The sequence below is a fragment of the Nostoc sp. DSM 114167 genome, assembly GCF_052692655.1.
This window is the reverse complement of record NZ_CP195116.1, coordinates 7,547,844-7,605,514: the sequence shown is the minus strand read 5'-3', so window position 1 is coordinate 7,605,514 and position 57,671 is coordinate 7,547,844. Positions and strand designations below refer to the sequence as shown.

Below are 57,671 nucleotides of genomic sequence, written 5' to 3'. Positions count from 1 at the left end.
GAATGGCATACTTTTGCGTCCTTTAGACACTATAGGATTTGTTGTTCAAGCATAGCTAGAGGCAAGGCAGCAAGATGAGCCAGTGGTATCTAAATCTGTGGGTAATGGTAGGCAGTACTTTGTGGATACTGGGTTGTATTCAACCGATCGCAGCTCAAGTGATTCCCGATAACACGCTACCTGCCCTAGAGCGATCGCCAGAGGTTTACAACTGGCGATTTTTAACAGCTGTGATGGACTAGGATTAGTACGACAATTAGCATCGCTGCACATTCCCCAAATGATTGTGATGCGGGAAGTAGTACCAGATCGGGTTGCTCAAGAATTTTTGAAGCACTTTCTAGAAGCTTTGGCGAATGGAGAATCTTGCCAATAGTTACCGTTACTGAGGCTGATGTGCGATCGCAACCTGCTAACCAAAGAGGTGGAGCTTCATTATCAGACCGCGCCCTAGCTCAAATTGTAGAAAAATTAGAGCAGTTCCAACCGCAAGTTATTGGCTTAGATATCTATCGGGAGAATCACGTAGAACCAGAGTATAAGAAGTTGTCTAAATTCATGCAAAAGAGCGATCGCTTTTTTGCTATATGCAAAGTTAGTGAGGAAAACAAAAACAGTGGGGACATAAATATTATTCATTCTGACTTGCATTCAGCAATGGAATACGAGATGCTAAAAATAGCACCTCGCAAACCGTAGCGGTTGATGGCAAGAGAGCGCTAATTTCGATTAAACAACCACAAAATTCTTTTCGGTTAGTGACAGTCCAGCAGATAGTTGTGCAAATTTTATCTGACTAAACCCAGCCGCACTACCATCTTGGTCAAAGTACAGTCCACCTGTAATAAAGTCATAGATAAATCGTTGATTGCTTGTCGTTGCAGATGTTCCCAGGGTAAACTGATTAGCTGAAAGTGAACCTTTTGATAACCCGCCAGCAAAAGAAAAAGCTGATATTTGAATCAAGTCATTAGTGGCGTTGAAGTCATAAAGATCGTCAACACCTTCATTATAATTATAGAAAACAAAGGTATCAGTACCATTCCCTCCAATTAAGCTGTCATTACCCTTTCCACCTGTCAGAGTATCATTGCCATTGCTTCCCACAATCAAGTCATTGTAATCTGTACCGAAGATATTTAGTCTTTCGACATTGTTGTAATTAACTAGATACGTATCTGCCCTAACCGATCCAGTGTTAGTACTAGCATTAAAAGTCGAAGTAATCCCTTTTGTAGCATCAGAGCAATACATGGATAACAAATCGTTACCATTACCCCCATTTACTGTTTGAGTCGCTAAATCAGAGGGGATATCATCTGAGGATGTGATGCCTAAATTGAAGGAATCATTGCCATCACCCCCAGAAAGCAGGTTATTACCTTTTGCATTGGTAGCACCCAAAGTATCGTCACCTACACCTCCAAGTAGTGTGTTATTACCTGTGGAGCGATAGTCAGAGGAGGCGTTAAAGATGGAGGAGTAACTGTAGTCGCCAGAGATGTTAAGAGAATCATTGCCATCGCCTCCAGAAAGCAGATTATCGCCTGTTGAACCGCTACCATCCAAGGTATCGTTACCTGTACCTCCAAGTAGTGTGTTATTACCTGTGGAGCGAGAGTCGGAGGAGTCCCTATATTTGTTGTAGTTGCCAGAGATGTTAAGAGAATCATTGCCATCACCCCCAGAAAGCAGGTTATTACCTTTTGTATTGGTAGCATCCAAGGTATCGTCACCAGCATCACCGTTAAGGGTGTTATTAACTATCGAAAGAGTAGGGTCGCTGCCAGAGATGTTAAGAGAATCATTGCCATCGCCCCCAGAGAGCAGATTATTGCCTGTTGAACCGCTACCATTCAAGGTATCGTTACCTGCACCTCCAAGTAGTGTGTTATTACCTGTGGAGCGAGAATCGGAGGAGTAGTCAAAACCGGAGGAGTAATAGTAGCCGCCAGAGATGTCAAGAGAATCATTGCCATCACCCCCAGAGAGCAGATTATTGCCTGTTGAACCGCTACCATTCAAGGTATCGTTACCTGCACCTCCAAGTAGTGTGTTATTACCTGTGGAGCGAGAATCGGAGGAGTCGCTACTAGATCTCTTCATGTAGCTGCCAGAGATGTCAAGAGAATCATTGCCATCACCCCCAGAGAGCAGATTATCGCCTGTTGAAGCGTTAGCACTCAAGCGATCGTCGCCGACACCTCCTTCTAAGATGTTATTACCTATTGAACTGTTAACATTCAATATATCGTCACCTGCATCTGCGTCAAGGATATTATTGCCTGCACCACCAATCAGAGTATCATTGCCTGCACCGCCAATCAGAGTATCATCGCCTGTACCACCTCTAATGATGTCATTACCACTCAATCCGTCGATGATGTCATTACCTCCTTGACCATTGATGACATCATTAGAGTTGTCAAAAGCCGTAATATTGTTATCGAGGTCATTCAAAAAAGTAACAGTGTTCTTATTGAACAGGTTAGCTTGAGTGGAATTTGCATCAAACACATCAAAACTGTCAGTGACAGTAGTTTGTCCATAAAAGAGGATATTGCCAATAGCAGGTCGTGAAGAAGTTGCTGGCAAATTATCCAAGTTTTCTAATTTGAAGTTTTGCAGAATGACTTTGCTATAAGTGATATTTTCAAAAGTGATTTCTAAGTTGTTGCCATTTTGAGTTAATTGCAGATTTTGAGGAGTGAATCCAGAACTTGTAAATTGCAAGGTGTCTAAGGAGGCAATTACCTTTGCTGAGGGATTTGAGCCTTTACCCACACCAGCGAAATCGGTAATAGTATCAGTATTTTTGTTGTAAACCAATTCAGCGTTGTAAACAAATTCATCATTACCAGCGCCACCAGTTAAAGTATCATTACCACTGCCCCCGGAGAGGGTATCGTTGCCACTGTTGCCCACAATTCGGTCATTGTAGTCTGTACCTAAGATATTTAATCGTTCGATATTCTTGTAATTAACCTGATTCGTACCCGACCTAATTAAGCCAGTGTTAGTAGTGACGTTGTAAGTTGTTGCGATCGCCGCACTACCGTTGTAATTGACGGACAGTACATCGTCACCCTCACCCCCATCTATGGTATCATTACCACCATTGCCCGTAGAGAGAGTATCGTTGCCACTGTTCCCCACAATGTTGTCATTGTATTCTGTACCTGAGATATTTAATCGTTCGATATTCTTGTAACTAACCTGATTCGTATTTGCTTTAATTAAACCAATGTTAGTAGTAGGATTGAATGTCGTTGTAATTCCCTCTGTAACATTATTGTAATTGACGGACAGTACATCGTCACCCTCACCCCCATCTATGGTATCATTGCCACTATTGCCCGTGGAGAGGGTATCGTTGCCACTGTTCCCTACAATGTTGTCATTGTATTCTGTACCTGAGATATTTAATCGTTCGATATTCTTATAATTAACCTGATTCGTACCCGACCTAATTGAGCCAGTGTTAGTAGTAGGATTGAATGTCGTTGTAATCCCTGCTGTAGCAGCGCTGTAATAACTGTAATCAACGGACAACAAATCGTCACCCTGACCCCCATCTACCGTTTGATTCTCTAAATTTAGATAGAAAGAATCATTGCCATCGTCCCCAAAGAGGAAGTTATTTCCTGTTGAATCCTCAGCCCTCAAAGTATCGTCACCAGCACCACCGTTGAGAGTATTATTGCCTGAAGACAAGTCTATAAAACCGTAGAAAGTGGGAATACCAGAGATATCAAGATCGTCATTGCCATCGCCACCAGATAGCAGGTTATTGCCGGATGAAGCCTCAGCCATCAAGTAATCGTTACCAGCGCCACCATTGAGGGTGTTATTGCCTGATGAGATAAAATTAGGAGCAGCTCTATAAGTAAAAACACCAGAGGTGGAGAGAGTATCATTGCCATCGCCACCAAATAGCAGGTTATTGCCTTTTGGAGATTCAGCATCCAAGTAATCGTCACCAGCGCCACCGTTGAGGGTGTTATTACCTGATGAGGCTGTATAATTATAAGGGTTTTGAGAAACGTAAGAGGTGGAGAGATTATCATTGCCATCGCCACCAAATAGCAGGTTATTACCGGATGTTGCCCCTGCATTCAAGTAATCATCATCAGTGCCACCGTTGAGGATGTTATTGCCTGTTGAATATTTAACATCTAAGATATCATTGCCCACACCACCAATCAAAGTATTATTACCTGCGCCACCCCGCAGAAAATCATTGCCACTTTTGCCGTCGATTTTGTCATCACCCCCCTGACCATTGATGACATCATCTGAGTTGTCAAAGCCGCTAACATTATTGTTCAGGTCGTTAAGGAAGGTGATTGTATTCTTATTGAAGATAGTACTTTGAGTGGAGTTGGCATTGAAGACATCAAAGCTGTCAGTAATGGTAGTTTGCCCATCAAATATGATATTGCCCAAGTCTACAGTGGCTCCTGTAGATAAGCTTAGGTTATCCAGGTTTTCTAAAGCAAAGTTTTGCAGGATGAGTTTGGGGCTATAGTCCGCCGCGTCAAAGGTAATTTCTAGATTGCTGCCATTCTGGGTCAGTATTAAATTTCGAGCAGTAAAGCCGTCGCTCCCAGCGAAATTTAGAGTGTCTACTTCGGCAATGACTGCTGCTGAGGGGTTTACACCTTTACCTACTCCACCAAAATCGGTGATAGTATAATTACTATCATAGTTGTAAATATCGTTACCACCTCCACCAGTCAAGGTGTTGTCATAGCCATTGCCGTATAGGGTATCGTTACCGTTGGTTCCAATGATATTTGCCATAACTTTTACCTACCTCAATCGATTTTTTTAGTAATTTCAGTTTTGAAAGGAGCTGTTAGTGGGACTTAAACAAAAAGTAGCCAAAAAAGAGCCGAAATGCTATATGCGGATGTGTATTTTCTTTGCTTTGCATAGGTTTCAAGCTTGTTTCTGCCTCAAAAATGTTCTACCAACAGCTAGTCTCCTAAGTTGGCGAGGCTGTTGGGATTGCTGACAGTGAGCCTTACTGGAACGCATATTTGAACCAGTGGCAGGTTTGGGTTAACTTTGGGAGCGGGTGTCGTCACTCCTGTTTTGAACCAAGGAACTTTAAAACTTGAGTATTTCCCAATTATAATTGTCCGGAAAAGGTTCTATTTCCCAGACTATGCTTTCTCCTGCTTCTAAGGCAACTTCTACGTAGAGTTGTTCTACAGCCGTTGCAGCTACATCTTCATTATTGGGAAAAGGCTGTAAATCTTCGGTAAGTAATCGGAGTTTAAAACCACCGGGAATAGCTGCACCGATCGCAGCATTACGTAATTCAAAACGCCAAATAGTTGCATCTGGCTCGCCTTGTGGTATAATTAAAAGTTCGTAAATTTGACCTGCGATCGCCAACCGACGAGAGAGAATAGTACTTAGTTGTGTGCCTTCCCCACCCCGCGCCCCAGCAGCACTTAGTTGTAAATCAAAGCTTCCCCAACCAACAGCCTCAGCAACTTGGGAAACACCGCTTTGCAACCATTGGATAACTGACCACTGTTCTGGTAATCCTAAGCGTCGTTGATATAAATTTTGTCGCCAGCCGCCATGTTGAATTAATCCACCCCACAGTTGAAAAGGGATTTCTTGGCGGGGTGTAAGTATTTCCGGGTTTCCCAGACGGGCAATTAAATTTTGGGCCTGTTGTGGCGATAAGCTCGGAATCTTTTCAATAGGCCTACGGGTGGGTTCTTCTGGGCACAATTGACGCGCTGTAGCTAAAACGCTGATGTCGTTGATTATATCAGTAGCATCCAGAGAATAAGTGCGATCGCTGGCATCATAACTGCCTTGAGTTTTCAGTTGTTCATGGCTACAATAACCCCAAACCTTAACATAGCCTTCGTCTGGTTCAACTTGCACAGCTAAATAATAATCACCTACCCAACTAGGAATATCCACCCATTCTTGAGGTACTCGCAATTCACTCAAATCAATTGCTTCACTAGGAACTAAGACTAATCTTGTTGTCTCAAGCGTGAGTGCAATTCCATTAACCAGTTCCCAGAAACTGGGTAAAGCTGTGGTAGTTGGCCAAACCTTTGTCTGTGGTGTCCAATCTTCTTGCAACCATAGCAAAATAGCACCCAGGCAAAGTTGATTAATATAAGCTTGATAGCGAGAATTAGGATTAGAAAAAGCTTGGCTGTGTAAATCTGTTTGGTTTTGGGTAGTTGTAGGGATTTCCAAAACCATATCTGTTGGGTTAGCGAAAGTAAATACAGTAGTCATAGGAGTTGGGGATTGGGGTTGAGGTTCTAAGTTCAGCTTTGCGTAAAATCGTTGCGAATTGAGGGTTGAAATTTAAACGCATAGGTTCGCAAAGGGACGTAGAGAATTCACTACGAATTAATGAAATGTTGTAAGTAGCTAGATTAACGAGGTTTTGAGGTGGATGAACGAGGTTTTAACTCCCCTTGTCCCCACTCCCCAGTTATCCACCATAGTAATTTTTCAACCATTCCTCCATTAGTATGTTTATACTCTTGAGTAGGTCTGAAGTAACGGAAATATGCAAACTATCTTTACTCCAATTAGCTAAAAAGCGTAACAAAGTTTCTTGGGCTTTTTTTAGTCGCCGCGAGACAGTATATTGCTGTATTTGTAATTGTTTGGCAATTTTGTCTTGAGTTAGTTCTTGAGCATAATAAAGTTGTAAAATCTCTTGTACTTGCGGTTCGAGTTGAGCGATCGCAGCCACTAAAACTTTGTTAATCTCAGTTTGTTGAAACTTTCTTGTTTGTTCTTCTTCTTGAGCCAGAATTTGATTAATTAGAGATTCTTGTTGTGTTCCGGGAATATTATCAAGCCACTCCCACGAATCATCGCCCCCTTTAGGGATATTGAGAGAGTCAACCCTAAAATAACGATAGCGGCGTGCGGCTTTAGCAGCAGTTAAAAGCCACTTTTCTAGGGTTTGGGAATTGACTTGCTGACTACTTTGTGAATTATAAGCTTTAGCGATCGCCTCCCAAATCTCGTTGTCTGGTTGAGGAATTTGGCGAGAAGTGCCTTTTTGCGTTGGGATATATATACTTTTAAAACAGTTCCAAGCGAGGACGTAATCGTTAATATCCTCCAGCAACAAACCTGCATTTTGTAAAGACTCCACCAAAAATTTTTTAGTAATTTTTCGTAATAATCCCCAATCGGTACAAATATCAATTTCACGATTTTGGCGTAAATTTTCCCGAATAGCACTGCTAAAGAGGGCGCTAGCGTAGTTTTTTAATATAAAGCCTCGATCTGGATTAAATCCTTTGAGGACTTTATCAACTTGAGCGATCGCAATTTGAAAACAGTCTGATAACTTGTACTGAGTACTCGCAAAACTGTTAACTGTTTTTTGGGATGCCCAATAACAGGATTCTTGCAAGTAAGCCGTTAGATGCTGTTTAGCCAGTAGCGTTGTTTCAGGAACGAGCCAAAATTTATACCAATATAAAATCCAAAAATTTTCCGAAGTTTCTTGAGGAGTGTGGTTGAGACAACTTTGGATACTGCGACGTAACTTTGATTCCGTCGCCCAACCACTGAAGCGATCGGCGTCAAATTGCACAAAAGTCGAAAAAATTTCAATGATGCTTTGCCGAGGGTGCATAAAAAAATGGAACCCAACCTATAGGAAGACTGAAGGCGTTAAAGGACGCCTACACAAACTTTACTACAAGGTGTGAGGATTATATTTCGACTTCGATGAAATATTTTATACTTAGCCAACTGGTAATCGTGTCTACTTATCAATAAATTACAAAAACAATTACAAATAATGGAGTGTGACTAAAATGTTGAAACGTTCTTTGAGTATTATTGCTGCTAGTAGCATCTTAACTACTGCTTTAATCAATCCTGCTTTAGCTGTACCTGCTGACTTTATTGGTACTTGGGTAAATAAAGATGCCAATACTTCTAATATTACTCGTTTAGTAATTACCTCAAGTGGTAGCAATAAATTAAATATTAAGGTGTTTGGCAAATGTCATCCTAGTGATTGTGATTGGGGAACTGCACCATTACTTACCTATGGTATTAATGTCCAAGATACTAATCATAAATATGCAACAGCTAACTATAATAAAGGGTTCGCAAATTCCTTCTTAACCTTGGGATCTGCTGGTCAAGAATTACTGTTGCAAGGCTATACGCAGTTTTTAGATAATAGCGGCAGGCAGAATTACTATTCTCGTGAATACTTTCAAAAGCAAACAAGAGTGAGATAAGCGATCGCTAGAAATCAGCATTAATTATTACTCTAACAACAGAGAAGTTTGCAAGTAACTGAAGTAGCGACGGGTACGTAGGGGGTTCCCCCCATAGCTTTGTACTTGAAAACTGCTATGAAATGTAAAATTTATCCCAGCATTAAACCTCGCATCTGCGGGGTTTTTCTATTTACAGCAGATTGCAAGTAAGTGAGGTACAGCAAGACTGATTCATCAAACATAAAGAGTTTCTTTCTCACTCTTGCCTCCTGCCTCCTGCCTCCAAACCCGTAACTTTGTACCTCATGTAAACGAAAACTGCTATATATTCAAAATTTAATTATTCTCAAAACATAATTTTCAAAAATTTTCCCAAGACTGCATAAAAATATCCAAGCAAACCTATTGACTAAGTGAAAGGTGAAACATGAAAACTCTAACCTGAGTTTTTTAACAGTTCTCACACTCTCATATCTTACTTAATAAAGTAATCTTGTTTGAACCTATGACGAATGAGTTACAGGAAAAAAGATGAAATATAAGTAGCCGTAAACCTGCGACCAATCCAGTCACAGCAATAAAAGTAATAAATCAACTTCAAGGAGAATCGCAATGAAAATTACAAATTCAACTTCTACACGTTTAGCATTAGTAATGGGTTTAGCAATAGCTAGTTCAATTATCAGTACTGTAGCTAAAGCTGAATCTATCCCAAATCTAGTAATTTCTGATAGCTCTAGCGTGTCAAATAAGCCTTTTATTACTAATTCTGCCCGTCGTGACACTCTTTATAATTTGAATCAACGACCCTTGAATAGTGTCTTAGAAACTGACGGTGGAAAAACAAAAGAATCGAGCGATAAAGGCAAAGATTCTAGCGATAAAGGTAAGGATAGTAAAGAGACTTGCGAAAGCGGTAACTGTGGTGGTGCTTTTATAGACAGAATTAATCCAGTTATTTTACCAGCAGATCAACTAAAAGTTCCTGTACTACAAAATGTACGTCCTCAAACTTTAATTAAAGCTAACAAGCCAATTTTCTAAACAATAGAGATTCCCGACTTATTGAATAAGTCGGGAATCTAAGCCTCCTATTAAAAAATGAGCAACTAAATATTATGGATTTATTAATTATTGGTTCGAGTGATGACATTTTTTGCCAAGCAGTTAACGAATTGGTTAGTCAAAAAGGTTATAAAAGTGCAATTGTAGATGTTTGCAATGCTGCCAGAATGTTTTCTATCGCTGTTACTTCTGGAAAATCATATATTACACCAGAAATCCCAGTTATTCTACGCGTTCCGCCACAGATGCCGATTCGCACTAGTTTTGATGATTCTTTTATTTATGATGAGTGTCTTGCTACTTTATGGGCAGCGATGACATTATCTAAATCAACAGTAATTAATCGTCCAACTGCAAACAGTCTTTGGGGTAATTTATCATATTCTTCTAACTTGACTAAATTAAAGGCTGGTTATACTAGCAATCTAGAAGTATTCTCTTCGCAAGTTCCAACATCACCGCAAGCATTACTCGATAAACAATGGTATCTCCAAGATTTAACTACTTATAATACTGCTGCGTATCCACAAATACCTGAAGGGGTGGGGCCATTTCGTGCAAGTTGGGTTTCGGCTAACCTGGAATATGAAATTGTTGTTGTTTTAGAAGATAAAGCATGGCGTTGCACCAATACATCTCTAGAACATTTGCAGCTAGAAGAAAAAAGTATTTCGGTGCTAAGAAATTTAGATTTGATATTTGGTACTGTAACTTGGAGTATTGATAGCAACCTAGAAAGTGCCAATATTGCTCGTATCAACCCTTATCCATCTTTGGAAGAAATACAGTTTGTTTGGTCGGATTTTGCTCCCGCACTTTTGGAGACTATTTTCTCATGATTTATGCAATTGGCCTTGATTCAGACCGCACTTTTTGTCATTTTATTAACTACGCTGAATCTCGTGGTATCGAAGTACAAGTAATTAATTTACGCGAAGTAATTCAAAATGGAGATTGGCGGCTAGCTTTACCCGATGATAATCAAAATTGGATAAGTTATTCTAGCCAAAAGTATGTATTAAATCCTCATGGTTCTTATTATTGTCGCTTGATTGATCTTTCAACCGTACAATCAGATTTACAAGATGCGATGCGATGGAAAAGTCTTCTTGCTGCACTTTGTTGTTGGTTAGAACATATTCCAGGTAATGTAATTAATCGTCCTGGTGCTGGTGGTAATAATTTCTCAAAACCGCTTCATGAATTTCATCTGCAATCTTTAGGTTTTCAAGTTGCTGATAGCCTTACTAGTTCCAATGCAGAAGTTCTAACGGAGTTTGCTAACGCTGGATTAACAATTGTTAAGACAACATCGGGTGTTCGTGCTGATAGTAGATTAGTAAAATCAGAGGAGTTTCTCGATTTTCACCCAGACGCAGGCCCAGTTCATTTACAAAGATATATACAGGGTGCTGATGTGCGGGCGCATGTAGTGGGTAATAGAGTCCACGCAGAATTGATAAAATGTCCACAGGTAGACTATCGCCATTTTCATGAAGAAGCTGAGTATCTCGAGTGGGAGTTACCAGAAGCTTTACACCAAAAAATTATTAATGCAACTGCCGCATTGGGGTTAAAGTTTGCAGGTTGGGATTTTAAAGTTACCAACTCTTTAGAGTACTGGTGTTTAGAAGTTAATCCAATGCCGGGATACGATGGATATGATATTCGGGCAGATGGTAAAATAACAGATTCGCTATTAGCTTTGCTGACAGAAGATATTACAGGAAATAATATTAGTTGGTATACAGATTCTAGTAATGAAATTTACTCAGAACAAATTGTGACAGTCGAACATTGTAATGATATTTGTTCTGTAATTCATAGTTTAAGAGAATTATGGATAAAACGAGGAAAATCTCCAAAATTTTTCTATACTTTAGGTACGGCTAGTTACTTAGATTTCTTAAATGAACCTAATTTTTCTAGAGATTATTATACTATAGCTCGCGAACATAATCTAATACTAGAAGAACGTTTAGGTTGGCTTTATAAGTTAGTCAAAGAATATTTAGAGCAGACGCTTATAAACCCTGTAGTGTATAAAGCAGGTGCAGCATTGCCAGGTTTTCATATTTGGCAAGATGCTAATCTTATTACTAAACCAAATGCCACTACACATTTCGATTTGCAGTACCGAAACCTCAAATGGGATGAAGATAAACTCGATACTGTAAACACAATATCCTTTACTTTACCAATTAAACTGCCTAAAAGTGGCGGTGGCTTGAATGTTTGGGATTTTAACTATATCAATGATTATAGTCAAGCGATCGCAGGTGATATAAACATTGTTAAACGATTTAGAACTAGAACTTTTCATCGTTACAAAGTTGGTGAAATTGTTTTACACAGCGGACATACACTTCATCAGATTGCACCAACTACTTACATTTATCCTGACGATGAAAGAATAACTCTACAAGGTCATGGGTTATTTTGTGATGGTCAATGGTTACTGTACTGGTAAGATAATCCTCTTAATATATCACAATTCTTTAGATAGAAAAGTTAGCGGCTGAGGACTACAATTGAGCTTTGATTAATTCTGTATAGCAATCTTATCTAAGTTGTAAGTTTATGCTAGTTTTAGCTTACAGTACAAATAGCATATCATTACGAATGAAGGACTTTTTGAGAAAGTTTTAGCATCTTTACAAATATTTTGGTGCATATAACAAGACCCCCCTATAGTCCCCCCAAGGCATCGGGGGACGGCGACAGCCGGGGGGTAAATATATGCAGCTTCACAAAAAAAATGGTATTACCCAGTAAAAACCTGAAACCTCATTTAGGATTACTATAATGTCACCAATTGGGATTCCCAGTCGCTCAACTTCAGTCAAACAAACTGCAATTCCTAAGCTATGGTTAATGTTGGTGGGAGTCAATCAATATCAAGATGACGGACTACCCAGCCTTAGTTATTCAACAGTAGATTGTCAAGGTTTAGCAGAAGCATTAGTAGATGCTTCTGCACAATTTACTCAAACAGAGGTAACAATACACCATGATTTTGCACCGCAACCACCATCTTTAGAAAACATCCGTGCCAGTCTCCGCCAAATTACCACTGCGGCTCAACTTATTGATACTATTCTATTTTATTTTTCTGGACATGGGATTGTAGAACTAAACACACAGCAAGCATTTTTGTGTTTAGCAGATACTCAAAAATCCGATCTGCAAAACACAGCTTTAGCTTTACAAGAACTTTTACAATTGTTGGGTAATAGTGGGGTGCAAAATCAGCTTGTTTGGCTAGATGCTTGTCATAGTGGCGGGATGACACTCAGAGGTACAACAATAGAATCATTGCTGAATGCTACACCAAAAATGGTTGAAGTATTACAGCAGCGTGCTGCTAAAAGTAAAGGTTTTTATGCTTTGCTTTCCTGTGATGCTAACCAGCAATCTTGGGAGTTTCCCGAATTGGGACATGGGGTTTTTACTTATTATTTAATGAAAGGATTGCAAGGTGAGGCAGCAGATAGCCAAGGCTTAATTTATGTAGATAATTTGTATCGATACGTATATCATCAAACTCTCCAATATATAGATAAAAGTAATCAACAATTGCGACTGATTAATCAGCAGAAAAAAACTAAAGGAGAAACTCAACTTTTTCGAGAATATCCGTTGCAAACTCCTAAACGAATTGTTGAGGGAGTTGGGGAACTAATTGTAGGGAAAAGATTAACCCAGGCAACTTTTGGAGTGCATCGCCGGATAGGAATAGTAGTAGAGGGATTATCAGTCAGCAAAACAACCTTAGATATTAGCAAATTTCTCGGAAGTGCTGGAGATTTTGCACTAGAGTATTTGCCAGCAACAAAAGTATCTGCCGATCGCATAAAAGAAGCGATCGCTCGTCATTTACAACAACCAGCATCAGAAGTTATTCTGCTTTATCTGCGGGGACGAATTGAAGAAACCGATGCAGGGGAATGGTTATTGCTGGGAGAAAATATCCGCATCAAGCGTTCCTGGTTGAAACAACAGCTACACCTCTGTACAGCTCAACAAATTGTCATCCTCGATTGTCCTGTAGCTAATACATCTTTGCAAGATTGGGTAGAAGATTTGCAAATTGACTCTCACCAAGGGCAATGTTTAATCGCCTACGCCTCACCAGCTGAAGAACCAGAACGCTTTGCCCAAAAATTTCTCGATACTTTGATGGCAGCAACCCAAGCAGATGGACTCTCAGCCGCCGGAGCGATCGCTCAACTACAATTATCCTTAGCAGGTAGCGGTGTGACTCTTTACATCTGGCTATCAGGCACACAAGGCATTATAGAAATTCTCCAAGCAAAAACGGGAGCAAACACGCCAAAATCAACCACAGGATTAGATTTGGGAGTATGCCCTTATATGGGGCTAAGTGCTTTTTCTGAAGAAGATAGCCAGTATTTTTACGGTAGAGAAGCCTTAACTCAGGAATTGATTCACCAACTACGCGATCGCTCTTTTTTAGCCGTCATCGGTGCTTCCGGAAGCGGCAAATCTTCAATTGTCCAAGCTGGTGTAATTCCGCAACTGCGATTGGGTAAACAAATACCCAGCAGCGAACAATGGTGGATTAGAAGCATTCGTCCCGGAGTAAATCCGCTGGAAGCTTTAGCGCGGGGGCTTGGGGGAGTGGGGGGGCAGGGGGGGCAGGGGGGCAGCACTTCTCTACGAGACGCTGCGCGAACGGCTACGCTCAGTGACCGGGGAGCAGGGGAGCAGGGGGAGAATTATTCTTCTTCCTATCTCTTGTTAGAGGGAATATTTCACCAAGGAGTAGAGGGATTTGTTTACTGGATACGCAACCAACCCCATCGAGTTGTGGTGCTAGTGGTAGATCAGTTTGAGGAAATCTTTACCCTGGCTCCAACTCCAGACAGAGAGCTATTTTTAGAATTATTGCTGGGAGCGGTGCAATATGCTGGCGATCGCTTCAAATTAATTATTACTTTACGGGCAGACTTTATAGCCTCCTGTTTAGAAGTACCAGCACTGGCTAAAGCTTTGCAGGATTTGAGCGTGTTAGTTCCACCGAAGTTAAGTTTGGATGATTATCGACGGGTGATTCTCAACCCGGCTCAACAAGTCGGATTAAAAGTAGAACCAGAACTGGTGGAAGTATTGTTGCGGGAACTAAATCACTCACCAGGAGATTTGCCGTTACTGGAATTTGTTTTAGAGCAATTATGGCAGCATCGAGTTGCTGGTGAGTTGACTTTACAAACCTATCAAGAGCAACTAGGCGGAATTCAAGGAGCATTGGAGCGATCGTCTCAGGCTGTTTACGAAAGTTTCGATCCTCAAATGCAAGAATGCGCTAAATGGATTTTTTTATCTTTGACACAACTAGGTGAAGGTACAGAAGATACTCGCAGACGGATACATAAATCAGAGTTAATAGTCAAAAAATATCCCGCCGCATTGGTAGAAAAAACCCTCAACGCCTTAACTGCTGCCAAGCTAGTGGTAATGAATTTAGAACAAGAAGAACTAACAAAAGGACAAGCTAGACAAGGCGAACCAGAAAACATTTCTCCCCCTGCCTCCCCTACCCCCCGGTCACTGAGCGTAGCCGAAGTGCTACTCCCCTACTCCCCTTCTCCCATCACAGTAGAAGTTGCCCATGAAATCCTCATCCGTCATTGGTCAACTTTACGCTGGTGGTTAGAAGAAAATCGCGATATCGCTTGCGAAAACAGAGACAAATTGAGCAGACTTCCCAATTATGGCTGCAACGTAGTCAGCAAGCTGATTTTTTGTTGCAAGGAGTACGGCTAGCAGAGGCAGAAGATATCTATATTAAATATACCGACGAACTTTCTGCTGATGTGCAACGGTTTATTGAAGCTTGTTTAGTACAAAGAAAGCAACAGCAACTACAAGAGAAAAGAAGACTCAAGCAAGCCCAAAGGGCTGTAGTTGCACTCAGCGTTTTGGGATTAGCAGCAGTCTGTTTTGGCTCCTTAGCCTATTGGAAATCCCAAGCAGCTCAATTGCGAGAAATTGAAGCATTAAATGCCTCATCTCAAGCTAATCTTTTATCACATCAGCAGCTAGAAGCATTAATTGCCAGCGTTAAAGCAGGTAAACAGCTAAAAAACACTTTTGGTGCACCAGCCGAGTTGCAAACTCAGACTCTCAATGTTTTACAACAAGTAATTTCTGGAACCCAAGAGCGCAACCGCTTGGAAGGGCATAGCGCTGAAGTATCGAGCGTGAGTTTCAGCCCTGACGGCAAAACAATTGTATCGGCTAGCAACGACAAAACAGCCATAATTTGGGGACGGGATGGCACAAAGCTACGAACATTAACAGGGCATACCGATATAGTGCGGAGTGTCAGTTTCAGCCCAGATGGTCAAACGATCGCAACAGCTAGTTTCGATCGTACCGTCAAGCTGTGGAGAACTAGCGACGGTTCTTTAATTAGAACGCTAAACGGTCATACTGCGGAAGTTCTGAGTTTATCTTGGTCTAGGAACGGTGAGACGATCGCCACTGGTAGCGCCGATCGCACTGCTAAAATTTGGCAAGTTAGCGATGGTCATTTGCTGAGAACTTTTAGCGGATATAAAGATTTTGTTAATAGTGTCAGTTTTAGCCCTGATGGGGAAATTTTGGCGATCGCTAGTGCAGATAAGACTGTTAAACTTTGGAGTGTTAGCGATGGATTGTTGCAAAAAACACTACTTGGGCATAGCGCTGGAGTTTCCAGTGTCGCTTTTAGCCCCGATGGTCAAACACTAGCTTCAGCCAGTGAAGATAAAACCGTGAGACTCTGGCGCAGAGATGGGACACTGCTAAAAATTATTCCAGCGCACAATGCAGGAGTTCTGGGCGTCAACTTCAGCCATGATGGTCAAACCCTAGCTTCCACCAGCGCTGATAGCACAATCAAACTTTGGAGTTCTCAGGACGGCTCTTTACGCCAAACTTTACTAGGACATAGCATTGCAGTCTATAGCGCCAGTTTTAGCCCAGATGACCAAACCTTAGTTTCGGCTAGCGCTGATAAAACTGTTAGACTTTGGCAGCGAGATAATCCTCTATTCAAAACTCTCACAGGATCTCAAGGTCAACTCTATAGTGTGAGTTTTAGCCCCGATGGGCAAACTCTAGCTACCGCAGGTCAAGACACTACGATCGACCTTTGGCGGACTCGTGACGGAACTTTGCGCCAAACTCTAGAAGGTCATAGTACTTCAGTTTATGGACACAGCGATGAAGTCTACGGTTTAGCCTTCAGCCCTGACGGCGAGACATTAGCTTCAGCTAGTCTTGACCATTACATTAAACTTTGGCGGACTCGTGACGGCTATATGATTAAAACCCTCCAAGGTCATCGCAGCAATGTCAATAGTCTCAGCTTTAGCCCTAATAGTCAAATTCTGGCCAGCGCCAGTGCTGATATGACCATTAAACTTTGGAATATTCAGCAAAAAGCTTTAATTAAAACTCTCCAAGGACACACGGCTGAAGTTTTGAGCGTTCGTTTCAGCCCTGATGGTCAAGTACTGGCCTCAGCTGGTAGAGATAACAAAGTTTTACTTTGGAGAGTTAAAGATGGCAAGTTACTGTATAATCTTTCAGGACATACTAATGCTGTCAACGCCATCAGTTTTAGCCCTGACGGTCAAGTACTCGCCTCGGCTAGTGCTGATAAAACTATTAAACTCTGGCAAGTCAGCAATGGAACTTTACTACAAACTCTTACAGGACATACTGATGGCGTCTACAGCGTCAGCTTTAGTCCTGATGGCAAGATAATAGCCTCAGCTAGCGGTGATGGAAGCATTAAACTTTGGAACCGTGATGGCAGAGAACTCAAAACTCTCTCAGGCCATACTGATGCAGTATTGAGCCTCAGTTTTAGCCCTGATGGGAAATTTTTGGCTTCTGCCAGTTTTGATGGTACAGCTAAACTTTGGCGTCTTCAAAGCACAGAACTGCAAACCCAAGATTTAGACAATCTACTGATTCGCAGTTGTAAATTGCTGAAGGATTACCTCAAAACTAACCCGAATATTAGCGACCAAGAACGGGGTTGGCTATGTTCAGATTTACGGAGTTAGACTTAATCGTATTTTGTAAACCTGTACCCAGTTGCAACAATGTATCTCTGCGAGGAGGTCTGGGCCCTGGGCCTTTTACCGGCGAGCTCCCACCGGTTGGGCCTGGTGATTGGCCATCTCCTGGGTTAGAGAGTTGATTCTCAATTACAGGAGTTTGAAACTCTCCCTTGACCACAACTTGTTGTAAATTACCAACTTTAGGTGTAATGACTTGTACAGGATTTGCCAAAGTAGGTAATGCAGTGAATAATATCGTTGGTAATGCGATCGCTAAACCCAAAATTTGCTTTTGCATATCAAGCCTTTTTCCTTTTAATATATACTTTCAACTGAACTACTAGGGAGCCTGTACCTCTGTAGATACTTAGCTACAAAGGCAAGCAACAGTATTCCAGATTTTGGGTTTAAAACCCTTCACTGACTTAATAGATCCAGTTGAGTTTTTTTATGCAGTTTTCTGAGTGGTATTTCCAGTACTTATGTCCATTAAATAATTAAAGCGAATTTTGGGGAAAGCGAACTACTAGTTCTTATATCATGTCCGCCTAATTAGTTATGATTCCTGCATCTGTGCAAAAACCAGGAAAACCTCTTTCCCCCTGCCCCCTGCTCCCAGCAAGAACTGCGGTCTTAATGATAAGTCTTTAACCGGACATGATATTAGCCCCTAGTCTCTCTTTCAAGTATGCTGTATGGTGTATAAAGTTTACGACAGCTACTTACGTTTTTGACGTTTGACTGCATAACCATAAGGTACAGGCCAGTTCGGTGTTTCATCCAAGCTAGACTGAGCATGAATAGACCAGTATGGGTCGCGCAACAATTCTCGACCGATGAGAACTAAATCTGCACAGCCACGAGTAATGATTTGATTGGCATACTCAGCATTATTTATTAATCCTACAGCTGCTGTATTGATTTGAGCTGATTGCTTGATTTTGGCAGCAAAAGGCACTTGATAACCTTTCTCTACAGGAATTTTCGCTTGAGGCACTAACCCGCCTGTAGAAACATCGATCAAATCAACACCTAATACTTTTAGTTCACGAGATAGAATCACTGATTGCTCGATATTCCAACCGCCTTCTACCCAATCAGTAGCAGAGATGCGAACAAAAAGTGGCATACCTTGAGGCAAAATATCTCGTATCCGTCTTGCCACCTCTAGCAATAGACGTATTCTATTTTCTAACGAACCTCCGTAAATGTCTGTTCGCTGATTACTGAGCGGTGAAAGAAAAGAATGCAATAGATAGCCATGAGCGGCGTGGATTTCGATAACTTGAAAACCAGCTTGCAGCGCCCGCTCTGCTGCTTGCACAAATGCGATAATGGTTTCTTCAATACCACGCTCATCAAGGCACATGGGAACAGGACTATTAGCATCAAACCCAATTGAGCTTGGTGCAACTATAGTCCAAGCGCCTTGTTCGGGTGTTAAAGGTGAACCCCCTAGCCAAGGAACATTACTACTTGCCTTTCGCCCAGCATGAGCCAATTGAATGCCTACAACCGCTCCTTGTTGACGAACAAAGCGCACAATACGTGCTAATGGTTCAATCTGAGTATCATCCCAAAGACCGAGATCGCCGGGTGTAATTCGCCCAATGGATGTTACTGCTGTTGCTTCCACCATAATTAAACCAACACCGCCAGCTGCCCTGCTCCCCAAGTGAACAAAGTGCCAATCATTTGCTATTCCATTCTCTGCGGAATATTGACACATTGGTGACATTGCCACGCGATTTGGCAAGATTAAATCTCGAATTTTTAGTGGACTAAATAAGTCTAATTCAGGTATATCCTGGTCGTGTAAACAACCTGATTGACTTCCATAAGACTGTAGAGATTCTAATCCCTTAGAAGTTACGGATGATAAATTTGTTAAATTCTCTGTAGACATCTATTTGTTAATTCCTCTAGACTTTGAGCTAACAATTAATTCTTGGCGTATATTGCCAAAAGCAATTTATTTTAAGCACTAGTTGGCTCTGCATAACCTTGAATATTTTCCGGATCAAAAGAGCGTAAGATACCCGTAGCACGTCGGGTTAGCTCCTCTGTTCCTTTAACCACTATTAAATACTTGCCTGCATTTAAACGATTGCGATATGGCAAAGCATCACCACTACCTACGGTAAGACCAACTCCACCACCTACTAGATAAGCCCCTAAAACACCAGAAGCTGCTCCTAAAATTCCGCCAATAATATGGCTGCCAATATCACCGAGCGCAAAGATTTCAATACCAGTTAGATAATTAAAGGCATAACCAGCAATAAACCCAAAAGGTACTAACCAGTATAATAATCGCTTTGCTCCTTTACGAGCTTGTTGATTCGGATCAATCAGGTTGTAATCATCAGCACTTTTATAACCATTGCCCAAGATATCTACTTGGTTTGGAGATAAACCATCATTTGTTAAGGCAGAATAAGCTGCTTCTGCTTTTGATTTGTTTGGTAAAACTGCAATGAGGTAATTCATAGAACAAAATCCCACTAGATTATTTTCAAAAATTTTATCAACACTAGGCTATTTTCTAAGTACTCGTTATTTCGGCTAATTTAGTATTATTTTTTCATCGAGCTAAATAGAAAAATCAATTTTATATTTGAAAAATGAACAAACTAAATTGTACATATTAACTAGGACACCAAACCCTAGTCTTGAAAACATCTTTCTCAAGAACCACTTACAAGAAATACTTTTAATTCTTTAGAAATAACTATTTATCTTGATTTTTAACCTTCCGGTAGAAGTTCTTCTTAGATAAACGTCTATGATTATGCTCAGTTTTTAAGCTGAACGGCAAAAGTCACAATCCTATTCTTACTTCAGAGATACGCATCTAAGTTAAAGTTTTCATACTCTAAAGGGGTAAAATTTGGGCTTGGACAATGGCAAAGTTTACTGTTAGCGACTATTTATTGCTTCGTCTGGAGCAAATCGGCATCAAGCATATCTTTGGCGTTGCTGGAGACTATAATATGGAATTTCTCGACTATATTGTTAACCACGATGGCATCGAGTTAATTCCTACTTGCAACGAACTTAACGCATCTTATGCTGCCGATGGTTATGGTCGGATTAATGGTGTTGCGGCATTAGTAACTACCTTTGGTGTTGGTGAACTCAGTGCTATTAATGGTGTCGCTGGCGCTTATGCTGAACACGTTCCGGTTGTAGCGATTACTGGTGCTCCTGCAACTAAAATTCAAGCTCTTGGTTCACTTGTCCATCATACGTTTGGTACTGGTGATTTTTCAATCTTTGCCCGAATGTATCAACAGGTAACGGTGGCTCAAGCATATTTAACAAAGGAAAATGCAACAACGGAAATTGACAGAGTTTTAGGTATCTGTTTGCTGAAGAAATTACCTGTTTATATTTCCATACCTATGGATGTTGCTCTCACAGAGGTTTCTGCACCATCTGATTTGTTTATACCCCCTGTATTTCAGAGTGATGGCGCTACAATAGCAGAAATAGTTGATGTCTGTGTAAATATACTGGAAAAAGCTTCCCAACCTGTGATTATTGCTGATATTGGTGTAGCTCGTTATCACTTGCATGAACAATTGCGAGAACTGCTAACAGCTACCGGATACCCTTATGCCACGATGAACATGGGCAAAGGATTGCTAGAAGAAAGCCACCCCCAATTCATCGGCATATATAATGGTGCTGCCAGTGAGGAATCTGTTAGAAAACGTATTGAGCAAGCAGATTGTGTTTTAACTATCGGTGCTTTGATGACTGATTTCAACACAGGCAAGTTTTCTGCCAAACTCGATCCCAGCCAAACTATTGAAGTGCATGGGGAGTATGTAAAAGTTAAACATGCTTTATACAACAATGTCGCTATGGCAGATGTGCTTTCTGCTTTAAGCCAACGGTTGCAGCACCGCGATCCTCAAACGCTTTACTTCAAATCAGCAACAGAGAATTTAGATCCTGGTTTTATAGAGCCTATCGTTGGCGACTCTTCGGCACCGATTTCGCAGCAACATTTTTGGTATAGATTTGCTCATTTTCTCCAAGAAGATGACATTATTGTTGCCGAGACTGGAACTTGTTTGTTTGGCGCTTCTACCGTTCCTTTACCAAAAGGAGCTACTTTCGTTGGGCAAGTACTTTGGGGATCGATTGGTTACTCTGTTGGTTCATTACTTGGTTGTGCGTTGGCGAAGCCCACCGCAGGTATCGCTGCATCACAACGTCGCTCCATCCTACTAGTTGGTGACGGGTCTTTCCAAATGACTGCACAAGAACTTTCAACCATCTTACGCTATAATCTAAAACCGATTATTTTTTTACTCAACAATGATGGATATACTATAGAGCGTGATATTCACGGTGAACGTATGCCCTATAACGACATTCAACCTTGGAATTATCATCAGCTTCCTGAAGTTTTCGCTGGCAATGCCTGGGCAATTAAAGTTAGTACCGAATCCCAGTTAGACAAAGCATTACAAACAGCTCAACAAAACCATGACCAACTTGCTTTTATTGAAGTTGTCATGGATAAAATGGACAGCCCAGAGGTTCTGTTGAAAATGTTACAGCAATAAAGCAACATACTGGCTCATCAACTTACATCTAGTTCTCTACCTTGGCTTGATTTATTAGGTACAGAATACGGCGATGCTTTGTGTTGTTCCCTCAAAATTGTAGATGTCCACCCCTTAAGTTCTAACTGATACAGTTAAAGTAACGTGAGTTCGACAAGCCCTTTTTTGACCTCTCCCCCAACCCCTCTCCGACACGGAGAGGGGAGCCAAAACCCTAATCTTTCGTTGCTCCTCCCTTTGCCTGTGGGAGAGGGAGGTTGTCCGGGAGAAGTTCATCGAACTCCTAAGAAACAAGGCAGGAGGCAGGAGGCAGAAGTTAGAGGGGAAGAGGATTTGACTTGTTTCTTTCGCCCTTCCCGCAGGTGCGCCTCCGTTGGAGACTCACGTTAAAGTAGTAAAGATGCACAGTATTTTATCTGGTCGTCCAGTTTGAGCGTGAGCGCAAAGTTTGCTGTTTCGTATTCTCCGATAACCCTAGTGTATGATCGATAAGGTTATTCGGTTCTGGTGGGAGTCAGCTACCAGAGGTAACGGGGAAAGTTCGGTGCAAATCCGGCACTGTCCCGCAACTGTGAACTAATTTGAGATTCAGGAACTAAATCGAAAATCTCAAATTGAGTGAGTCAGGATGCCCGCCGAAATAGATTTATTAGTTTCACATATCTGCGAGGTACAGATGACTACGACTGTAAATATTTCCCCAACCAGTCCAATGGAAGTTGCTGAACATACTTTATTTGTTTGCAAAACCTGTGCCAGTGTTTGGCAAAATGGAAAACGCTTAGGTGAAAGTGGTGGTGAAAAACTTTTACACCAACTTCAGCAGCTGGCACAAGATTGGGAGTTACGAGATCGATTCCCGATTCAGGAAGTTGAATGCATGAGTGCTTGTAATCGTTCTTGTGTAGTTGCCTTTAGTGCCAAAGGCAAATTAACATATTTATTTGGTGATTTAGCCGTTGATGGGAGTGCGTCTGCGGTATTGGAATGTGCTAGTCAATACTATGCTAAAGCAGATGGTTTGCTGCCTTGGTCAGAACGTCCAGAAGCGATGAAAAAGGGGATTTTAGCAAAAATTCCACCTTTATCTTAATGATGCGCGTTTTGATTCTGGGTGGGACAGGTGATGCAGCAGAATTAGCTGCCAAAGTTACGACTATCCAAGGGTTAGAAGTAATCACCTCTCTAGCTGGCCGCACCCGCGAACCGTCAGTACCGCTAGGCGATTTACGGGTTGGAGGCTTCGGCGGTGTGGCTGGATTGGCTAGCTATCTGCGAGTCATGCAAATCGACTTATTAATTGATGCAACCCATCCTTTTGCTAGTCAGATTTCCTGCAATGCGGCAGATGCAGCAACGGAAGTTGGAGTTCCCCGTTTGATGTTAATCCGTCCGCCTTGGGAAAAAGAAAGTGGCGATCGCTGGATTGAAGTTGACAGCGTTGCAGCCGCAGCAACCGCGCTGCAAAATCAGTCAGAGCGAGTGTTTTTGACAGTTGGTAAACAGGAACTCGCCGCTTTTGCTCATTTGGAGAAAATTTGGTTTTTGATGCGGATGATTGACCCTCCTAGCGATGATGCTTTAGTACCGCCGGGGATCGTATTGTGCGATCGCGGGCCTTTTACCCTCAATAATGAAAGACAAATCCTGATTCAGAATAACATTGATACCATCGTCAGCAAAAATAGCGGTGGCGATGCGACAAAGCCCAAGATTATTGCCGCGCGAGAACTGGGCGTGAAGGTTGTGATGGTAAATCGTCCACCTGTACCGCCAGGGGAACAGGTTAGTAATGTTGATGCTGCTTTGGCGTGGTTATGCAATCGCTGTTAGTAAATAGCCAAGATTGATAATACTATCTTTCCTTCCGTATAATACACGGGAGCCTTCTACAAGATCCGCGATCGCAGTAACGACTTCCATGAAAAATCTAGCTTTATCTGCCATAACCCTCGTCACCACATCTGGATTAGTTTTCGGGACAATGCCATCTGCTTCTGCTTTAAGTTGGAGTTGGAATTATTCTGGTACTGGCATAGAGGCGAATGGTACTTTCACTACTAATGACACCCCTAATGATTTGGGTTTTTACTTAATTACTGGAATTACTGGTACGCGAAATGGTGAAACAATTACTGGTTTGCAACCCGCTGGGACTCCGATCCCAGGAAACGAACCTTTTAATGTTGATAATTTAATTAGTCTTAATACTCAGCAGTTAACAGGTGATGGTTTTGGGTATTCCACTTCGGGAGGAAACTATTCTAGTCCATTTTTTGCAAGTTTTTTGCCGACACCAGGTTATTTAGAGGTATTTTCTGCGCCGCCAATCATACCAGGTTTTGAAAATTTAGGATTAGAAGATAGTGAGTTACCTATTAGTTTTTCTGCAACTATAGTCACTGTTCCTGAACCTACTTCTATCCTGAGCTTACTCATTCTTGGTACTCTTGGCACATTTTCAGTACTCAAAGGCCACAATCTATCCAAATTTACTCAGAAGAAACTCGAAAAAGTTTCCTAAAACCATCAATAACAATTCAAAATTGTACCCTTATAGGGATCTTGCTACGCGTTTATGTGGCGGCCAAGATGCCATTGGTGTCAACTTAAGTTAAAAAGCCTTTTCAAATCTCGTTTCCAGCCTAGAGGCTGGAAATGTTGCTCTTGGCGGCTCTGCCGCCAGCAAGGGAGGCGGAGCCTCCTTGACGGCATTCCCAGTCGGAGACTGGGAACGAGACAATATCTAAAAGCTGGTTATAGGCTGACTTTCACGTTAAGTTGACACCAATGGCAAGATGCTCACCCCACAATATTGGATAATTTATTTCTTGGAGTTCCCTTAACAATGCAAGCCACCGCATTAACAATGCAAGCCACCGCATTAACAATGCAAGCCGACGCATTAACAATGCAAGCCGATGCATTAACAAGGCCGCCGATGCATTAACAATGCAAGCCGATGCATTAACAATGCAGCCGCCGCATTAGCATTGTAGGGTATGGTCAAATTTAATTCGCGATTATTTAATGAAATACTGTACTAAGTGTTGACGTTCGGTCTTAGACTCTTAAATTTACTAGAAAACTTGCGATTTTTCTATGGTTCATTGAAACATACAGATTAAAGTAATATAGCAACGGTGGTATCATTGCATCCAAATGATACCGTAATTTTGTCTAGATATAGAATTCTATCGCCTGCTGACGATAGACTATTTCTAAAAGGAGTTTGCTGCAATGTCCACAACACCAACTACTCGATTAATTTTAGAGACTTTACTTCCCCATCTGAAAGTAGCAGCAGCCTATGCCCATTTTCTACAACCAAAAATTGCTGCACTTCCTGCCAAAGAACAAGCAAACAACTTTTTTAGTGCCGCCCTTACTGATGCAGATGTGGCTATTCAAAATCTAGTAGAAGTAGTATTACTAGGAACTTTTCCAGATATTCGCTTTTATGGTGAAGAATATGAAAGTTCTAATAATACCAAATATTTTCGCGCTATCGAACTCGGTTCAGAAGGTGATTACTTAGTAACACTTGACCCGATTGATGGTACGAAGTTTTATATGGATGGACATTCTAATTATCAAATTATTCTCAGTATTCTAAATGCGGATGACTTTGAAGCCGTAATTGCCATTTCTCCTGCCCAAAACGTTTATTTTTACGCCCTTCGAGGTGAAGGTGCTTTTAAAGGCACGCTAGACATGAACTTAGAAGCCTGTGCCCCATTAGATATAACATCCGCCAAACCTTCTATTTTATTGGGGTGGGGAATGAATTCCATCGCACATTTATTAAAAGATCGATATAAAGTAATCGATATAGCGAATGATTACTCTAGTGATATTCAAATCCCCAATCTCAATGGTATTCTCAGTGGCGATTTGAGTGGGGCAGCGATTAAATCGGGCAAATTTCTTGATAGTGCTGCACTCGCTTTTATTGCAAAAGAGGCTGGCTGGATTGTAACTACTCTGGACGGTTCGACTTTACCGCCACTGCATACTTGTCAAAATTATAGTATGCCTGGATTGATTGTAGCTGCCTCAAAATCTGTTTATCAAGACCTGCTGTCAGCGCTGCAAAGCGTAGCTGTTTGAGGGTTAATCAATATCGGGTACTGTTACATTCACAGATTGATGTTGAAGGTAAGCTAGTCGAAGGTATTCGGTCTAGATCGCAAATGAAAATGTACTCTCAACGACTCTGTTTAGAACCACTAGAACCATATCATGCCGAACTGCTTTTTAATGGATTACAGAGTGCTAGTATATATAAGTTTATTGAAGATGTGCCGCCACAAAGCGTTCAATTGCTTCGCGATCGCTACGTGGTTTTGGCACGTCGTCAATCACCGGATGGAACGGAGATTTGGTTGAACTGGGCTGTCTGGTCTATTGTGGAGAAATGCTACGTTGGATATGTTCAAGCAACAATTACTATAGATAATAGTGCAACGCTTGGATATGTATTTTTCCCTAATTTCTGGGGAAAAGGTTATGCGCTCGAAGCGGTGAAGTGTATGATTAATTATTTAGTTGAGACATACAAAAATCTTGATTTTAGTGCTGACGTTGATGTAAAAAATCACCGTTCTATTGCCTTACTACAGAATCTAGGGTTTGTCAGATCGACATTTTTTAAAAATATTGAGTCTAACCAAGATGAATTCAACCACGAAGTACAGTACCGCAAACATTGATAGATAATTAATTCAGATAATACCACTTTCTATAAATCTCACCCCGCTTTTTGCTGAGGGTAAAAGCGACTGGATACCGTATTCCACGACTTAATAATTCTTTTGAACAAATGAAAATCTGTATTGTTGGCGCGGGTGCGATTGGTGGATATTTAGGGGCGAAATTGGCACTGGTAGGTGAAGAGGTGACATTAATCGCGCGTGGTTCTCATTTGGAGGCAATTCAAAAAAATGGGCTGAAGTTACTTATGGCAGATGGTTCTAGCCAAATTGCTACTCCATTTCTGGCAACTAGCGATATCCAGTCAGCAGGGGCGCAAGATGTAGTAATTTTAACTGTGAAGGCTCACAGTGTAGCCGCGATCGCACCTTTTCTCCCAGCACTCTACGATGCTCAAACAATGGTGGTGACAGCCCAAAATGGCGTTCCTTGGTGGTACTTTCGTCAGCATGGCGGTGAGTTTGAAGGTACGCGGATTCAATCTGTCGATCCAGATGGGATTATTGAAACTAGTATCGGTGCTGAACGCGCCATCGGTTGTGTTGTTTACCCGGCAACTGAGATAATTGAACCAGGTGTAATTAAACATATTGAAGGCGATCGCTTTACTCTGGGTGAAATTAACGGTAGTAAAAGCGATCGCATCCAATTATTGGCACAAACTTTAAAACAGGCAGGATTCAAAGCACCAATCCGCAATCAAATTCGCACGGAAATTTGGATCAAGTTGTGGGGAAATGTGGCATTTAATCCGATCAGTGCCTTAACTGGCGCGACTTTAGAGGATATTTGCCGCTATCCCCTCACCCGCGAACTAGCAGGGCAAATGATGAGTGAAACTCAAGCGATCGCAGAAAACTTAGGTATAAAATTTGGCATCACTTTAGAACAGCGAATTAATGGCGCAGAAAACGTTGGCGCACACAAAACCTCAATGTTACAAGATATTGAAGCCGGACGCGCTACGGAGATAGATGCGATCGTTGGCGCGGTGGCAGAATTGGGAAAACTTACTCAAATTCCCACACCTTATATTGATGCAATTTATGCCAGCGTTAAGCTGCTGGAAGCGACTAAAGTCAGAATTTGACAGTCCCAAAGTTTTCATGGGATTAAGGGACTTCCAAGTAATAAAATATCACAATATTTCTTGTGGGATGAACATCTTGCCAGTGGTGTCAACTTAAGCTCAAACTCCCTTTCAAACCTCGTTTCCAGCCAGAGGCTGGAAATGCTGCTCATTGCGGCTCTGCCGCAAGTCTTGAGGCTCTGCCTCAACGACGAACATCCCCAGTCGGAGACTGGGAACGAGACAACCGAGACAATATCTAAAAGCTTGTTCTCGGCTGGCTTTCACGTTAAGTTGACACCAATGGCATCTTGCCCGTCCTGTGAATTGGGCGCTCATGTTGCCCACCCCACAAGATTGAATAATTTATTGGAGTTCCCTAAGCAGAGACTTTACCATGCATTAATTAGGGCTTGTAAGTCGATGCATTGGCATAACAAGTCGATGCAATGGCATAACAAGTCGATGCAATGGCATAACAAGTCGATGCAATGGCATAACAAGCCGATGCAATGGCATAACAAGCCGATGCAATGGCATAACAAGCCGATGCATTGGCATAACAAGCCGATGCAATGGCATTGCAGGGCAAGAAGTAGGGAAATATTTAGAAAATTTGTGTGTACACCATAGCCATTCAGCGGACATGATATCACAGGTATTATTTGCTCGATTGATGTAGCAGTTTAAGGTGCGGAATATTTTATGAAGAAAAAAAAAGGATGGCTATTAGACCTCTTGCAAAAGTTCTTTTTGCAAGAGGTGGGAAAAGGGAAAAGGTTAAAGGGGAAAGGGAAAATAACAAACCTTTCCCCCTTTCCCCTTACCCTTTTCCCGACTTTTGCAAGAAGTCTATTAACGATACTGGTTGTAGCAGCAGTAGGAATCAGCATCATCATCGGACATAGTAATTCTCTAAAAGCTGCCTCACCTTTAGGGAAAGACACGCTGACGATGATTACTTCCCCAGATTATCCTCCTTATGAGTTTTATGATACAAAAGGAGGCGATCGCCAAATTGTTGGCTTTGATATAGATATTGCCAAAACCCTTGCTGAAAAACTAGGGTTTAAACTTCAAATAATGGAATCCGATTTTAATGGATTAATCCCTGCACTCCAAGCAAATCGCGCTGATTTTGTCATGGCTGGGATGACTCCGACTCCAGAACGTCAGAAAAATATTGATTTTTCAATTATTTATTACGAAGCTAAAGATACTATTGTCGCTCCTAAAGGTAGCAATCTGAAGCAGCCCCAAAACTTATCAGGAAAAAAAGTTGGGGTGCAACTAGGAACGATACAAGAACAAAATGCTGAGAAAATTGCTAAAAAAGTTGCGGGTATTCAGCTAAAGCAACTCAACAAAGTGCCGGAAGTAGTTCAGGAAATCAAATCTGGGCGAATTGATGCCGCAATTGTTGAGGATACCGTCGCGAAGGGATTTGCCCAAGCTAACCCAGATTTGGAATTTAATACTATTCCCTCAGAAGAGGCAAGTGGATCGGCGATCGCTTTTCCTAAAGGTTCTTCTTTTGTAGAACCGTTTAACAAAGTCCTTCAACAAATGAAAGACGATGGCACATTGCCTAAACTAGTAACCAAATGGTTTTCACAGAATACCGCCGCCAATTCTGCATCTTCAACTCCTGCTAAAGGCGGATTGAATCTCGACTTCACCAGAATTCTTCCCGACATTCCCTTTATTCTGCGGGGAATCCCATTAACTTTGTTGTTTACCCTATTATCTGTAACCTTGGGGTTAATTTGGGGAACAATCCTGTCTCTGTTAAAAATTCTCGGCATCAAGCCGCTTACCTGGGTTGCGAACGCCTACACCTCTGTTTTTCGAGGTACACCTTTGCTATTACAGTTGGCGTTGGTTTACTACGCAACACCCCAGCTTACAGGCTATGATATTTCTGCATTGGAGGCTGGGGTGCTAACTTTTACCCTGAATTCTGGCGCTTATATGTCGGAAACCATCAGGGGTGGAATTCAAGCGGTGGATAAAGGACAAAGTGAAGCGGCGATGTCTATGGGTGTTCCCTATTGGTTGATGATGTGGGATGTGATTTTGCCCCAAGCATTGAAGAACATTCTCCCCGCATTGGTAAATGAAACTATTGGACTACTCAAAGATTCCGCGCTGGTATCAACGATTGGGGTTGTGGAAATATTACGCAGCGCCCAAATCGTTGGTGCAAACAAATATATTTATTTTGAACCACTGCTATTTGCAGGGTTAATCTACTATGTTTTGGTAATGGGTATGACCTTGGGTGCATCCGCTTTAGAAAGGAGGTTACGGGAAAGTGAGTAATGTAATCATTCGCACGGAATTCTTATCTAAATCCTTTGGCAATCTCGACGTACTCAAAGATATTTCCACTGAGTTTTACCAAGGGGAAGTGGTTGCCATATTAGGCCCTTCTGGTTCAGGTAAGTCTACCTTTCTGCGATGCATAAACTTGCTAGAACAACCCACCAGAGGCAGAATCTACTTTCACGACCAAGAAATTACCAATCCCAAGGCCAACATTGCGAAAGTACGCCAGCATTTGGTGATGGTATTTCAACATTTTAATTTGTTTCCCCACATGAATGTGCTGGAAAATGTCACCTACGCGCCCATAAAGGTGAAAGGAGTAAACAAGCAAAAAGCAGCAGAACATGGCTTAGAATTGCTGAAGAAGGTAGGTTTAGAATCAAAAGTGTCTGTGTATCCATCTAAACTATCTGGGGGACAGAAACAGCGAGTAGCGATCGCCCGTGCATTAGCAATGGAACCTGAGATGATTTTATTTGATGAACCCACCTCTGCACTAGATCCCGAAATGGTCAAAGATGTGCTGGAAGTGATGAAAGATTTAGCACTATCTGGAATGACAATGGCGATCGTTACTCATGAAATGGGCTTTGCCAAAGAAGTTGCCAATCGGATTATGTTTCTCGATCGGGGAAGTTTAGCTGAAGATACTACTCCTAGCGAGTTTTTCCAAAATCCTCAGTGCGATCGCGCCAAGCAGTTTTTAGAAAAAATGCTTTAGGGATTGACAAATAAAAAAATATCCCAAATTTTCTTGTGGGATGGTCATCTTGCCATTGGTGTCAACTTAAGCTAAAACTCTTTTCAAATCTCGTTTAAAACCTCGTTTTCAGCCTCTGGCTGGAAATGCTACTCTTGGCGGCTCTGCCGCGAGGAGAGGGAGGCGGAGCCTCAATGAGGGGCATTCCCAGTCGGAGACTGGGAACGATATAATCTGCGAAAAGCTTTTTCTAGACTGGCTTTAACCTTAAGTTGACACTAATGGCATCTTGCCCGTCCCCAATATTAGGACGGGCAAGATGCCCATTCCACAAAATGGATAATTTATTTTTTGGAAAACTCTTAGAATAATTGAAATTCGCCGCTTTTTTTGTATTCTTGAAACTTTTCTAAAACGGGGCGATCGTTTGGCATTAATGTAGGTAAATCTATCAAATCAAAAAATTCCAGCGCCAGCGATTCTCCATCTAAGCAAGCGAGACTACCTGACCATTCAACGGCTCGCAAAATTAAAATGAAATTTTGGACGCGATCGCCGTTAGGATAAGTTACAGCTTCAAAGGATGGGTTAGAAGAAAATCCCACAGCTGCAAAACGCTTAACCGTTAAACCAGTTTCTTCAAAAACCTCTCGTGCTGAACATTCTTCGGCAGATTCACCTACTTCTGGACAGCCACCAGGTAGCCCCCAAAGTTTGAAATCACTCCGCTTTTGCAACAAAACGCGCCCCAAATTATCTTCAATAATCACACGTGTGCCAAATAATAGAAGTAGGCGATCGCCTACAATTTGTCGTAACTTGCCAAGATAAGAATCTGACCAATTCGCCATAATCTGAGAAAAAGTTTGTAAAGAAACTCTAAAAGTAACAAATAGCGATCTAAATCTACTTCAGTGTTTTCACACCAGAGTAGTTAATAATCTTGGTATCTGAAGTTAACAAAGGACAATCATAAAATCTGGCTGTAGCCACAATAAGTTGGTCAAATGGGTCGCTATGGAAGCCGTTTAATTGAGTTGAGTCAATGATTATCGGCACAGATAAATCTAATAGTTGTACTCCTGGATAACTCAAAGCAGCTTCTAGCCATTTGTCAATAGCCAAAGGTAAAACTAGTCTTTTTTTTTCTATCAATTTGGCTACTTCCCAACAAGAAAGAATGCTGATTCCTAAACCATCAGACTTGTAATCTTGTAACCATTGTCGCTGTTGCTTAGTCAGTCGTGAATCGTTCTGAACCCACCAAACCCAAATATGAGTATCAAGTACAATCATTGCAAAACTTCCCAGTCCTCTAGGGCGACGGGTTCTGTTGGATCGTCATAACGGTATGGCTGTGTGTTGTGTAATAGATTTGGATTTGTCTCAAATTTGGGTTTAGGCGCTGCTTGGTGGTGTGGAGTTTTCGTTTCCAGAATAATCACTTCCACAGCATCTCCGGCATGAAAGGGTAAACCGCGTAGTGTCAAAGTTCCATCTTCAGTTAAAACGACTTCTATCTTGTGAGCATTCATATTTCGACTCCAAAGGCAAATTTTCAGTCTTCACTAGAATTAGTGTAATTTTGTAACTTAGAAAAAGTTTGTAAAGAAACTCTAAAAGTAACAAATAGCGATCGCCTGAAAACAGGATAATGCAGCTGAACAGGTTAATCCTTCCCATTCAACCTAGAATTATGGCATCTACACCGAAAATCCTCGCCTTTGCTGGCAGCACCCGGATAGATTCTTACAACAAAAAACTGGTAAAAATTGCGGCGGCTGGCGCTAAGGCAGCAGGCGCAGAAGTGACTTATATAGACCTCCGCGATTTGCCCTTACCTCTCTATGATGAAGACTTGGAAGCTCAAGAAGGACTACCAGCCAACGCCCGCACGTTTAAGGACTTGATGATTTCTCATCAAGGATTGCTGATTGCTTCGCCGGAATATAACAGTTCACTCACAGCAGTTTTGAAGAACGCCATTGACTGGGCATCTCGTCCATATCAAAATGAAGCACCTTTGGCTTTGACTGCTTTTGCAGGGAAGGTTGCTAGTATTATGAGCGCTTCCCCTGGCGCTCTTGGTGGTTTGCGGGGGCTAGTTCACCTACGCTCTATTTTGGGAAACATCAAAGTTTTGGTGCTTCCCGACCAAGTAGCAGTATCCAAAGCTTATGAAGCCTTTAATGCTGATGGCGCATTAAAAGATCCGAAACAGCAAGAATCTATTGAGCGGTTAGGCGATGGCTTAACAAAGATATTGCTGAAACTTAACTAAATTCTTCAGGTGTTCAGTAAATAATGAACACCTATAAGTAAATATTTTAATCCCTAATAGGGATTTTGATAAATTGCAATTATTTTTTATTGTATCAATCGAGGCAGTAAAAGTGTTTCAATCCCTAATAGGGATTTTGATAAATTGCAATCTTTACAAGCTGAGTTGCGTTCTTTAGCATCAATGTTTCAATCCCTAATAGGGATTTTGATAAATTGCAATTCACAGTCAAAGCCCCTCTAGCCTGGGCTATATTCGTTTCAATCCCTAATAGGGATTTTGATAAATTGCAATCCCTAAATTTAATGACTACTGAGTTCCAGACTAAAGGTTTCAATCCCTAATAGGGATTTTGATAAATTGCAATTTGTAATACCGCGTTTCCTAAACTAGCAAATCTGTCGTTTCAATCCCTAATAGGGATTTTGATAAATTGCAATAACTGATTGCTGCACTTGTAGTGTGATGTTCATTTGTTTCAATCCCTAATAGGGATTTTGATAAATTGCAATGCTGGGGACGGCCAGCCAATACAGGCTCAAGTAAGTTTCAATCCCTAATAGGGATTTTGATAAATTGCAATGAGGAGTATGAATATTACCCCTAAAGAGAAAAATGTTTCAATCCCTAATAGGGATTTTGATAAATTGCAATGAAATTGGGGCAATTATAGTCAATGCATCTGAGCAGTTTCAATCCCTAATAGGGATTTTGATAAATTGCAATAGCGGGAGCCTGAAAGCCAAGCTGTATTTAGTTTTCAAGGTGCGGTTGCGCGATTCTGGAGCAATCATAGCATTAGAGAATTCGTTTGGAAAGAGTGCCAGGAAAATTTAAAGGCTGAAATCGTATTTTGATAAGCATTTCAGGGATTGCGCGGATGAGGATTAGGGGAATAATGGCTTCAAAGCCTTACTGTAGTTGGGATAGAAGCATTTTTTTTGGCTGTGAAATTTCTACACCTACCCCTCCGCGCATTTGAGATGCAGGAACCTAGCTAGAAGGAGACTCAGCAAAGAAAATTGTTTCGTCTCGTGGCTGTTCTCCGCCAATGCGTTCGACTTTTCGCTGACAACAGCCACAGAGAAAATAAAAGCGCACGCTATCGGTGTCGGGTTTAATCAATTTAGATAAACGCGATCGCAGTTTAGCATACTGAGTAAGAGTGATATCGCACTCAAACACACTCAGTTGCATCCATTGTCCGTAAGACTTGAGAACAGAATGGATTTTAGTACGACGTTTATCTTCTGGAATGTCGTAGCTGACAACAATATACATAGTAAAGTACGGGAGAGGAACAAATGACAAGTTATTTGAGAATTAGGGGAGGATATTTATCGATTTCGTTCATTAGGTATTTACTTAATAATCTCGCTTGAATTTCAAAGGATTCTTGATAGGTGCATTTGTTTCCCATGACTGGATGTTTGAAACTTGATAGTTTCTTTTGTTGATAAGCACGAAGAAATGTATGCAGTCCTTCTTTGGTTAAAGACACAGCACCACTGAGCGGTTCGGTGGTAAAGTCAGTTAGGGTTAGCGATCGCTTGTTAATCAGCGACAACACTACAGCATCCACTATTAAAGGACGAAATTCTTCCATCAAGTCTAAGGCTAGGGAAGGTCTACCATAACGCTCGACGTGTAAGTATCCTAGATAAGGATCGAAGCCGACAATATTTAAAGCACTTTGCATGTCATGACGTAGCAATGAATACCCAAAACTCAGTAGAGCATTAACTGGATCGGTTGGTGGGCGGCGGCGTCTGGCTTCAAATATAAATTCTGAGGTTTTGATTAGCTGTTGAAAAGAACCGAAATAGGCTGCACTACCAGCACCTTCTAAGCCTCTGAGGGAATCAATATTGTTAGTGTTTTCAATTGGTGCGATCGCGTTTTCTAATCGAGTGATGTTATTATTCAAGTCAGTATCGGGATGTTCTCGCTGAGTGCGAAGTAAAGTGTGGCGGTAATTTTTTAATTTCCCCCGCACAAATCCTCTGACTAAATGGATTGCTGGTTCTGATTCTCCCACAGCTTGCCATTGGGCTTTCCGAACAAAGATATTTTTAGTAGTTTCTGGTTCTAAACGCCCTAAATATCTTCCGTTTTGTGTGAGAAATGTTAAACAAATGTGACGTTCTAAAAGTTCATTGACGACGGCGGGAGAAATGGTAGCCCGTCCTAGTACTACAATTCCCTCTATTTTAATTAAAGGGATATCCAAGATTGTTTTTTGTTCAGCTTTGACGGTGAGACGTTCGTCAACTTTACCGATAAAAGCATCAGCTTGTGTTACGTAAAGTGTTCCCATTTTTGATTATTCCTAGTAATAATTGGAGATTGGACGAATAGATTTATAAGGTATAATTCAATACGGCTCAGGCAAGGTTTGTTGGTGTAGATAATCGGTATTTCAAGACGCGATAAATCGCGTCTCTACATGATGGTTTTGTTGCTCACCTGAACTGTATTGGGGTATGATTTAATTGACTTCTTGATAACTTTTGACTTTATCGGTTGCTTTGGGTAAACATTGCGAATAAAGACTGCATCCTTGGCAGCGTTTGCTGTAAACTGGTTTTGGCATTGCTCCTGTTTCTAGGAGACTTGTCACAGATTCAATAGTAGCGATCGCACTTTGCCGTAACTCTTGATTAATCTCTACTAATTGCCGTTGATGGGAGTGGGCATAATAGATATATCCAGTAGTTACAGGTTGTCCTGTCATCTCTTCTAAACATAAGGCTTGGGCACAAACTTGCAACTCATCGTTATCCCATTCGCCTTTACGTCCTCGTTTGTATTCCACTGGATAAACTTGGCCAGATTCGGCTTCAATTAAATCAGATTTGCCGATGAGTTTGTATTGCTCAGACTTCAACCAAATTGCTCGAAATTGCCAAGTTTCTCCTCGCTGTATATCGCTTGTCGTGTGGACGCGATCGTGTAATGTCGTGCCTTCAATTGTGTATTGATTATCAGTAAACTCACCTGCACAAAACATCCGCCAACAGCGATGTTGGCATAAAAGCACGTATTATCAATACTTTCAGTTTTTATTCTCTTAAAGATGCTCACCTAATGCTCAAACTGCGATTTTTAAGTACAAAATACCCTTTTTAAGTAGTTTTTGTTACACAGTTGTAATGTTCAAACAATGCTCAAATCTAGAGAACTTTATGTGTTCATAACCTGCAAGTAATAACATCTATTTAATCGTTTTCCATCTAAATATACAGCTTGCATTAAACAGGAGTTCCAATAATGGTGGATAACAAGGTAAACTTGATTGCAGATTTTTTAACACTTAGTTGTCATGAATCACCTTGCATTGTGGATGCTCGTGAATACATCAATGATAGTTGGATAGTAAGAGCTACGGATGAAAGGATTATTAGTAAAGGTGTGATGACAGTTAAATGGCAGATGGTAGTCCCGCAGGGGAAAAGAGAAGCCGTGCGAATAGCAAAGAAAGTATTGGACATTTATGTAGATTTTGGGCGGTTCCTTGTGACAGATGAGGACTACTCAGAAGTAGAAAAGGAATGCATTAAAACTCATGACGTGCAAGGGTTACGTATGGTAGTAGCACTATACCAAGGGGATGATAAATTGTACTACAAGAAGAAGATTGAGAATCTTATTAAGGTTAATGGACTAAACAAGCCACGCAAAAACGTAACCAGCAACTTACCGTAGTAGCGCAAGGTAGGGTATCAAGTAAAAGTGACATATTTAGATGACATATTTTTATGTCACTTTTTATGTCACTCGAAAATGTCACTTTGATTTACAACATACACAAAGGATTGAAACAATGAGTAACTTAACATTCGATAAATCACTTGCACTTTCCCTTTACCAGTCTGATGAGCAATTCCCTGTAAACCTTGATGATGCGTGGCAATGGCTAGGATACGGAAAGAAGCGAACCGCCAAGGACACACTGAAAAGCAATTTCATTGAGGGTGAAGACTTTTCACGGAGAGGTATCAAAAGCAGTGGTGGCAGACCTTCTGAGGTTTTACTGCTCAGCATTGAATGCTTTAAGATGCTAGGAATGCTAGCAGGCACGGAACAAGGTAAGGCTATTCGTAAATACTTTATTGAGTGTGAGCGTATCGCCAAGGCTAATTCAATAAAACCTCAACAGGCTTACCTTATTGTCAGTAGTAAGCTAGCGGAGTGGAGGGCTAGTGAATCATTGCTGACGCAAGAGATGGAAAAATTGGAAGATGAATTGTTTAGCAAAAAACGTGAGCTACAAGACGTAAGACAAAATCAGTTGATGGAAGCCAAGGCATTTAATGACACTCATCCTGGTGTATTAGAGCAAGCATTGATTATCAAGGAAATAATAGACCGTGCTAAACAGGCTAACAAGTACCTCAATGCTTGAGATGACATCAAAATATGACACTCTGAGTGACACTTTTAGATGTCATCTACGAACACAGGGTATACTCGATATCGCTAAAATATCTGATGCCAACTATTGAGAATGACCTTATTTACCAAGGATTGTAGCTTACAAAAAAGCCTTAAAAACACAACAAAAACATACCTACAAGTCCTTGTTGACAATTCAAACTAAGTTTTACCTTAAAATCAAGTCACAGTATACGTTGTAGCTTATTGTTTTATTTATCTGTTATAAATAGTTGACGTTTTTTATTTATCTGTTATAAATGATATAAGCAAACAACAGCAAGGGACTCAGAGATTCATCGATTCCATAGCGCTGTTAATGCCCAGTACACCCAATCTAGGGAGCATATTGTGTTATCCCCTAATTACGAACTAGAGACTATCCAGACCGATACATTTGAGGTAATTGCCAAGTCACGAGAGCTAGGGTGGCTTGTTTTTGGGCTAACAGATGAGGTAACACCTCAAACAATGATTGAACAGTTTGCTGAACTAGACAAAGCTTATCAATCCCTAAGAAGTCAGATTGATGCCGTTCGGAACAGTCTAGACAATGGTCATGACCCTGACCGTCATTTGTTCAACTACTGATTGTTTTTCCCGTTCATACACACAATAAAACGCGCCGTCCAATGAGTTCGCACCTCATAGAACGACGACTTCCATCTCACGTAATCAACCTACGCAAGAGGCTAAATTATTATGACCGTTATTCAACAAACCGTCCATCCTTCTACTATCTCTATACCCTCTCCCCTTTACAGAATTGGTCAGCGAGTTGAGTGGATTGACGGTGAACATCCTTTTGTATGCGAATTCACAGGGATTGTTACTGGACAGACTTACCGTATTGATTGCATCGGTGGTAACTGGAGGTTTACTATGGTAATTACAAATGCAACAACTGCCGGACAGTTACAAAATCATTATATTGGCGGACATTACCCTGATGTGGATGAAAATCGTTTGCGTGCCTGTATTGGTATGAGTGAGTGAACATTTTCTAAGCTCTGGCTAGGGTCAAACATCGAATTTTCCCAACAATCTATAAGTTGAAACAAGGCAATGCATTCCACTGGTTAGTACTAGTGGGATGTGCAATAGGTTCTAAAAACAATGAGGTTTTAATTTATGCCTAGAGGTATACCAAGTAGCGGTACGAGAAAGCCGGGTTCAGGGAGGAAGAAAAAATACGCTGGTGAGGTAATGCAAAAATATGTCCCAATCTCTATCGCTGACAAACTAGATGATATCTATCAACTCTTGATTGACCTAGAGAAAGAGGTTGATACGTGGGAAAAAATCTGTGATGAAAAAAGTACTTCACCACGTTATGAGCAGGCACGCAAGCTTGTATCAACGCTTAGGCTTCTTTTGAACAGACTGGGGATTGATGCCAGTGCTATTTATGCACAAGGTAATAAAGAAAACAAATCGGGGGATGAATCATGAGTTAATCAATATCCTCAGTTAGGCTTTTTTCTAGCTTAATACCCTACATTTTCAGAGTGACATATTTTAGTGACACTAAAACTGACATTTTTGAGTGTCACTTCACAGATACAAGGTGTGAAAGGTATTGCCCATGATTGGGAATACTAGGATTTACGCTAATAACTAAAAACTACTCACAAAAAAACAATGACAGACTTAACAGTTTTCAATTTTGAGTCACACGAGATACGATTTGTCGAAGGCAAGCCAATAGGTAACGATATCGCTTCTGTCCTGGGGTATGTTGACCCTAGCAAAACCGTATCAACAAAGGTCTCTAAAAAGAACAAAGGTGTTACCAAAACGGTAACTCCCGGCGGAATCCAGTCTGTAACCGTGCTTGAAGAAGCTGGTATCTATCAACTCATTTTTGGTAGCAAGCTAGAATCAGCAGAAAAGTTCCAAGATTGGGTCTTCAGTGAAGTGTTGCCATCTATCCGTAAAACTGGTAGCTACAACGCGGTATCACAGTTACGACATCAACAACCATCCGATAACTCAGCAAAAATAAACCAGCTTACCACCAAAAAAGCCTCTATACAAGAGGAAATTAAGCAACTTGAAGATAGTCTTGCTACTAAAAAACGAGAACTACAAGAGGTTTCAGAGTCCCTAGTGATAGAAGCTAAAGCATATTATGATGCCAGTCCTGAGACGTTCAAACAAGTAATCGCTTGCAAGGAAATTCTTGACCACGCCAAACAACGGAATCCTTATCGCTCCTTACCCTCTGTTTAAGGTAAGCCACAGGAACCCCATTGAATGACCAATCCATCAGAGAACTCAAAAAAATAGCCACAGCACTTAAAATTAAGGGCTATGGCAGTATGAATAAAGAAACGTTGGTGGCAGCTATTACTGGCGCTAGGGAAGTTTAGCTTCCACACGTGCTACACGCTCACTAAGGGCATCCATCCTATCGTCTACCCTATCAAGCACTACAGACATTTTCTCTGTAGTGTTTTTTAGTGAGTTCATGTCACCCTCGATAAGTACATACGCTCTTTCTTTTGCTATGTAATCAGCTTGTCTTTGACGTTGGTGCAATGCTCTCTCTTGTAGATACAGTACTAACAAGCTAACGAACGCCGGAAAACTCAAACCTATGATCCACATAAGACCCTCATTCATAATATTTACCTCTACTAAATCAGATGACACTTTTTTATGTCACTTAAAGTGACACTTTTAGATGTCACTTGGTAGTGCATACCCTTGTACTCAAAAAAATATCCATCACAGCATAAAACTATGATGGATACACACAAAGATTGAAACCTAATTACTGTATTGCTCTGTTGAGCGCTTGCTGTATCGCTGTTACCTTGGATAATGTTGCCTTGTTTTGTTTCTCTAGCGTGTCGAGTGTAGCACCTTGAGAAGTTCCGATGTATTCCCAGACTTGCAGCTTCACATCTCTGTAGTAGCTTTCTGGGGAATAACTTAACAAGTATTTTGTATCACCCACGGAAGGGAATGTTGTAAACCTGTGGATGATGTACCTATTAAGTATCACTCGCAATTGCTCACCTTGGGCGGCTCCTGCTGTACCGAACGGAACGGGAAAGGCTTGATACAGATATCCTGCTTTGTACCAATTAGGGTTAGCAGTATTGCTAGTGAGGTAGATTGCGATTGTATTGTGAGTTAGTACTACATCAGGTTCTATTGGTTCTATTGGTCGAGGTTTACCGTTATCACCAATCTGCGCAGTGCGACTAACGTTTACTATTTGTTTCCACTCGCTAGCAATATCATACATAGTCTTTAACCAGCACCCTCTTGAACATCACCACCCTTAGCCTTAATTTTGGTCTTCAGGGCATTAACTGAAGTATTGGCAACAGTGGAAGTATCAGCCGCCGCTTTCTGCATGATGCCGTAACTACCGCCGCCAGCGATTTTAAAGGTAGGTTGAATTTCATTTTCTCCAGGGTCGCTACTGATTTTACCCGCTGGGATAATCTCACCGAGAGAATCAGCGATAACACGAATTGTTGCCCACGTGGGGAATGCAAAGCTAATACTGTGATAACCTTGTGGCTTACCAGCTACCTTAGTGCCAATCTTTTTGCCAGTCTTGATGATGACACTGCGACCGCCTACCTTGCGTTGTAGTGCGATAGGTTCGCCAGCGTTTTTACCATCGGTATTCTCAGCACTCTTATCAAGCACTGTACCGTCAGCGAGTGTCAAATTACGAGCAGTTGTATACTCCCTTGCTTTGCCGTAGATAGTGCCAGTGAAACCGAGTTTATCGATATCGAGGAACCGTGCAACGTTAGCGCGACAAGAAAAAAGTCCTACTGGGTCGTCATTAACCCGCGATGCATCATCCGTTGTCTCTCTTGATAGTGAAAACCATACCCGCCCTAATGATTTGTTAGCCATATACCATCCCTTCGTTTTGTGCTTACGGTAGGGAATTTCACCCTACCAGGTTTGTTGATTATGCGTAGGCGGGTACGGTAGCACTGATACCAGCAGCACTTACAACGGACAACTGATAGACGCTAGTAAAAGACTGTAAGCCTGAGCTAAGGTCTGTTTGAATAGTGCCAGTTGTAGGTAGTGGGTAAGAGTTCAATAACTCACCAGTGGTAGCAGTTGTATTAGCGGCGTTCTTCTTAGCTTGAGCGATCGCAGCACCTTGTAGCACTTTTGCTAAGAATTCAGCAGTGCCAGATGTATTGGGCAGTGCATCCATAGCAGCGACATAGGTCTTCACGTCAGTGTCGATGATTTCATTTGCGATTTCAGCTAGTGTTAAATCAGCAGTAGCAGCCATATTTGTTACTCACTCTGTAAGTGATTTCTTGGTGGATGCTCATAGTGTTATCACCCCAGGCTGTGAACGTCAATACCCTGTAAAAAGTTCTTTTGGGGGGGTATGCATACCCCATACACTTAAGTGCCATTTCTGGATGTCACTAAAAGTGACATATTTATATGTCATCTACAGATGTCACTTTGCAAAAGTATAGAGCCAATGCGTTATAGCTATTTTCGTGGCGGGTATCGACATTTTTTTTCTTACAGGTTAACCAGTAGGAATAAATTTTTCTTCTGTAACGCAATGCTGGACACATTCACTATCAAATCAAAAGCAGTAATCACGCTTGATGCCAATTCCGGTAGTAGCGTAGTTCCGATATTCCAGTACTCACCATTTACAAAAGCTGGGTATCGTACCATCAATGAGTATTTTGAAATTAACAATCTCAAGGCTGTAGCGTTTATTTACAACACTGATGCCGTACCATTTCCAGTGTTTGAGTTAGAAGACACAGAGAGTAAGCAGTTGTTGACCGCCATAAACCTTGAGTGGAAGTCAGAACGTATTCAGATGGATGTTGTACTCACCACGAATAGTGGTACTAACTGGCATCGAATAGCAGCATATTCATTGCTCAATGCAAGTCCCTACCCATACCGCGAATACTCACTTGGCGACCATACGCTTGGTGACAATGCAATGCTGGGTATTCAGATGAGAAGCGTAGGGTATGGTCTATTGCAAAATGGCAATCTCGGTAGTGATAGAGTGACAGTATTTGCTGATTTAGTGCGAGTTGTGACAGTTGAACGTATTGCCGATACTGCACAGCGAGTCACTAACAATATCACTACGACACCGTCAATCATTGTTAACTCAAATGTCAACAGAAAGGTGCTTTCATTCTTTAATAGCAGTAATCAAAATGTCTACATTGACAACGTGAGTACTGTATCCACTACTTCACATATGCTTGAGTTGGAGCCAAAAGAATATTATGAAGTACCTGAACCAATGTACACAGGCAGCTATTACGCAGTAGTAGCAAGTGGCAGTACTTCGATAGAGATAAGGGAGGCGGTATAATGGGTTTCTTTTCTGAATTTCCTAGAATACAATTGCCCAAAATATCTATCACCAATGCTCCCAATAATTCACCCAATAAAATCGCTAATCCGTTCAAGCTATCTAATCTGATACGCTACAACACATTCACAGATTTGTACTTTAACTCCAATTTCAAGATTGACGCGTGTAACCTCTCCATAGACTACGAACCTATGGACAACCCTCTCATTAACTTCCCAAGAATTAAATTCTCTATTAGGAATCCGTATTGCCAAATACCTCCGACACCAGAGATTGATATACCGGGTAAACCAAAAGTAGAGAACTTGCAATGTACAAGTGGACTAATTTTTGTTTATACAAATGACACTATCAAGCCTCTCAATTACGAACTTATTGGTAATTATTTCTCGGTTAATTGGCAGCTAACAAGGTATGTAGGCAATCACATTCCTCAGGTAGTAGGAACCGTAACACTTGTATACGAGATATTGAGTGGAAGCTACCAAATAAAACCTGGTAGTGGCACTGGTGAAATTCCTGTCACACCGTCAGGAAGGCAGATAACAGACTTGATAAACAGTATTGGAGTAAATGTTTTCAGCAGTGTTGCGGATGTCAGCACTATACTAGCAAGAACTGCTAATAATTCCGGATACAGCTATCTTGCTAGTTGTCCCCCCGCAATACACCCAACACCACCGCCAAAAAGTAAAAAAAAAGAGTGCGATTGTATGTGCAATGATAATTTAGTCAAACTTCTATTGAAACGTATTGGCTCGTTACCTGCTAGCGTTCCCGATAATTTCACTAAACAAAATCCGTCTTATATCAATGTTGAGTCACTAGCAGAATTGATGCTGTGGCAGATGCAGCAACTCGATGCCCTTATGGGTGCTTACCCTATCAACATTGAGATAGAAGACAATGACTTGGTGACAGAAGGCAACCAAAAACAGACAATAAGTGTACCCAATAGTGCAGAAGCTTTGGCAGAAATAATGGGTATGATGCTAACGATTAAGCGTGATACTCATGCGGCATTGATAACAGCAATCAAGGCTATGGGTGAAGCGGGAATGAGTAAAAATATAGGCATCCAAACACTAGCAGTTGCAGAGGGTGTAGAAGAATTTCTGGGGTATAAGGTGGAGCAGAAAAAGAAAAAAGTGCCATCGTTATTCACCCCAGGAGGTAAGAATATCACCGAGACTCTAGCAGAGAAAGAAATCGAAATAGTGGTGCACGAAAACACTGATACTAACGACTTGCAAGACGACTTAAAAATACTCAAAACAATGGCGGCAAGATGGAATGCTCAAAACTTTAGACGCGTTGGCAAAGACAGTGCATTAAGCGATTTAAAAAATGCTTTGTTCGGTCAAGGTGAAGCTATTAAAAAAGATAAAGCACCCAATGAACAAAATGATTTCGATGCATTCACAGAACAAGTAGAAAGAGGATTTATTGAAGTGTCTGGAGTTACGGACACTACAAGCCCTTATGGTAGACCTTATGATGAGCGCCCCAAGATACGGGAAATCGGCAATGAAGCAGGTAGGTACAACAATGACGGTACGCCCAAGTCCCACGGATAGTATCACTCGGAAGTGACATACCCAGATGACATATATAGATGTCACTTTTTATGTCACTCGAAAATGTCATTCACAACAAAGGTATATGTATGGCACTGAAATTTGAATTATCAAGATTAACAAGTAGGGTGGTAAGAAGTGATATTGGTACTCGTATAATCCGTGCGGGTGAAAGCGTTACCAGTACTAGCGGCGGCGGTCTAGGAGGAGCGCTAACTTGGGTGTTTAATGGGTTTAAAAGCCTTGGTGGTTTTATTTGGGGTCAATTATCAGGACTGTTCGCGTTTTCATGGTCTAAACTTTGGTCGTTCATCGTTAGCGCAAAACAATTTATATGGAATTTCAATTGGAATGCTAGTGATGATGAACTCAACTCTCAAATAAAGGCACAGTGGGAGGCATTGGCATCTCAACTTGGTGGAACGCTAGGTAATGCTTTTGGGTATTTCACTTGCGGTATTGTACCTTCCGCTCTGATATTTTGCTTCAACGAACCACTGGGAGCGTATGTACTCGCAAGGGTAGGTGAAGAAATGGCAGAAGAATTCCTGGGTAACTTTGGGGCATTACTACAAAGTACTCTTACGCTGGGTGTCAGAATACTGCTAACTGAAACATTCAAAACCGCTAGAAAAATCATTAAAAGCAATAGCAAGGTAATAGGTAAATACCTTGGCAAGAATGCTGAAAAACTTGTAAATGCATGGGGTTCCAAGGATAGCAAACCGTGGTCTTTTGCAAGTGCTTTTGAAGATGGATTAGATAATACCTTTGGCAAGGAAGGTTTTTTGAGGAACTTTGCAGAGGAATTCTTTGAGGAGGCAGATGAGGCGTGTATAGAGGCGGGATATGTAGTGGCAAATGCTATTGATTCTTATCAAGCAATGCAGGTACTTTCCCGCGATACAGTACCAGTTCTGGGTGATACAAGGTACGTGGAAATAACACCTAATCGCAATGTACCAGATGAACGAATAGTGTTAGCAGGAAGAGAAGAACTATTAAGACCTGCTATCATTCAGACACTTACCACACATGAACAATTCAATGGTCGTGATTTAGGCACTATCTACGGCACAGCACCCGTAGAAGTTGCAGAGCGTAGGCATAGACCAGAGGTGGTGTTGAAGTTCTACCGCAAGCAAAATCATAACCCTGCTAAGGGCGAAATAGTGGAAGCATTGAGTATGCAGATTGCCTTCAGACTTATGAACAAAAGCAAGGATGATTTTGCTACCGATGCATACCTCAAGGTGTTGGCAGAACTTATATATCAAAAGTTTGCTACCCCACCTTTCAAAATAGAGAAGGGCATCGAAACATATACCTATGCTGACCACGAGAAAGGATATCAATTCAAGCTTGATGTGATATCTCAACAGGAGGCAAGACGTGTTGTAGAACAAGTGTTAGACCTGCAACGGCATAGCGTAAATGACGACCTATTGAGACGCGGAAGCAGACGTATAACACCTGTTAATCCTAATGGTGAGAGGGTAACAATACTGGGTCATACTCAGCACTTGCCAACACACCAAAATAAGGGCATAGTGCAATTTCAGTACGCTTACCTCAATGTAGGTATTGGTGTAGCTCCTATTAATCTAGTGGACACAACAGGGAGGAAAAAGAATGTTATCTATAGACCGTGATAATGAAGTTGATGAATATGAAACTGTACTCGTAAGGATAGGTCAAATAGTGCAGTATATCGATGATATGGGGGTGACTTCTGAGGGTGAAGTGTTACAAGTTGACCAGGACTTAAATATGCTTTATGTTGCATCTGGATGCATTATTGCAACGCTTTCATGGATACATGCCGACCAACTTATTGAGGAATAAAATAATGCCACTCCACAAGAATCCAATTATCAACACGACCGTAAACAATATCACGGGTGTTGCGATACCTACGACCATTAAGACTACTGCTGAAAATAGTGATTATTTTATCGGCATTGATGCCAATGGGGAGCTTTACAAGATATCAAAAGCCAACTTACTAGCAGGGTTGTCTACTGGTGGTGGTACGGTTAATAGTGATGTTAACTTCGCTAATGTTTACTTGTTGTTGCACGGTGAAGGCTCTACTGTGTTAGACAGTTCAGCGAAAGCTTATAATATCGCAGGAAATGCTTCTCTTAGTTCTACGTGGCATCAATTCGGAAGTCAGAGTATCTTTTTTAATAATTCATACCTTTCTGTTGCTAATCCCGGTGACATGGTTATTGGCACACAGGACTTCTGTTTAGAAGCATTTATACGGCTAACTGCATACCCGGTAGACTATGCGGTCATATTCAACAATTTCTTATCCTCATCACAGAGGTTTGTAGTTTATCTCGCAAATAACACTACTACTGGTGAAAACGGGCTAACGGTCACGAACGGAGTTTTTAATGTCACTCAATCGATTTCATCTGCGAGTTTGAATTCACTTGGATGGAATTTAAATCAGACTTACTATATTGCAGCCAAGCGAATAAATGGTCAAGTTTCGCTATGGAGGGATGGGGTACAGATTGCGTCAGGAGCCATGAATACTGACTTCAATTATGTGGCAAATACATTCATTGGCGCTTACTCATCAAATAATTATTTTTTTGCGGGCTACATGGATGAATTCAGGTTCTCTCTAGGTGTTAGTAGGAATGTATCCGTAATACCCAGTACTGCTTTCCCCGATAACTAATTTATATATTCGTGAGTGACATATTTTAGTGACACTTAAAATGACATCCACAGATGTCACTCTACAAAACAATACCCCAAGGTAGCACTACACTATCCTGGGGTATTTTGTGTCGGCTATTGCTTGTCTTGTAGTAGCCTGTCAATCAGTTCTTGTTGCTTGCGTAATTGTTCTTTAAGTAGGTCAAGTTCTGATTGTTGTTGTGAGTGTTGGTTAACTGGTAGCTCAGGGTTGATTTGTGTTGCATATCTTGCAATATCTCTATAGTGTTTTCTTGACATCTCTTCACTGTGTTCACACCATGCATTGACTATTGCTGCATCCCTGCCTAAATCAAATATTTGGTGAGTAATGAAAGTGTGACGTGTATTATAACAAGGTAGGTATCTTTTGACCTTACCCTGCTTGATTAACTCAGGAATAATACCTTTATTGCGCGACCCCTCATACCCATGCCATACACGTTGTAGTGAATCAGAATTTATCGCTTTACCTGCCTTATTTTTGAATAGATTCTCATTCGGTTCCCCTTGTGGGATGGATTTTAAGAGATTCCATAGTTCACCGTTTTCAGGCATGGGAAACATACGCGTTGTATCGTTTTTAGTGGATTTATAGATTTTGAGGCGATTGTTGTAATTTCTTCTTAGTAGTATTCTTTCTTTATCCCATTCAACATCTACCCACCAAATAGCAATTGCTTCACCCGTCCTACAGCCAGTGAGAAATTTAAATTTAATGAGATTGTAATAATGCTTGACTCTACTGCTGTCACTTTGGATGTATTTTAGTATTTCTTGCGCCTCATCCCATGTGTAGGCTTTGCTCTTGTCTAAAACGTCGTCATCATTTTCTATTTCCTTGTTTTGGTCGATAATGCGCTCACGCTTGGTCTTGGTGTTAATATCCTCTGCCATTCCATCAAAAAGATTCTCATTGACTTTTTTTTGCTTAATAGCTAATCGGTAGGCTTCTGACAAACAAGATAGAATTCGTTTAACTGTTGAATGACTGTAATTGATTAATAGCCAGTTACGCATCTCTAAAGGAGACTCCCCAGTTTCGTCAAGCGATTTTTTTATAGCACGCAAATACTCTCCTCTAAACTTCAATTGATACACAGTTTCAGACAAGCTCTCTCTCCTGAATGAACAGTACATATCCCAAACTTCCATGATGGACAATTCAGGCTTGGGCGGTAGTTGGTCGTCTAAGGTAGCTTCACTCTTCACCAACCTCAACCTTGCTTGTAAACCGTATTCCTTTAAAATCTCCTGATATCGTCCCAAGTTAAAATTCCCTTCACCGTCATCTAGTTTTCCATCCTCAAGTTCGATTTGTAATCGCCTCTGTAGCTGACTGGCTTTACTCTCCCAACCATCTATTAGTGAAATACCAGTTGCTAGTTTTATCTGTCCCTTGTTGCAGTAACTTCTAGGGAAACAGGCTTTGATACTCCCTGAATCTATCCTTACCGCTACTTGTCCTTTTTTCGTTTTACCAGTTGGTGTTTTGCCAGTGTTTACCATAATGCTCACTTAATGCTCAAAATGTGGAATTCAATTTTTAAGTAACCAATGTTTAAGTATTGTAGCAGACTTATTGTCTACAGCGATGCGGACAATAGGCATATTGATTCAATGCCGCAATGGAAATATATTCAGTTTGATTCATAATTGAGTGGTTTTTAAATGATTATTAGAATTATGGAGAATATAGCCGTCGTGTCATTCCCATTCCCATAGTTGTTTTGCGACCAATTCCTGCATACAAAGCAAAATCAGCTAAAGCATTAAGTTGCTTAATTTGTATGGGTTCAATTTGTCCCAAAATTTTGTAATTAACTTCGCCAATAATGCCAATAAATTTGCTGCGAGAGTCGGTTAATATTTCTGTGTGAATATTGACAAATGAGGGAAATATTGACTCAATCGCAATCTGAGGAAATTCTATGCCACTGTATTTATTCCACCGCGAAAGTAGGGAATTGAAAACAGATTCTCTGGTAGGAAGGGTAGTATCATACTGTCCTTGACGAAAGGCGGTAGGCGTGGAAAAGCTAAGGTTAATGGAAGAATTGCGCTCGCTAGCTTCTTCGTATAATTGAGCATAAGTACTGGCATTAGCCCAAGGTTGAATAGATTGGGGTGTGCCTTGAATGCTGGTAATATACAAGTCAGCCGGGCCAAGATGCCAAGGGCGATTGGGATTAAGATTTAGCCAAAGTTGGGTAAGTTTGCTAAATAGAGTGTCATCTAATAAAGAGATGCGCCACCAACAAGGAGTTCCGGCGGGAATGGGTTGTTGATGTGAATATTGCAATTTAGATCCCCCTTTACCACCCTTCAAAAGGGGGGAGTTAGTTTGAAGGGGAGAGAGAGTAAAGGCTTTATCTGCGGTGGAATCGTGCAAGCGATCGCCTAATTCTTTATCTACAGAACTAACAAGGGTTAAAAATAGAGCGTGGAGATGTCTACCTGTGAGATACTGTGGTGGAATAGGCGATTGAGGTAGCAAATTCAACACTAAACTATGAGGCATACTTTCTTTTTTTGGTTGTAGACTGAGTGCTTCTTGACTCTACAGTAAACTCAGGGATTTCCTGGAGTTCAGCATCACTCAAACTATACTGTTCGCAAACGAGACTTAGGCGATTTCCTGGGGTTTTGACAGCATTAACCGAATGGGTTAAATCACCTTGAAAATAAACTAAAGTATTGAATTGGGGCTTAATTTGCCCAAGTTGGCGTTTGTGCGATCGCAATACCAGTTCTCCCCCTTCCATATCCGCAGGTACGCGCACATAAAGCACACTGACAACCGCAGGCGGTTCAATGGTTTTAGAGTAGGAACGCAAAGAGCGATCAATATGCGGATCGACGCGGGAGCCTTCTTTGAGTTGTAAAGGATTGAGGTAAAAAGCATTACAATTCGGCTGGAGAGCCAAATCGAGGTAAGGTTTGAAGTAGGGAAACTGCTGTTCTACTTTTGCTAATCCAGAACGTTGAAATACGACAGAAAATCCTTTAGTGGCGACAAAATCGCGGTTGAGGTTGTTGATAGCAAAGTAAGGACAAGCTTGGATTTCTCCCCACAAGTTGTTTAGGTAGTCGCTGGGGAAGGCGTTGGTTTGTTGTTGATAGTGTTTCACTGGGGATGTGGGGAGCGTACAGAACTAACAGGGGCTAAAAATTGTAACGTAATTTGTGACTGGAAGCTAGAACCTGCGAAAAATCAAAAACGTGGTAAAGGTTTTAGGATGTGATTAATTCCGAAAACGATATTCTATCCGAACTGGAATTTTTAAGTTTTGAATGCCATCAAATTGATAGTATTGACCTCGCATTTGGACGTTTTGAATTAAGCTAACTGGAGGCATATTCACAACATCATAGCTAATCACTTGATTCGTGAACATGACATCTAAAGGATTTAATGGATGTGTACAAGTAAATATACCTTCAGAAATTTTAGGTTTCGGTAATGGTTCAACCGTTACTTCAGCCTTGCTCATCCATTTACCCAAGCGAATCCACTTTGGTAGTTTGAGTTCTTTTTGCGAAATGACAAAAAACTCAAATCGACTTTCAGGCGCTAATTCACGGATACGTCCAAATGTTGGGATATTTTTGCTGATTTTATCCATTTTGACATGGTAAGAGAGGTTAGCAAATTTATAAGTGTGCGTCACATAAGCAGAATTTAAAGGACGTGCAGGTGTAATATAAATACCTTGCTGATTGAGAGGTTCTAACTCTCTTTCGTAATGCGGTATATGTTCTGCATCGTAATAGCTGCTTTTTGCTAAACCAAGAGCGTAAGTCAGAGCATAATTATGTAAGTATTGCTCTGTTACATAAAGTCTACCTAATTCACGAGTAGCAAAATACAATGGGTTTTGTAAGGTAATGAGAAGACAGTAAATGTGCATAAATTATGCTTCCTCATCTTCAGCAGTCTTATTTTTATTCCTTCTACTTCTGCTGCTAGTGTTGCTATTTTCTGGATTTTCTTCTTTAAGAACACCCACTGCTTTTGCATAATTTAAAGTCTCTTCTGTCAATGAATTCAACCATTGTTGGAAACTAGCCTCATCTGCAAGAATAGATTGAGCTTCATTTTGAAGAGATACAAGAGCTTCTTTTGCAATTAATTCATAAAAAACTCCGTCTTCTTGAATTAATTCATTCACAGCTTGTTCGGTAGCTTCTTTAAGAGAATCAAGTCCATAAGGAGGTAAGACATCTCCGATAATGTCGTAAATTTTTTGAGTTAAGCGCAGGTTACTGAAAATTTCGCCATCAGCAAATATTATTGCTACAACCTTATTTCGCATCTGTCCAGTGCGTGTAGTTTGGGCACCGTAACGTTTAGTACGGTACAAATTATTTAACAGATATAAAAAAGTATTTGGTGTTGGGTCGCGTAATGTAACTACGCTGGGAAAAGGAACTTCTGGTAAAACATGGTCTTGTTCACTGAAACGGTTAGTAGTGTCCGTTCCTTGCGTCATAGTTCCATCTTCGTAGGGTGCATTCAGCGTAAAAGTTCCGTGGGACTCTTCATATTTAGGAACAGCGTAAGCTGAATCTATAAAAACTTTGGATTTCTCCGAACCAGAATTATCTGCACCACCTTTACCTACAGCATAACCGTAAATAACACAATCAGGACAAACTCCACAAGGATTTTCATTGTAAGCGCAGTCTTTTTTATGTTGGGTTTTGATGTAGTTGTAAACTTCATAACGCCGCAATAGTTCACGCCCTGTTAAGCGTTCAGGAGTAGTTTGTTTACGTTTAAAAAGTACTAAACGGCTAATTACTTGTGAATCATTAATTCCTGCTCTAACTCTAGCTACATTTAATTCTCCATCAGTTTTAAATACTGCATAAGAGTCAGTTTCTCGCATAATTACAAAGTGAGCATATTTAGCTCCAGGAATGCGGGGAATAGATTCTTGAAAATGTTTTTTGTACTGTTCAAACATTAATTTAACTCCTTGTTTTCTGAATTTTGTGTTTTTACTTCAGGTTTTTTGATGTACTGTTTGATATACCAAGCTTCCGCCGCATGACGAATAAGATTGATATTTTGTCTTAGAAGTGATCTTTCACCCCTACAATAGTTCTTAAAAACTTCTTTGACAAAGTATTGGGCAAAGTCTTCAATCAGAGCTTGACGCTGGTTTTTATCCTTCACTGCTTCTGATGGGATATAACCTTCGTTATTGTTATTTAGTACACCATCTACTAGAGAAAACAAGTAACCCTCTATCATTAATTGCAAGTCTTCTTCAGCAGTATTGGGCTGACTTTCCAAGATAACTTTTGCGGCTATGTTTAAAGGTCTAAGTCTTGTGTAAGCTGAAGAATTTTTACCTGAAGCTCGATAAAAACGAGCATATTTATTCACTAATGCTTCAATCATTTGCATAGGGCTATTACATTGGTAATAATTACTCAAAATTTGGTAGTAATTCAACAATTTTGCAGAAACAATAATTGATGGATCATTAAGTTGAGTTGTTTTTTTCTTGCGCTCCTCCTTTTTAATATTTTCGAGTATGCGTTCTGCATAATGGAACACATACAAAGGACTAGTATCCAAAGATTGAGAAATATTATTTAAAGCATTCCAAACAGGAAAATTTCTACTATCACGGTATGCTTGGGATGCCAGAGCATACACAGAAAATGCAGCAGGAATAGCATTTGTTAACTCATCAAGACGGAAACTAGATTTTCTGATGCTGTGTTGCCAATAGGTATGTACACCATCCAAAACCGCAGTTTCTTTAAAATCTGCTCCTGAATCATATGGTGGAAGAGTTGAACGACTAGCAACCACTTTAACCCCAAAGGTTAAAGGTGCAATTAGCGTTAATAGTGCTGGTATATGCCATACTTCTGTATCAGTTGGTTTCTTAAATAACGCTGGAATCCCCAAAAGATAATAGCCGTGCATCTGTCCTTCTAGATATTCCACTTTTTCAAGCCGCCGCTTCTCATTTTCTTTAGAATCACTACCTACCCTAAAAACATCTGCACGAGGGATATACTTAGGATCATAATTATGTTTAGCTAATTCTTTATCTAAATCAGAAAAGACATTTTGAGCAAAGCTTTTATAGGCTCGATTCATTATGAGAGCCGTTTCTGGTGTAAAGTAATAATCTGGGTAAAGATGCAGGTAAACAAGATCATCATCTGCTTCTAAACTCCGGTGTAAAGAATAACTGCGAAGTAGTTTTTCTACTTGACAGACTGTACAAATGCCACGTAAAGATTCTTTAGAAAGGCTAGTCACTCGCTTGTTAGTATAACTAGAAAATTCCTCTCGCACATTAAAGGCACTATTACAAATAGCACATATTGGTTCACGTTTGCGATTGGCTTTATTACGATGGTAACGATTTAACTCTTTTTCAAAATCATGTTGTTTATCACTATCGCTGATATCTAATACTTGAGCAATATAAGCATCAATAAAAGTAAACGCTGTTAATTGTTCTGGTTTACCCCATTCTGTGATAACTTGGCGAATAGCTTTTATCATTACATTTTCAAGTTCAGCATCATTTAAACTGCCATTCTTACCGATATAATGACCAGCTAAAAAATACCAACCATGAGGTACACCCCCAAGAGCAGGTATGCGTTGTAAAGCTTCTACATATTTGTTCATATCCAAAGCATTAAGTAAAGCTTGGATAGCCTTCTCTTCAATTACTCCATAGTATTCTTGGAGAATGTCTACTAGTCCTCTGACTCCTTCTGCTAATCTATCTACCTGTAAATTAGCGGGATAATTCCAATCTAAATTTACTAATTCAGGAAGTAACTTGATCTTTTCTCTTCTTTTGCCAGTTACAGAGGTTCGTTTGTCACCAAGTATATTAAAAACCTGACGGATAAGAGTTTCTGCTGCAAGTTCAACATCAGCCACTTCTTTCATATCTGGTTTGCAACTGATAATACCTTTGGGTTGACGATAAATTAAACTACCCAAACCCTTGGCAGCAGTTTTTAAGATGTGCGATCGCACTATTTCAGCAAGGTTTGATAAATCTGGTTTCTCACTACCCTTTGGTGCAAAGTATGTAATGCCATCAGGGAAGAATAAAAAATCTTTCCATCCAACTTCCCTTGCTTTCTCTAATACTGCATTGTGGATTGTTTGAGTTAATAGTCCTCGGTTTTCTATAGTACGATGATGGCGAATAACATATCTATCCTTTAACCTGCGTCGTACAATTGCCCGAATGTTTTCTTGATATAAACTATCTGGACGATGAGCCATAGAAGCTAATAAATCAGCAAAGCGAACAAATTCGGCTAAATCCATCAAATATTCAGGAGCTAATTTGATTTCTTGAAAGTTAGCAAGAGTTAGATTTGCTCCTCTTGCATCTTCAGCATTTTGAGCAAGAAAAGCTATGTCTTGCCAATATTCACTGCTAATAAATTTCCATAGTCCTAAAGTTTCAGCCCAAACATCAAAATAATGATGGTATTTATCCCATTCCTTACCATCCATCCGCACGTTACCCAATTGCGTGAGTACAATTTTATTGAGATCGTGCAGAGTAACTGCTGCTAAATATAACCGTTGCTCAAGCTCATCTAAATTTGCTAATTTAACTAGAGTCCAACCACCAACAGCCGCATTTAAAAGGTGTATAGCTAAACTTTGGTCTTTATGTTCAACTAATTTAGTGAGAATCTTGTCTTTTTTATCTGGTTTTACATTAACAGCTAATTTTTCAGCCGCTTCTAAGCTCATTCCTTTTGCTGGCTTGAGACTGAAGTAATCAAGAATATTGGGAAATACCTTTTCTATCCAATCTCTCAAAACTTTATCTTCAGCCTTATTCAAAGTATCTAATGCTAGAACTACTAAGGGAGGCTCTTTTTCCGGTATAACTGGTTTACCATAATTATTAGGCTGTAACCAATCAAAATCATCTGTCATTTTTTACTCTCCTGCTATAAATATTTCATTTGTTTTTTGCCGACAAAGAAGACTATCCAAAAGCAGTGCATCCAGTCCAAAAGCAACAGGATATTGTTTTAGACTTAAATCTACTACTTTGTGTAATTCAAATAAGGGAGGTAATCTATAAATACGACGCAATGCTTTAATATCGTATTTACTAGGGTCTGCAACGCAAGTTGTAAGGGGTAAATATTCAAGTTGTTCATTTATTTTTTTAATTTCTCTATGCCGACTCTGTATAAAAAATCCTTTCCTTTCTTGTGCTATGTTGAGATTTAACCTATCCAAATAATCTGTAAAAGTTACTTCTACAAGTTCATAGCTATTTAAATATTGTGTGATCCGTGCATATAATCCTAAATTGTTTTTATAAAAGGGTTCATTTAAATTTCGACTAACTTCTTGAGCTTCATCTTCTGAAATAAGTTTAAAATCTGTTCCAGCAAGTAAACGTAATAAACTAATACTCCTGACTGCATTTGTGTCTGGATCATTAATCCATATATCTAACTGTCCTGCACCTCGAAAAGTCTCTAAATCCTTAATAATAATTTTGTGTTCTTTGAGTTCATTCAGCCTACACCATTTGGGAGTTGCACCAACAAGCCGCGTGGCTTCCTGAGAATAACGCTCAATCAGAGTTTGATATTGATCCTTTTGTTGACTAAGAAAACAATATCTAATTGTTGAGAGAACACAACCCCAACGGCTTAAATATCGCTGAAATTCTTGAGGCTTTTGATATACATTATCCCTAACAGTTTGAAAGAAACTTTCTCTGTCAACTTCAGTTTTACTGCTATAAAACTCAGAAAACTTATCTTTTACCCAATCTGGAACTAAAGCTATTGCTTGGTAAGTAATAAATCCATCATGTCTTCCTAGTCGTCCTAAACGCTGAATAAATGTACCAGCATCTAAAGATTCGTAAATTAAAAAATTTATGGCAAAGTCTACACCTACATCAACTGTGGAAGTTGCAATAATCAATTGTTTATTCATTGCATCTTCTCTAATTTTTGCACCAGTGAGACCTGTATTTTCTCCTATGCTTAAGCCCAAATTAGCATTCTCTAAAGTTCTGACTATTCGCTTGGCAGTAAATACACTGTTAGCAATGATAAGTCCTTTAGATTTAGGATATTGAGAAAAGAATTGCTTGATGTATTCTAAATTTTCAAAAACCCAATTTTCAATTCCCCCATTGCTTTGCTCAGAAGTAACTAAATCTAAATCCACTTCATATAAAATTCTCCGATGAGTATCACTTCTTTTTAAATCATGCTCATATTCACCCTTAATAATTTTTGGAGTAATTCCTGCTTTATCAAGCACTCTCAATAAAGCATTATCTGGGGTAGCAGAAAGAAAAAGAAATTTTGCTGCAAAACGCTCTCCTAAACTTGCTCTGTTAAATGCAATTCCATCCAGAACATTAGCAATTTGCGGTGCATTAAAAATGTGGAATTCATCAAATACTATATAGCGGTATTTATTAAACCAAGTTTCAGCTAAACGAGCTTTGTTACCTACTCTGCGATCATAGTGTAAACGATGAATTAAAGTAAAAATGTCAGGGTTGGTTGCAACTATCTTATTATCATTAGCAAAATTTCTTAATGTTTCCAGTTTATTAAAACCTTCTGCACTTATGTATGAAGCTAATTTAGCTCCTGTGAGTTCTCCTATTTGTAAATCAATATTAAATTCATTTTTCCATTTTACAATTTGTTTGGTTTGATCGCGAATAAGTTCATTTGTAGGATAGTTAAATAAACCTTGTCCTAGCTCTAATTCACGTTCATCAAATGCTGGAAGAAGAGCAGCTAAAGTTTTACCGTCACCAGTTAGAGCAGTATCAAAGACAACTTGAGAAGTTTTTATAGCATCCCAAACTTCTTGTTGATGGGTAACAAGTTTAATATGAGAAACTGAAGTTTGGGAATATTTTGACCATGTGGAAAAGAGTTTTATTTTCATAAATTACTCTAAATTCTGAAAAATCGGATAGAATCTGGCATGGTTACACATACAGTAAATTAGTAAGAATCTGCAAAAACATTCCTTATCATCTCCGCACTATAGGCAATACAAGCTAGTATGTCTTCTTTTTCTATGCCCGGATAAGCTTCAAGAATGGTATCAATTGTTTCTCCTGCGGATAAAAGGTCAAGAATTAGAGAAACCCAAATCCGATGTCCACGAATGCAAGGTTTACCAAAACAAATATTTGGGTCAATGGAAATTCTGGACAGCAAATTATCATCGGTCATAGTATTGACCTCACTAGCTGCTTTTTCAGGAAATGGGAGTAGCTGGAACTACCCCCAATATACGAGAAATATTATTTATGCGATCGCTTTCTGCTTGATGAGCAGTCTATACTCGTGCTGTTGACCTTGGATACGACGTTTATCAAACTGATAACCACGCTTTTTGAGAGTGTGCATAGTTGCAGAAAATCGATGGCTAATTTTCTCTACTAGCTCCTCTGTAGAATGCCAGCAAGCATCTGACATCAGTTGAAGCATCCGATCTTGAAGGT

Annotated in this window: 54 protein-coding genes, 2 pseudogenes, 1 CRISPR repeat array and 1 riboswitch (1 of these 58 only partly in view); of the genes and pseudogenes, 29 read left to right on the top strand and 27 right to left on the bottom strand. The window is 40.5% G+C overall.

Annotated elements, in window-relative coordinates; translation table 11 throughout:
- Window positions 1-74 precede the first annotated feature (74 nt).
- A complete protein-coding gene (locus tag NSTC731_RS31955; protein ID WP_445628456.1) occupies window positions 75-242 on the top strand; it encodes a hypothetical protein in 168 nt (55 codons plus the stop codon).
- A pseudogene (locus NSTC731_RS31950) lies at window positions 188-594 on the top strand (CHASE2 domain-containing protein); the annotation flags it as partial. The gene NSTC731_RS31955 and the pseudogene NSTC731_RS31950, both read left to right, overlap by 55 nt.
- A 135-nt stretch (window positions 595-729) precedes the next feature.
- Here NSTC731_RS31950 and NSTC731_RS31945 read toward each other — a convergent pair.
- The 3 genes from NSTC731_RS31945 to NSTC731_RS31935 all read right to left on the bottom strand — a co-directional run bounded on the left by NSTC731_RS31945 (window position 730) and on the right by NSTC731_RS31935 (window position 7,648).
- Entirely contained in the window at window positions 730-4,803 is a 4,074-nt protein-coding gene (locus NSTC731_RS31945; RefSeq protein WP_445628455.1) for a beta strand repeat-containing protein, read from the bottom strand.
- A gap of 309 nt (window positions 4,804-5,112) precedes the next feature.
- The gene (locus NSTC731_RS31940; protein ID WP_445628454.1) at window positions 5,113-6,279 is read right to left on the bottom strand and encodes a DUF1822 family protein; all 1,167 of its coding nucleotides are present in this window, start codon (window positions 6,277-6,279) and stop codon (window positions 5,113-5,115) included.
- 202 nt (window positions 6,280-6,481) lie between these two features.
- Window positions 6,482-7,648: a sigma-70 family RNA polymerase sigma factor gene (locus NSTC731_RS31935; RefSeq protein WP_445628453.1), complete on the bottom strand. Its 1,167-nt coding sequence runs from the start codon at window positions 7,646-7,648 to the stop codon at window positions 6,482-6,484.
- A 184-nt stretch (window positions 7,649-7,832) separates the two neighbouring features.
- Here NSTC731_RS31935 and NSTC731_RS31930 point away from each other — a divergent pair, with 184 nt between their 5' ends.
- From NSTC731_RS31930 to NSTC731_RS31910, 5 genes and pseudogenes are all read left to right on the top strand, one after another.
- Window positions 7,833-8,267: a hypothetical protein gene (locus NSTC731_RS31930; protein WP_445628452.1), complete on the top strand. Its 435-nt coding sequence runs from the start codon at window positions 7,833-7,835 to the stop codon at window positions 8,265-8,267.
- Between the two features lie 594 nt (window positions 8,268-8,861).
- Window positions 8,862-9,293 (top strand): hypothetical protein, encoded by a 432-nt coding sequence (locus tag NSTC731_RS31925; RefSeq protein WP_445628451.1) that lies wholly within the window; start codon window positions 8,862-8,864, stop codon window positions 9,291-9,293.
- Window positions 9,294-9,367: 74 nt separating this feature from the next.
- On the top strand, window positions 9,368-10,153 hold the full coding sequence (locus tag NSTC731_RS31920) for a hypothetical protein (RefSeq protein ID WP_445628450.1): 786 nt from the start codon (window positions 9,368-9,370) through the stop codon (window positions 10,151-10,153).
- A complete protein-coding gene (locus NSTC731_RS31915) occupies window positions 10,150-11,784 on the top strand; it encodes an ATP-grasp domain-containing protein (protein ID WP_445628449.1) in 1,635 nt (544 codons plus the stop codon). Before NSTC731_RS31920 ends, NSTC731_RS31915 begins: the two co-directional genes overlap by 4 nt.
- Before the next feature lie 335 nt (window positions 11,785-12,119).
- Window positions 12,120-17,395 (top strand): annotated as a pseudogene (locus tag NSTC731_RS31910) (nSTAND1 domain-containing NTPase).
- On the opposite strand, the gene NSTC731_RS31905 reads toward NSTC731_RS31910, so the two are convergent.
- The 3 genes from NSTC731_RS31905 to NSTC731_RS31895 all read right to left on the bottom strand — a co-directional run bounded on the left by NSTC731_RS31905 (window position 17,349) and on the right by NSTC731_RS31895 (window position 19,882).
- A complete protein-coding gene (locus NSTC731_RS31905) occupies window positions 17,349-17,690 on the bottom strand; it encodes a hypothetical protein (protein ID WP_445628448.1) in 342 nt (113 codons plus the stop codon). The pseudogene NSTC731_RS31910 and the gene NSTC731_RS31905 overlap by 47 nt on opposite strands.
- Window positions 17,691-18,110: 420 nt before the next feature.
- Window positions 18,111-19,298, bottom strand: coding sequence for an NADH:flavin oxidoreductase/NADH oxidase (locus NSTC731_RS31900; RefSeq protein WP_445628447.1), 1,188 nt, complete (start codon window positions 19,296-19,298; stop codon window positions 18,111-18,113).
- Between the two features lie 71 nt (window positions 19,299-19,369).
- Window positions 19,370-19,882, bottom strand: coding sequence for a hypothetical protein (locus tag NSTC731_RS31895; protein ID WP_445628446.1), 513 nt, complete (start codon window positions 19,880-19,882; stop codon window positions 19,370-19,372).
- A 413-nt stretch (window positions 19,883-20,295) separates the two neighbouring features.
- Between NSTC731_RS31895 and NSTC731_RS31890 the strand changes: the two genes are divergently transcribed.
- The 7 genes from NSTC731_RS31890 (at window position 20,296) to NSTC731_RS31860 (ending at window position 27,775) form a co-directional block, all read left to right on the top strand.
- Window positions 20,296-21,972, top strand: coding sequence for an alpha-keto acid decarboxylase family protein (locus NSTC731_RS31890; RefSeq protein WP_445628445.1), 1,677 nt, complete (start codon window positions 20,296-20,298; stop codon window positions 21,970-21,972).
- A 482-nt stretch (window positions 21,973-22,454) separates the two neighbouring features.
- A riboswitch (cobalamin riboswitch) is annotated at window positions 22,455-22,626 on the top strand.
- Between the two features lie 22 nt (window positions 22,627-22,648).
- Window positions 22,649-23,065 (top strand): DUF1636 domain-containing protein, encoded by a 417-nt coding sequence (locus NSTC731_RS31885; protein WP_445628444.1) that lies wholly within the window; start codon window positions 22,649-22,651, stop codon window positions 23,063-23,065.
- Window positions 23,066-23,067: 2 nt separating this feature from the next.
- Entirely contained in the window at window positions 23,068-23,805 is a 738-nt protein-coding gene (locus NSTC731_RS31880; protein ID WP_445632218.1) for a cobalt-precorrin-6A reductase, read from the top strand.
- 88 nt (window positions 23,806-23,893) lie between these two features.
- Window positions 23,894-24,496 carry a PEP-CTERM sorting domain-containing protein gene (locus NSTC731_RS31875; protein WP_445628443.1) on the top strand — a complete coding sequence of 201 codons (603 nt, stop codon included), beginning with the start codon at window positions 23,894-23,896 and terminating at the stop codon, window positions 24,494-24,496.
- A 716-nt stretch (window positions 24,497-25,212) separates the two neighbouring features.
- Entirely contained in the window at window positions 25,213-26,082 is an 870-nt protein-coding gene (locus NSTC731_RS31870) for an inositol monophosphatase family protein (RefSeq protein WP_445628442.1), read from the top strand.
- Window positions 26,079-26,684, top strand: a complete 606-nt coding sequence (locus NSTC731_RS31865; RefSeq protein WP_445628441.1) for a GNAT family N-acetyltransferase — start codon at window positions 26,079-26,081, stop codon at window positions 26,682-26,684. The genes NSTC731_RS31870 and NSTC731_RS31865 overlap by 4 nt, the downstream gene beginning before the upstream one ends.
- Window positions 26,685-26,794: 110 nt before the next feature.
- Window positions 26,795-27,775: a 2-dehydropantoate 2-reductase gene (locus NSTC731_RS31860; protein ID WP_445628440.1), complete on the top strand. Its 981-nt coding sequence runs from the start codon at window positions 26,795-26,797 to the stop codon at window positions 27,773-27,775.
- 111 nt (window positions 27,776-27,886) lie between these two features.
- Here the strand turns inward: NSTC731_RS31860 and NSTC731_RS31855 are convergent, their stop codons facing one another.
- Together NSTC731_RS31855 and NSTC731_RS31850 are read right to left on the bottom strand one after the other, a co-directional pair.
- Window positions 27,887-28,093, bottom strand: coding sequence for a hypothetical protein (locus tag NSTC731_RS31855; protein ID WP_445628439.1), 207 nt, complete (start codon window positions 28,091-28,093; stop codon window positions 27,887-27,889).
- A gap of 67 nt (window positions 28,094-28,160) precedes the next feature.
- Complete coding sequence (locus NSTC731_RS31850) at window positions 28,161-28,346, bottom strand: hypothetical protein (RefSeq protein WP_445628438.1); 186 nt, start codon at window positions 28,344-28,346, stop codon at window positions 28,161-28,163.
- Between the two features lie 113 nt (window positions 28,347-28,459).
- Here NSTC731_RS31850 and NSTC731_RS31845 point away from each other — a divergent pair, with 113 nt between their 5' ends.
- Window positions 28,460-30,076: an ABC transporter permease subunit gene (locus tag NSTC731_RS31845; RefSeq protein WP_445628437.1), complete on the top strand. Its 1,617-nt coding sequence runs from the start codon at window positions 28,460-28,462 to the stop codon at window positions 30,074-30,076.
- Entirely contained in the window at window positions 30,069-30,803 is a 735-nt protein-coding gene (locus tag NSTC731_RS31840; protein WP_445628436.1) for an amino acid ABC transporter ATP-binding protein, read from the top strand. The genes NSTC731_RS31845 and NSTC731_RS31840 overlap by 8 nt, the downstream gene beginning before the upstream one ends.
- A 341-nt stretch (window positions 30,804-31,144) precedes the next feature.
- On the opposite strand, the gene NSTC731_RS31835 is transcribed toward NSTC731_RS31840, so the two are convergent.
- The 3 genes from NSTC731_RS31835 to NSTC731_RS31825 are packed head-to-tail and all read right to left on the bottom strand — an operon-like array spanning window position 31,145 to window position 32,317.
- Window positions 31,145-31,633 (bottom strand): NUDIX hydrolase, encoded by a 489-nt coding sequence (locus NSTC731_RS31835; RefSeq protein WP_445628435.1) that lies wholly within the window; start codon window positions 31,631-31,633, stop codon window positions 31,145-31,147.
- Window positions 31,634-31,688: 55 nt separating this feature from the next.
- The gene (locus NSTC731_RS31830; RefSeq protein ID WP_445628434.1) at window positions 31,689-32,078 is read right to left on the bottom strand and encodes a type II toxin-antitoxin system VapC family toxin; all 390 of its coding nucleotides are present in this window, start codon (window positions 32,076-32,078) and stop codon (window positions 31,689-31,691) included.
- A complete protein-coding gene (locus NSTC731_RS31825) occupies window positions 32,075-32,317 on the bottom strand; it encodes a hypothetical protein (protein ID WP_322697324.1) in 243 nt (80 codons plus the stop codon). The genes NSTC731_RS31830 and NSTC731_RS31825 overlap by 4 nt, the downstream gene beginning before the upstream one ends.
- A gap of 161 nt (window positions 32,318-32,478) precedes the next feature.
- Here NSTC731_RS31825 and NSTC731_RS31820 point away from each other — a divergent pair, with 161 nt between their 5' ends.
- Window positions 32,479-33,063 carry an NADPH-dependent FMN reductase gene (locus tag NSTC731_RS31820; RefSeq protein WP_445628433.1) on the top strand — a complete coding sequence of 195 codons (585 nt, stop codon included), beginning with the start codon at window positions 32,479-32,481 and terminating at the stop codon, window positions 33,061-33,063.
- A 43-nt stretch (window positions 33,064-33,106) separates the two neighbouring features.
- Window positions 33,107-33,789: a CRISPR direct-repeat array (repeat unit 37 nt; unit sequence GTTTCAATCCCTAATAGGGATTTTGATAAATTGCAAT).
- A gap of 267 nt (window positions 33,790-34,056) precedes the next feature.
- On the opposite strand, the gene cas2 is transcribed toward NSTC731_RS31820, so the two are convergent.
- From cas2 to cas4, 3 genes are all read right to left on the bottom strand, one after another.
- A complete protein-coding gene (cas2, locus tag NSTC731_RS31815; RefSeq protein ID WP_152590239.1) occupies window positions 34,057-34,344 on the bottom strand; it encodes a CRISPR-associated endonuclease Cas2 in 288 nt (95 codons plus the stop codon).
- Window positions 34,345-34,375: 31 nt separating this feature from the next.
- Entirely contained in the window at window positions 34,376-35,380 is a 1,005-nt protein-coding gene (gene cas1d / locus NSTC731_RS31810) for a type I-D CRISPR-associated endonuclease Cas1d (RefSeq protein ID WP_445628432.1), read from the bottom strand.
- A gap of 171 nt (window positions 35,381-35,551) precedes the next feature.
- The gene (gene cas4, locus NSTC731_RS31805; RefSeq protein ID WP_445628431.1) at window positions 35,552-36,103 is read right to left on the bottom strand and encodes a CRISPR-associated protein Cas4; all 552 of its coding nucleotides are present in this window, start codon (window positions 36,101-36,103) and stop codon (window positions 35,552-35,554) included.
- Window positions 36,104-36,333: 230 nt separating this feature from the next.
- Between cas4 and NSTC731_RS31800 the strand changes: the two genes are divergently transcribed.
- The 7 genes from NSTC731_RS31800 to NSTC731_RS31770 all read left to right on the top strand — a co-directional run bounded on the left by NSTC731_RS31800 (window position 36,334) and on the right by NSTC731_RS31770 (window position 39,869).
- The gene (locus NSTC731_RS31800; RefSeq protein WP_445628430.1) at window positions 36,334-36,768 is read left to right on the top strand and encodes a hypothetical protein; all 435 of its coding nucleotides are present in this window, start codon (window positions 36,334-36,336) and stop codon (window positions 36,766-36,768) included.
- 40 nt (window positions 36,769-36,808) lie between these two features.
- A complete protein-coding gene (locus NSTC731_RS31795; RefSeq protein WP_445628429.1) occupies window positions 36,809-37,468 on the top strand; it encodes a hypothetical protein in 660 nt (219 codons plus the stop codon).
- Between the two features lie 380 nt (window positions 37,469-37,848).
- Window positions 37,849-38,088, top strand: coding sequence for a hypothetical protein (locus NSTC731_RS31790; RefSeq protein ID WP_445628428.1), 240 nt, complete (start codon window positions 37,849-37,851; stop codon window positions 38,086-38,088).
- Between the two features lie 111 nt (window positions 38,089-38,199).
- On the top strand, window positions 38,200-38,493 hold the full coding sequence (locus NSTC731_RS31785; protein WP_445628427.1) for a hypothetical protein: 294 nt from the start codon (window positions 38,200-38,202) through the stop codon (window positions 38,491-38,493).
- Between the two features lie 135 nt (window positions 38,494-38,628).
- On the top strand, window positions 38,629-38,949 hold the full coding sequence (locus NSTC731_RS31780; RefSeq protein WP_445628426.1) for a hypothetical protein: 321 nt from the start codon (window positions 38,629-38,631) through the stop codon (window positions 38,947-38,949).
- 189 nt (window positions 38,950-39,138) lie between these two features.
- Complete coding sequence (locus NSTC731_RS31775) at window positions 39,139-39,729, top strand: BRO-N domain-containing protein (protein ID WP_445628425.1); 591 nt, start codon at window positions 39,139-39,141, stop codon at window positions 39,727-39,729.
- A 20-nt stretch (window positions 39,730-39,749) separates the two neighbouring features.
- Entirely contained in the window at window positions 39,750-39,869 is a 120-nt protein-coding gene (locus NSTC731_RS31770; protein WP_445628424.1) for a Rho termination factor N-terminal domain-containing protein, read from the top strand.
- Here the strand turns inward: NSTC731_RS31770 and NSTC731_RS31765 are convergent.
- The 4 genes from NSTC731_RS31765 to NSTC731_RS31750 all read right to left on the bottom strand — a co-directional run bounded on the left by NSTC731_RS31765 (window position 39,856) and on the right by NSTC731_RS31750 (window position 41,779).
- The gene (locus NSTC731_RS31765) at window positions 39,856-40,107 is read right to left on the bottom strand and encodes a hypothetical protein (protein ID WP_445628423.1); all 252 of its coding nucleotides are present in this window, start codon (window positions 40,105-40,107) and stop codon (window positions 39,856-39,858) included. The genes NSTC731_RS31770 and NSTC731_RS31765 overlap by 14 nt on opposite strands.
- Window positions 40,108-40,273: 166 nt before the next feature.
- Window positions 40,274-40,753, bottom strand: a complete 480-nt coding sequence (locus tag NSTC731_RS31760) for a hypothetical protein (protein WP_445628422.1) — start codon at window positions 40,751-40,753, stop codon at window positions 40,274-40,276.
- A gap of 5 nt (window positions 40,754-40,758) precedes the next feature.
- Entirely contained in the window at window positions 40,759-41,382 is a 624-nt protein-coding gene (locus tag NSTC731_RS31755) for a hypothetical protein (RefSeq protein WP_445628421.1), read from the bottom strand.
- 58 nt (window positions 41,383-41,440) lie between these two features.
- On the bottom strand, window positions 41,441-41,779 hold the full coding sequence (locus NSTC731_RS31750; protein ID WP_445628420.1) for a hypothetical protein: 339 nt from the start codon (window positions 41,777-41,779) through the stop codon (window positions 41,441-41,443).
- Between the two features lie 288 nt (window positions 41,780-42,067).
- On the opposite strand from NSTC731_RS31750, the gene NSTC731_RS31745 reads away from it, so the two are divergent.
- The 5 genes from NSTC731_RS31745 to NSTC731_RS31725 all read left to right on the top strand — a co-directional run bounded on the left by NSTC731_RS31745 (window position 42,068) and on the right by NSTC731_RS31725 (window position 47,128).
- Window positions 42,068-42,853, top strand: coding sequence for a hypothetical protein (locus tag NSTC731_RS31745; protein WP_445628419.1), 786 nt, complete (start codon window positions 42,068-42,070; stop codon window positions 42,851-42,853).
- 194 nt (window positions 42,854-43,047) lie between these two features.
- Window positions 43,048-44,433: a hypothetical protein gene (locus tag NSTC731_RS31740; RefSeq protein ID WP_445628418.1), complete on the top strand. Its 1,386-nt coding sequence runs from the start codon at window positions 43,048-43,050 to the stop codon at window positions 44,431-44,433.
- 89 nt (window positions 44,434-44,522) lie between these two features.
- Window positions 44,523-46,085 (top strand): hypothetical protein, encoded by a 1,563-nt coding sequence (locus NSTC731_RS31735; protein ID WP_445628417.1) that lies wholly within the window; start codon window positions 44,523-44,525, stop codon window positions 46,083-46,085.
- Window positions 46,066-46,278, top strand: a complete 213-nt coding sequence (locus tag NSTC731_RS31730) for a hypothetical protein (RefSeq protein ID WP_445628416.1) — start codon at window positions 46,066-46,068, stop codon at window positions 46,276-46,278. Before NSTC731_RS31735 ends, NSTC731_RS31730 begins: the two co-directional genes overlap by 20 nt.
- 4 nt (window positions 46,279-46,282) lie before the next feature.
- Complete coding sequence (locus NSTC731_RS31725) at window positions 46,283-47,128, top strand: LamG-like jellyroll fold domain-containing protein (RefSeq protein WP_445628415.1); 846 nt, start codon at window positions 46,283-46,285, stop codon at window positions 47,126-47,128.
- Window positions 47,129-47,244: 116 nt separating this feature from the next.
- Here NSTC731_RS31725 and NSTC731_RS31720 read toward each other — a convergent pair whose 3' ends face one another.
- From NSTC731_RS31720 to NSTC731_RS31680, 9 genes are all read right to left on the bottom strand, one after another.
- Window positions 47,245-48,657: a site-specific integrase gene (locus NSTC731_RS31720; RefSeq protein ID WP_445628414.1), complete on the bottom strand. Its 1,413-nt coding sequence runs from the start codon at window positions 48,655-48,657 to the stop codon at window positions 47,245-47,247.
- Window positions 48,658-48,832: 175 nt separating this feature from the next.
- On the bottom strand, window positions 48,833-49,669 hold the full coding sequence (cas6, locus tag NSTC731_RS31715; protein WP_445628413.1) for a CRISPR-associated endoribonuclease Cas6: 837 nt from the start codon (window positions 49,667-49,669) through the stop codon (window positions 48,833-48,835).
- A complete protein-coding gene (locus tag NSTC731_RS31710; RefSeq protein ID WP_190894279.1) occupies window positions 49,659-50,279 on the bottom strand; it encodes a 2OG-Fe(II) oxygenase in 621 nt (206 codons plus the stop codon). Before NSTC731_RS31710 ends, cas6 begins: the two co-directional genes overlap by 11 nt.
- Before the next feature lie 114 nt (window positions 50,280-50,393).
- Window positions 50,394-51,059 (bottom strand): type I-D CRISPR-associated protein Cas5/Csc1, encoded by a 666-nt coding sequence (gene cas5d / locus NSTC731_RS31705; protein WP_445628412.1) that lies wholly within the window; start codon window positions 51,057-51,059, stop codon window positions 50,394-50,396.
- Window positions 51,060-51,062: 3 nt separating this feature from the next.
- Window positions 51,063-52,118, bottom strand: coding sequence for a type I-D CRISPR-associated protein Cas7/Csc2 (gene cas7d / locus NSTC731_RS31700; RefSeq protein WP_445628411.1), 1,056 nt, complete (start codon window positions 52,116-52,118; stop codon window positions 51,063-51,065).
- On the bottom strand, window positions 52,118-55,102 hold the full coding sequence (gene cas10d, locus NSTC731_RS31695) for a type I-D CRISPR-associated protein Cas10d/Csc3 (RefSeq protein ID WP_445628410.1): 2,985 nt from the start codon (window positions 55,100-55,102) through the stop codon (window positions 52,118-52,120). Before cas10d ends, cas7d begins: the two co-directional genes overlap by 1 nt.
- Window positions 55,103-55,105: 3 nt before the next feature.
- Window positions 55,106-57,106, bottom strand: coding sequence for a type I-D CRISPR-associated helicase Cas3' (gene cas3 / locus NSTC731_RS31690; protein WP_445628409.1), 2,001 nt, complete (start codon window positions 57,104-57,106; stop codon window positions 55,106-55,108).
- Between the two features lie 59 nt (window positions 57,107-57,165).
- Window positions 57,166-57,399 carry a DUF433 domain-containing protein gene (locus NSTC731_RS31685; RefSeq protein ID WP_445628408.1) on the bottom strand — a complete coding sequence of 78 codons (234 nt, stop codon included), beginning with the start codon at window positions 57,397-57,399 and terminating at the stop codon, window positions 57,166-57,168.
- A gap of 75 nt (window positions 57,400-57,474) precedes the next feature.
- Window positions 57,475-57,671, bottom strand: partial view of a hypothetical protein gene (locus NSTC731_RS31680; protein WP_445628407.1) — the 3' portion only. The gene runs 10 nt beyond the window's last position; only the last 197 of its 207 coding nucleotides appear in the window; its start codon lies beyond the right edge, outside the window — the gene reads right to left on this strand; it ends in the stop codon at window positions 57,475-57,477.

Excerpts from the sequence above, each read along its gene's own strand:
- NSTC731_RS31955 (WP_445628456.1), top strand. The coding sequence starts at position 75 with ATGAGCCAGTGGTATCTAAATCTGTGGGTAATGGTAGGCAGTACTTTG.
- NSTC731_RS31945 (WP_445628455.1), bottom strand. The coding sequence starts at position 4,803 with ATGGCAAATATCATTGGAACCAACGGTAACGATACCCTATACGGCAAT.
- NSTC731_RS31940 (WP_445628454.1), bottom strand. The coding sequence starts at position 6,279 with ATGACTACTGTATTTACTTTCGCTAACCCAACAGATATGGTTTTGGAA.
- NSTC731_RS31935 (WP_445628453.1), bottom strand. The coding sequence starts at position 7,648 with ATGCACCCTCGGCAAAGCATCATTGAAATTTTTTCGACTTTTGTGCAA.
- NSTC731_RS31930 (WP_445628452.1), top strand. The coding sequence starts at position 7,833 with ATGTTGAAACGTTCTTTGAGTATTATTGCTGCTAGTAGCATCTTAACT.
- NSTC731_RS31925 (WP_445628451.1), top strand. The coding sequence starts at position 8,862 with ATGAAAATTACAAATTCAACTTCTACACGTTTAGCATTAGTAATGGGT.
- NSTC731_RS31920 (WP_445628450.1), top strand. The coding sequence starts at position 9,368 with ATGGATTTATTAATTATTGGTTCGAGTGATGACATTTTTTGCCAAGCA.
- NSTC731_RS31915 (WP_445628449.1), top strand. The coding sequence starts at position 10,150 with ATGATTTATGCAATTGGCCTTGATTCAGACCGCACTTTTTGTCATTTT.
- NSTC731_RS31905 (WP_445628448.1), bottom strand. The coding sequence starts at position 17,690 with ATGCAAAAGCAAATTTTGGGTTTAGCGATCGCATTACCAACGATATTA.
- NSTC731_RS31900 (WP_445628447.1), bottom strand. The coding sequence starts at position 19,298 with ATGTCTACAGAGAATTTAACAAATTTATCATCCGTAACTTCTAAGGGA.
- NSTC731_RS31895 (WP_445628446.1), bottom strand. The coding sequence starts at position 19,882 with ATGAATTACCTCATTGCAGTTTTACCAAACAAATCAAAAGCAGAAGCA.
- NSTC731_RS31890 (WP_445628445.1), top strand. The coding sequence starts at position 20,296 with ATGGCAAAGTTTACTGTTAGCGACTATTTATTGCTTCGTCTGGAGCAA.
- NSTC731_RS31885 (WP_445628444.1), top strand. The coding sequence starts at position 22,649 with ATGACTACGACTGTAAATATTTCCCCAACCAGTCCAATGGAAGTTGCT.
- NSTC731_RS31880 (WP_445632218.1), top strand. The coding sequence starts at position 23,068 with ATGCGCGTTTTGATTCTGGGTGGGACAGGTGATGCAGCAGAATTAGCT.
- NSTC731_RS31875 (WP_445628443.1), top strand. The coding sequence starts at position 23,894 with ATGAAAAATCTAGCTTTATCTGCCATAACCCTCGTCACCACATCTGGA.
- NSTC731_RS31870 (WP_445628442.1), top strand. The coding sequence starts at position 25,213 with ATGTCCACAACACCAACTACTCGATTAATTTTAGAGACTTTACTTCCC.
- NSTC731_RS31860 (WP_445628440.1), top strand. The coding sequence starts at position 26,795 with ATGAAAATCTGTATTGTTGGCGCGGGTGCGATTGGTGGATATTTAGGG.
- NSTC731_RS31855 (WP_445628439.1), bottom strand. The coding sequence starts at position 28,093 with ATGAGCGCCCAATTCACAGGACGGGCAAGATGCCATTGGTGTCAACTT.
- NSTC731_RS31845 (WP_445628437.1), top strand. The coding sequence starts at position 28,460 with ATGAAGAAAAAAAAAGGATGGCTATTAGACCTCTTGCAAAAGTTCTTT.
- NSTC731_RS31835 (WP_445628435.1), bottom strand. The coding sequence starts at position 31,633 with ATGGCGAATTGGTCAGATTCTTATCTTGGCAAGTTACGACAAATTGTA.
- NSTC731_RS31830 (WP_445628434.1), bottom strand. The coding sequence starts at position 32,078 with ATGATTGTACTTGATACTCATATTTGGGTTTGGTGGGTTCAGAACGAT.
- NSTC731_RS31825 (WP_322697324.1), bottom strand. The coding sequence starts at position 32,317 with ATGAATGCTCACAAGATAGAAGTCGTTTTAACTGAAGATGGAACTTTG.
- NSTC731_RS31820 (WP_445628433.1), top strand. The coding sequence starts at position 32,479 with ATGGCATCTACACCGAAAATCCTCGCCTTTGCTGGCAGCACCCGGATA.
- cas2 (WP_152590239.1), bottom strand. The coding sequence starts at position 34,344 with ATGTATATTGTTGTCAGCTACGACATTCCAGAAGATAAACGTCGTACT.
- cas1d (WP_445628432.1), bottom strand. The coding sequence starts at position 35,380 with ATGGGAACACTTTACGTAACACAAGCTGATGCTTTTATCGGTAAAGTT.
- NSTC731_RS31800 (WP_445628430.1), top strand. The coding sequence starts at position 36,334 with ATGGTGGATAACAAGGTAAACTTGATTGCAGATTTTTTAACACTTAGT.
- NSTC731_RS31795 (WP_445628429.1), top strand. The coding sequence starts at position 36,809 with ATGACATATTTTTATGTCACTTTTTATGTCACTCGAAAATGTCACTTT.
- NSTC731_RS31785 (WP_445628427.1), top strand. The coding sequence starts at position 38,200 with ATGACCGTTATTCAACAAACCGTCCATCCTTCTACTATCTCTATACCC.
- NSTC731_RS31780 (WP_445628426.1), top strand. The coding sequence starts at position 38,629 with ATGCCTAGAGGTATACCAAGTAGCGGTACGAGAAAGCCGGGTTCAGGG.
- NSTC731_RS31775 (WP_445628425.1), top strand. The coding sequence starts at position 39,139 with ATGACAGACTTAACAGTTTTCAATTTTGAGTCACACGAGATACGATTT.
- NSTC731_RS31765 (WP_445628423.1), bottom strand. The coding sequence starts at position 40,107 with ATGTGGATCATAGGTTTGAGTTTTCCGGCGTTCGTTAGCTTGTTAGTA.
- NSTC731_RS31760 (WP_445628422.1), bottom strand. The coding sequence starts at position 40,753 with ATGTATGATATTGCTAGCGAGTGGAAACAAATAGTAAACGTTAGTCGC.
- NSTC731_RS31755 (WP_445628421.1), bottom strand. The coding sequence starts at position 41,382 with ATGGCTAACAAATCATTAGGGCGGGTATGGTTTTCACTATCAAGAGAG.
- NSTC731_RS31750 (WP_445628420.1), bottom strand. The coding sequence starts at position 41,779 with ATGGCTGCTACTGCTGATTTAACACTAGCTGAAATCGCAAATGAAATC.
- NSTC731_RS31745 (WP_445628419.1), top strand. The coding sequence starts at position 42,068 with ATGCTGGACACATTCACTATCAAATCAAAAGCAGTAATCACGCTTGAT.
- NSTC731_RS31740 (WP_445628418.1), top strand. The coding sequence starts at position 43,048 with ATGGACAACCCTCTCATTAACTTCCCAAGAATTAAATTCTCTATTAGG.
- NSTC731_RS31735 (WP_445628417.1), top strand. The coding sequence starts at position 44,523 with ATGGCACTGAAATTTGAATTATCAAGATTAACAAGTAGGGTGGTAAGA.
- NSTC731_RS31730 (WP_445628416.1), top strand. The coding sequence starts at position 46,066 with ATGTTATCTATAGACCGTGATAATGAAGTTGATGAATATGAAACTGTA.
- NSTC731_RS31725 (WP_445628415.1), top strand. The coding sequence starts at position 46,283 with ATGCCACTCCACAAGAATCCAATTATCAACACGACCGTAAACAATATC.
- NSTC731_RS31720 (WP_445628414.1), bottom strand. The coding sequence starts at position 48,657 with ATGGTAAACACTGGCAAAACACCAACTGGTAAAACGAAAAAAGGACAA.
- cas6 (WP_445628413.1), bottom strand. The coding sequence starts at position 49,669 with ATGCCTCATAGTTTAGTGTTGAATTTGCTACCTCAATCGCCTATTCCA.
- cas5d (WP_445628412.1), bottom strand. The coding sequence starts at position 51,059 with ATGCACATTTACTGTCTTCTCATTACCTTACAAAACCCATTGTATTTT.
- cas7d (WP_445628411.1), bottom strand. The coding sequence starts at position 52,118 with ATGTTTGAACAGTACAAAAAACATTTTCAAGAATCTATTCCCCGCATT.
- cas10d (WP_445628410.1), bottom strand. The coding sequence starts at position 55,102 with ATGACAGATGATTTTGATTGGTTACAGCCTAATAATTATGGTAAACCA.
- cas3 (WP_445628409.1), bottom strand. The coding sequence starts at position 57,106 with ATGAAAATAAAACTCTTTTCCACATGGTCAAAATATTCCCAAACTTCA.
- NSTC731_RS31685 (WP_445628408.1), bottom strand. The coding sequence starts at position 57,399 with ATGACCGATGATAATTTGCTGTCCAGAATTTCCATTGACCCAAATATT.